Source organism: Sphingomonas sp. R647, assembly GCF_020177055.1.
Lineage (GTDB): Bacteria > Pseudomonadota > Alphaproteobacteria > Sphingomonadales > Sphingomonadaceae > Sphingomonas.
In genome coordinates this window covers 173,015-227,844 of sequence record NZ_JAIQXT010000003.1, presented here as the reverse complement: position 1 = coordinate 227,844, position 54,830 = coordinate 173,015, and the positions used below count along the sequence as shown (strand labels likewise).

Annotated in this window: 59 protein-coding genes and 2 pseudogenes (2 of these 61 running past the window's edge); 24 read left to right on the top strand and 37 right to left on the bottom strand. The window is 64.6% G+C overall.

Features of this window, described 5'->3' with window-relative positions:
• A protein-coding gene (locus K9B35_RS08045; protein WP_224921311.1) for a hypothetical protein crosses the window boundary here: on the top strand, positions 1–191 show its 3' portion. The gene continues 49 nt to the left of window position 1, outside the view; 191 of the gene's 240 nt are visible here — the last part of the coding sequence; the start codon falls outside the window, past its left edge; the stop codon is at positions 189–191.
• A gap of 631 nt (positions 192–822) precedes the next feature.
• On the opposite strand, the gene rlxS is transcribed toward K9B35_RS08045, so the two are convergent.
• The 6 genes from rlxS to K9B35_RS08015 form a co-directional block, all read right to left on the bottom strand.
• Positions 823–2,835 (bottom strand): relaxase/mobilization nuclease RlxS, encoded by a 2,013-nt coding sequence (gene rlxS, locus K9B35_RS08040; protein WP_224921310.1) that lies wholly within the window; start codon positions 2,833–2,835, stop codon positions 823–825.
• Between the two features lie 343 nt (positions 2,836–3,178).
• Positions 3,179–3,538: a hypothetical protein gene (locus K9B35_RS08035; RefSeq protein ID WP_224921309.1), complete on the bottom strand. Its 360-nt coding sequence runs from the start codon at positions 3,536–3,538 to the stop codon at positions 3,179–3,181.
• Between the two features lie 320 nt (positions 3,539–3,858).
• Positions 3,859–4,491: a lytic transglycosylase domain-containing protein gene (locus K9B35_RS08030; RefSeq protein WP_224921308.1), complete on the bottom strand. Its 633-nt coding sequence runs from the start codon at positions 4,489–4,491 to the stop codon at positions 3,859–3,861.
• Complete coding sequence (locus K9B35_RS08025) at positions 4,479–5,075, bottom strand: S26 family signal peptidase (RefSeq protein ID WP_224921307.1); 597 nt, start codon at positions 5,073–5,075, stop codon at positions 4,479–4,481. The genes K9B35_RS08030 and K9B35_RS08025 overlap by 13 nt, the downstream gene beginning before the upstream one ends.
• Entirely contained in the window at positions 5,068–5,289 is a 222-nt protein-coding gene (locus K9B35_RS08020; RefSeq protein ID WP_224921306.1) for a helix-turn-helix transcriptional regulator, read from the bottom strand. The genes K9B35_RS08025 and K9B35_RS08020 overlap by 8 nt, the downstream gene beginning before the upstream one ends.
• A gap of 179 nt (positions 5,290–5,468) precedes the next feature.
• On the bottom strand, positions 5,469–5,789 hold the full coding sequence (locus K9B35_RS08015) for a DUF736 domain-containing protein (RefSeq protein ID WP_179510978.1): 321 nt from the start codon (positions 5,787–5,789) through the stop codon (positions 5,469–5,471).
• Positions 5,790–6,272: 483 nt separating this feature from the next.
• On the opposite strand from K9B35_RS08015, the gene K9B35_RS08010 reads away from it, so the two are divergent.
• Positions 6,273–6,683, top strand: a complete 411-nt coding sequence (locus tag K9B35_RS08010; RefSeq protein ID WP_224921305.1) for a thermonuclease family protein — start codon at positions 6,273–6,275, stop codon at positions 6,681–6,683.
• A gap of 57 nt (positions 6,684–6,740) precedes the next feature.
• Here K9B35_RS08010 and K9B35_RS08005 read toward each other — a convergent pair whose 3' ends face one another.
• From K9B35_RS08005 to K9B35_RS07970, 8 genes and pseudogenes are all read right to left on the bottom strand, one after another.
• Entirely contained in the window at positions 6,741–7,184 is a 444-nt protein-coding gene (locus tag K9B35_RS08005; RefSeq protein WP_224921304.1) for a hypothetical protein, read from the bottom strand.
• 170 nt (positions 7,185–7,354) lie between these two features.
• Complete coding sequence (locus K9B35_RS08000) at positions 7,355–9,208, bottom strand: ParB/RepB/Spo0J family partition protein (RefSeq protein ID WP_224921303.1); 1,854 nt, start codon at positions 9,206–9,208, stop codon at positions 7,355–7,357.
• Positions 9,209–9,292: 84 nt separating this feature from the next.
• Positions 9,293–9,709, bottom strand: a complete 417-nt coding sequence (locus tag K9B35_RS07995; protein WP_224921302.1) for a DUF2958 domain-containing protein — start codon at positions 9,707–9,709, stop codon at positions 9,293–9,295.
• A 161-nt stretch (positions 9,710–9,870) separates the two neighbouring features.
• Positions 9,871–10,056 (bottom strand): annotated as a pseudogene (locus tag K9B35_RS07990) (zincin-like metallopeptidase domain-containing protein); the annotation flags it as partial.
• Positions 10,057–10,434: 378 nt separating this feature from the next.
• Complete coding sequence (locus tag K9B35_RS07985) at positions 10,435–11,784, bottom strand: dihydrolipoyl dehydrogenase family protein (protein ID WP_016744716.1); 1,350 nt, start codon at positions 11,782–11,784, stop codon at positions 10,435–10,437.
• Positions 11,766–12,545 (bottom strand): alkylmercury lyase family protein, encoded by a 780-nt coding sequence (gene merB, locus K9B35_RS07980; protein ID WP_224921301.1) that lies wholly within the window; start codon positions 12,543–12,545, stop codon positions 11,766–11,768. Before merB ends, K9B35_RS07985 begins: the two co-directional genes overlap by 19 nt.
• A gap of 12 nt (positions 12,546–12,557) precedes the next feature.
• Positions 12,558–12,782 carry a GDCCVxC domain-containing (seleno)protein gene (locus tag K9B35_RS07975; protein WP_021224337.1) on the bottom strand — a complete coding sequence of 75 codons (225 nt, stop codon included), beginning with the start codon at positions 12,780–12,782 and terminating at the stop codon, positions 12,558–12,560.
• On the bottom strand, positions 12,775–13,134 hold the full coding sequence (locus K9B35_RS07970) for a mercuric reductase (protein ID WP_224921300.1): 360 nt from the start codon (positions 13,132–13,134) through the stop codon (positions 12,775–12,777). Before K9B35_RS07970 ends, K9B35_RS07975 begins: the two co-directional genes overlap by 8 nt.
• 74 nt (positions 13,135–13,208) lie before the next feature.
• Between K9B35_RS07970 and K9B35_RS07965 the strand changes: the two genes are divergently transcribed.
• A complete protein-coding gene (locus K9B35_RS07965) occupies positions 13,209–13,625 on the top strand; it encodes a MerR family transcriptional regulator (RefSeq protein WP_224921299.1) in 417 nt (138 codons plus the stop codon).
• Between the two features lie 3 nt (positions 13,626–13,628).
• Here the strand turns inward: K9B35_RS07965 and K9B35_RS07960 are convergent, their stop codons facing one another.
• The 3 genes from K9B35_RS07960 to K9B35_RS07950 all read right to left on the bottom strand — a co-directional run bounded on the left by K9B35_RS07960 (position 13,629) and on the right by K9B35_RS07950 (position 17,893).
• Entirely contained in the window at positions 13,629–14,492 is an 864-nt protein-coding gene (locus K9B35_RS07960) for an ArdC family protein (RefSeq protein ID WP_016744721.1), read from the bottom strand.
• Positions 14,493–14,660: 168 nt separating this feature from the next.
• Positions 14,661–16,823 (bottom strand): integrase, encoded by a 2,163-nt coding sequence (locus K9B35_RS07955; RefSeq protein ID WP_224921298.1) that lies wholly within the window; start codon positions 16,821–16,823, stop codon positions 14,661–14,663.
• Positions 16,820–17,893, bottom strand: coding sequence for a hypothetical protein (locus tag K9B35_RS07950; protein ID WP_224921297.1), 1,074 nt, complete (start codon positions 17,891–17,893; stop codon positions 16,820–16,822). Before K9B35_RS07950 ends, K9B35_RS07955 begins: the two co-directional genes overlap by 4 nt.
• Here K9B35_RS07950 and K9B35_RS07945 point away from each other — a divergent pair.
• On the top strand, positions 17,843–18,241 hold the full coding sequence (locus K9B35_RS07945) for a hypothetical protein (protein WP_224921710.1): 399 nt from the start codon (positions 17,843–17,845) through the stop codon (positions 18,239–18,241). The genes K9B35_RS07950 and K9B35_RS07945 overlap by 51 nt on opposite strands.
• Here the strand turns inward: K9B35_RS07945 and K9B35_RS20365 are convergent.
• Together K9B35_RS20365 and K9B35_RS07935 are read right to left on the bottom strand one after the other, a co-directional pair.
• Positions 18,241–18,393 (bottom strand): annotated as a pseudogene (locus tag K9B35_RS20365) (hypothetical protein); the annotation flags it as partial. The gene K9B35_RS07945 and the pseudogene K9B35_RS20365 overlap by 1 nt on opposite strands.
• The gene (locus K9B35_RS07935) at positions 18,339–18,926 is read right to left on the bottom strand and encodes an RNA polymerase sigma factor (protein WP_224921296.1); all 588 of its coding nucleotides are present in this window, start codon (positions 18,924–18,926) and stop codon (positions 18,339–18,341) included. The gene K9B35_RS07935 and the pseudogene K9B35_RS20365, both read right to left, overlap by 55 nt.
• Before the next feature lie 464 nt (positions 18,927–19,390).
• Here K9B35_RS07935 and K9B35_RS07930 point away from each other — a divergent pair, with 464 nt between their 5' ends.
• From K9B35_RS07930 to K9B35_RS07885, 10 genes are all read left to right on the top strand, one after another.
• On the top strand, positions 19,391–19,774 hold the full coding sequence (locus K9B35_RS07930) for a hypothetical protein (protein ID WP_224921295.1): 384 nt from the start codon (positions 19,391–19,393) through the stop codon (positions 19,772–19,774).
• Between the two features lie 93 nt (positions 19,775–19,867).
• Positions 19,868–21,076: a TolC family protein gene (locus K9B35_RS07925; protein ID WP_224921294.1), complete on the top strand. Its 1,209-nt coding sequence runs from the start codon at positions 19,868–19,870 to the stop codon at positions 21,074–21,076.
• On the top strand, positions 21,076–22,326 hold the full coding sequence (locus tag K9B35_RS07920) for an efflux RND transporter periplasmic adaptor subunit (protein WP_224921293.1): 1,251 nt from the start codon (positions 21,076–21,078) through the stop codon (positions 22,324–22,326). Before K9B35_RS07925 ends, K9B35_RS07920 begins: the two co-directional genes overlap by 1 nt.
• Positions 22,327–22,337: 11 nt before the next feature.
• Positions 22,338–25,514 (top strand): efflux RND transporter permease subunit, encoded by a 3,177-nt coding sequence (locus K9B35_RS07915; RefSeq protein WP_224921292.1) that lies wholly within the window; start codon positions 22,338–22,340, stop codon positions 25,512–25,514.
• Between the two features lie 5 nt (positions 25,515–25,519).
• Complete coding sequence (locus K9B35_RS07910) at positions 25,520–25,945, top strand: hypothetical protein (protein WP_224921291.1); 426 nt, start codon at positions 25,520–25,522, stop codon at positions 25,943–25,945.
• Positions 25,946–25,974: 29 nt separating this feature from the next.
• A complete protein-coding gene (locus K9B35_RS07905) occupies positions 25,975–26,670 on the top strand; it encodes a HupE/UreJ family protein (protein WP_224921290.1) in 696 nt (231 codons plus the stop codon).
• A 13-nt stretch (positions 26,671–26,683) separates the two neighbouring features.
• Positions 26,684–27,313: a transmembrane anchor protein gene (locus tag K9B35_RS07900; RefSeq protein ID WP_224921289.1), complete on the top strand. Its 630-nt coding sequence runs from the start codon at positions 26,684–26,686 to the stop codon at positions 27,311–27,313.
• Positions 27,314–27,359: 46 nt separating this feature from the next.
• Positions 27,360–28,709: an MFS transporter gene (locus tag K9B35_RS07895; RefSeq protein ID WP_224921288.1), complete on the top strand. Its 1,350-nt coding sequence runs from the start codon at positions 27,360–27,362 to the stop codon at positions 28,707–28,709.
• 69 nt (positions 28,710–28,778) lie between these two features.
• On the top strand, positions 28,779–29,132 hold the full coding sequence (locus K9B35_RS07890) for a hypothetical protein (RefSeq protein ID WP_224921287.1): 354 nt from the start codon (positions 28,779–28,781) through the stop codon (positions 29,130–29,132).
• 26 nt (positions 29,133–29,158) lie between these two features.
• The gene (locus K9B35_RS07885; protein ID WP_224921286.1) at positions 29,159–29,338 is read left to right on the top strand and encodes a hypothetical protein; all 180 of its coding nucleotides are present in this window, start codon (positions 29,159–29,161) and stop codon (positions 29,336–29,338) included.
• Between the two features lie 38 nt (positions 29,339–29,376).
• Here K9B35_RS07885 and K9B35_RS07880 read toward each other — a convergent pair whose 3' ends face one another.
• The 8 genes from K9B35_RS07880 to K9B35_RS07845 all read right to left on the bottom strand — a co-directional run bounded on the left by K9B35_RS07880 (position 29,377) and on the right by K9B35_RS07845 (position 35,821).
• Positions 29,377–29,811: a DUF411 domain-containing protein gene (locus tag K9B35_RS07880; RefSeq protein ID WP_412103459.1), complete on the bottom strand. Its 435-nt coding sequence runs from the start codon at positions 29,809–29,811 to the stop codon at positions 29,377–29,379.
• Between the two features lie 12 nt (positions 29,812–29,823).
• Positions 29,824–30,261: a DUF305 domain-containing protein gene (locus tag K9B35_RS07875; protein WP_224921284.1), complete on the bottom strand. Its 438-nt coding sequence runs from the start codon at positions 30,259–30,261 to the stop codon at positions 29,824–29,826.
• Positions 30,262–30,297: 36 nt separating this feature from the next.
• Positions 30,298–31,413, bottom strand: a complete 1,116-nt coding sequence (locus K9B35_RS07870; RefSeq protein ID WP_224921283.1) for a copper resistance protein B — start codon at positions 31,411–31,413, stop codon at positions 30,298–30,300.
• Positions 31,410–33,227, bottom strand: coding sequence for a copper resistance system multicopper oxidase (locus K9B35_RS07865; protein ID WP_224921282.1), 1,818 nt, complete (start codon positions 33,225–33,227; stop codon positions 31,410–31,412). Before K9B35_RS07865 ends, K9B35_RS07870 begins: the two co-directional genes overlap by 4 nt.
• A gap of 96 nt (positions 33,228–33,323) precedes the next feature.
• Positions 33,324–34,478: an acyltransferase family protein gene (locus K9B35_RS07860; RefSeq protein WP_224921281.1), complete on the bottom strand. Its 1,155-nt coding sequence runs from the start codon at positions 34,476–34,478 to the stop codon at positions 33,324–33,326.
• A gap of 73 nt (positions 34,479–34,551) precedes the next feature.
• The gene (locus tag K9B35_RS07855) at positions 34,552–35,112 is read right to left on the bottom strand and encodes an RNA polymerase sigma factor (protein WP_224921280.1); all 561 of its coding nucleotides are present in this window, start codon (positions 35,110–35,112) and stop codon (positions 34,552–34,554) included.
• Positions 35,109–35,546 (bottom strand): periplasmic heavy metal sensor, encoded by a 438-nt coding sequence (locus tag K9B35_RS07850; RefSeq protein ID WP_224921279.1) that lies wholly within the window; start codon positions 35,544–35,546, stop codon positions 35,109–35,111. Before K9B35_RS07850 ends, K9B35_RS07855 begins: the two co-directional genes overlap by 4 nt.
• Positions 35,543–35,821 carry a hypothetical protein gene (locus K9B35_RS07845; RefSeq protein WP_224921278.1) on the bottom strand — a complete coding sequence of 93 codons (279 nt, stop codon included), beginning with the start codon at positions 35,819–35,821 and terminating at the stop codon, positions 35,543–35,545. The genes K9B35_RS07850 and K9B35_RS07845 overlap by 4 nt, the downstream gene beginning before the upstream one ends.
• 117 nt (positions 35,822–35,938) lie before the next feature.
• Here K9B35_RS07845 and copC point away from each other — a divergent pair, with 117 nt between their 5' ends.
• The 6 genes from copC to K9B35_RS07815 all read left to right on the top strand — a co-directional run bounded on the left by copC (position 35,939) and on the right by K9B35_RS07815 (position 42,172).
• Positions 35,939–36,325 carry a copper homeostasis periplasmic binding protein CopC gene (gene copC / locus K9B35_RS07840; protein WP_224921277.1) on the top strand — a complete coding sequence of 129 codons (387 nt, stop codon included), beginning with the start codon at positions 35,939–35,941 and terminating at the stop codon, positions 36,323–36,325.
• Positions 36,326–36,327: 2 nt separating this feature from the next.
• Positions 36,328–37,215 (top strand): copper homeostasis membrane protein CopD, encoded by an 888-nt coding sequence (gene copD, locus K9B35_RS07835; protein ID WP_224921276.1) that lies wholly within the window; start codon positions 36,328–36,330, stop codon positions 37,213–37,215.
• 50 nt (positions 37,216–37,265) lie between these two features.
• Positions 37,266–37,670 (top strand): DUF305 domain-containing protein, encoded by a 405-nt coding sequence (locus tag K9B35_RS07830; protein ID WP_224921275.1) that lies wholly within the window; start codon positions 37,266–37,268, stop codon positions 37,668–37,670.
• A gap of 57 nt (positions 37,671–37,727) precedes the next feature.
• On the top strand, positions 37,728–40,079 hold the full coding sequence (locus K9B35_RS07825; protein WP_224921690.1) for a heavy metal translocating P-type ATPase: 2,352 nt from the start codon (positions 37,728–37,730) through the stop codon (positions 40,077–40,079).
• The gene (cueR, locus tag K9B35_RS07820) at positions 40,076–40,468 is read left to right on the top strand and encodes a Cu(I)-responsive transcriptional regulator (RefSeq protein WP_224921274.1); all 393 of its coding nucleotides are present in this window, start codon (positions 40,076–40,078) and stop codon (positions 40,466–40,468) included. The genes K9B35_RS07825 and cueR overlap by 4 nt, the downstream gene beginning before the upstream one ends.
• Positions 40,469–40,942: 474 nt before the next feature.
• Positions 40,943–42,172 (top strand): tyrosine-type recombinase/integrase, encoded by a 1,230-nt coding sequence (locus K9B35_RS07815; protein ID WP_224921273.1) that lies wholly within the window; start codon positions 40,943–40,945, stop codon positions 42,170–42,172.
• A gap of 148 nt (positions 42,173–42,320) precedes the next feature.
• Here the strand turns inward: K9B35_RS07815 and K9B35_RS07810 are convergent, their stop codons facing one another.
• Positions 42,321–45,263, bottom strand: a complete 2,943-nt coding sequence (locus K9B35_RS07810; RefSeq protein ID WP_224921272.1) for a caspase family protein — start codon at positions 45,261–45,263, stop codon at positions 42,321–42,323.
• A gap of 33 nt (positions 45,264–45,296) precedes the next feature.
• Between K9B35_RS07810 and K9B35_RS07805 the strand changes: the two genes are divergently transcribed.
• Positions 45,297–45,650, top strand: coding sequence for a hypothetical protein (locus K9B35_RS07805; protein ID WP_224921271.1), 354 nt, complete (start codon positions 45,297–45,299; stop codon positions 45,648–45,650).
• A gap of 403 nt (positions 45,651–46,053) precedes the next feature.
• Here K9B35_RS07805 and K9B35_RS07800 read toward each other — a convergent pair whose 3' ends face one another.
• The 3 genes from K9B35_RS07800 to K9B35_RS07790 all read right to left on the bottom strand — a co-directional run bounded on the left by K9B35_RS07800 (position 46,054) and on the right by K9B35_RS07790 (position 48,761).
• The gene (locus tag K9B35_RS07800; protein WP_224921270.1) at positions 46,054–46,230 is read right to left on the bottom strand and encodes a helix-turn-helix domain-containing protein; all 177 of its coding nucleotides are present in this window, start codon (positions 46,228–46,230) and stop codon (positions 46,054–46,056) included.
• The gene (locus tag K9B35_RS07795) at positions 46,227–46,649 is read right to left on the bottom strand and encodes a hypothetical protein (RefSeq protein ID WP_224921269.1); all 423 of its coding nucleotides are present in this window, start codon (positions 46,647–46,649) and stop codon (positions 46,227–46,229) included. The genes K9B35_RS07800 and K9B35_RS07795 overlap by 4 nt, the downstream gene beginning before the upstream one ends.
• Positions 46,650–46,796: 147 nt before the next feature.
• A complete protein-coding gene (locus tag K9B35_RS07790; protein WP_224921268.1) occupies positions 46,797–48,761 on the bottom strand; it encodes a DUF3363 domain-containing protein in 1,965 nt (654 codons plus the stop codon).
• 364 nt (positions 48,762–49,125) lie between these two features.
• Here K9B35_RS07790 and K9B35_RS07785 point away from each other — a divergent pair, with 364 nt between their 5' ends.
• Positions 49,126–49,449 carry a hypothetical protein gene (locus K9B35_RS07785; protein ID WP_224921267.1) on the top strand — a complete coding sequence of 108 codons (324 nt, stop codon included), beginning with the start codon at positions 49,126–49,128 and terminating at the stop codon, positions 49,447–49,449.
• Between the two features lie 508 nt (positions 49,450–49,957).
• Positions 49,958–50,326 carry an HNH endonuclease gene (locus K9B35_RS20360; RefSeq protein WP_412103448.1) on the top strand — a complete coding sequence of 123 codons (369 nt, stop codon included), beginning with the start codon at positions 49,958–49,960 and terminating at the stop codon, positions 50,324–50,326.
• A 90-nt stretch (positions 50,327–50,416) separates the two neighbouring features.
• Here the strand turns inward: K9B35_RS20360 and K9B35_RS07775 are convergent, their stop codons facing one another.
• The 4 genes from K9B35_RS07775 to K9B35_RS07760 all read right to left on the bottom strand — a co-directional run bounded on the left by K9B35_RS07775 (position 50,417) and on the right by K9B35_RS07760 (position 52,595).
• Complete coding sequence (locus K9B35_RS07775; RefSeq protein ID WP_224921266.1) at positions 50,417–50,737, bottom strand: DUF736 domain-containing protein; 321 nt, start codon at positions 50,735–50,737, stop codon at positions 50,417–50,419.
• A 279-nt stretch (positions 50,738–51,016) separates the two neighbouring features.
• Positions 51,017–51,931, bottom strand: a complete 915-nt coding sequence (locus tag K9B35_RS07770) for a HEPN domain-containing protein (RefSeq protein ID WP_224921265.1) — start codon at positions 51,929–51,931, stop codon at positions 51,017–51,019.
• Entirely contained in the window at positions 51,928–52,206 is a 279-nt protein-coding gene (locus tag K9B35_RS07765; protein WP_224921264.1) for a sigma-70 region 4 domain-containing protein, read from the bottom strand. The genes K9B35_RS07770 and K9B35_RS07765 overlap by 4 nt, the downstream gene beginning before the upstream one ends.
• Positions 52,203–52,595, bottom strand: coding sequence for a DUF2958 domain-containing protein (locus K9B35_RS07760; RefSeq protein WP_224921263.1), 393 nt, complete (start codon positions 52,593–52,595; stop codon positions 52,203–52,205). The genes K9B35_RS07765 and K9B35_RS07760 overlap by 4 nt, the downstream gene beginning before the upstream one ends.
• Before the next feature lie 914 nt (positions 52,596–53,509).
• On the opposite strand from K9B35_RS07760, the gene K9B35_RS20170 reads away from it, so the two are divergent.
• Positions 53,510–53,734, top strand: coding sequence for a DUF3363 domain-containing protein (locus K9B35_RS20170; protein ID WP_263622419.1), 225 nt, complete (start codon positions 53,510–53,512; stop codon positions 53,732–53,734).
• 191 nt (positions 53,735–53,925) lie between these two features.
• On the opposite strand, the gene K9B35_RS07750 is transcribed toward K9B35_RS20170, so the two are convergent.
• Together K9B35_RS07750 and K9B35_RS07745 are read right to left on the bottom strand one after the other, a co-directional pair.
• Complete coding sequence (locus K9B35_RS07750; protein ID WP_224921261.1) at positions 53,926–54,564, bottom strand: HNH endonuclease; 639 nt, start codon at positions 54,562–54,564, stop codon at positions 53,926–53,928.
• Positions 54,561–54,830 carry the final stretch of an ATP-binding protein gene (locus tag K9B35_RS07745; RefSeq protein ID WP_224921260.1) on the bottom strand. 1,773 nt of this gene lie beyond the right edge of the window, so 270 of the gene's 2,043 nt are visible here — the last part of the coding sequence; its start codon lies off the right edge, out of view; it ends in the stop codon at positions 54,561–54,563. The genes K9B35_RS07750 and K9B35_RS07745 overlap by 4 nt, the downstream gene beginning before the upstream one ends.

Below are 54,830 nucleotides of genomic sequence, written 5' to 3'. Positions count from 1 at the left end.
GGACCGAGGCCGACGATGCCGCGCTAATACAGATGATCGAGGCGCGACACCCTCCGGGCGAGATCGCACGAAGGTTACACCGGACGGTTGATGCCATCCGCGGACGGGCGGCGCAGCTACGCCTTGTACTGCCCTCCCCGCTGCGCCCTTGGCGAATGGGCGTCCGCCGCAACAATAATCAGGAGAAGTAGGATGGGTGGTGGTCCGCGACCGCTTCTGTCGCTTGCAGCGCTGGCGATCTCAATTGTGCTTTCAGGGTGCGCCACCTTGCAGCCGATCCCGTTGCAGCCTTTGGCGGTCAACATGCCCGGCGACCCGATTAGGATTTACTGGCTACATGCCTATCAGGTCGGAAGCGGCATAAGGGTGGTCGGCACCGTTCGACCGAGCCGCGGAGTGTACAGGGCTGGCCGTGGCCATATCGACGTAACTGCCATGTTTTCCGATCGGCGCGACCCGCAGACGATTGCAACCCGGCCTGGACCATCTTCGCGCCGAGGCCGGGGTAGTCGATCATTCAGTGCCTACATGGCCGAGACCCACTATCAAGATGTGGAACGGATTTCGGTTAGATATCATGAGGACTGGCCGCACGTTCCGGACCGACCGTCGCGCTGACCGAAGGAGTGCTTTCGGAGGTCGCCGCAAGCTGTTTGAGCTACGACAAGGCGAGCGCGTTGCCGAATGTCTGTTTGGGTCGCCCTATCGGCCTGTTTCTCAAGGGCGGACGTCACCATGATCGCCGGGTACGGTTGATTTTGACCGACTGCGGTCGGTTGCAGACTTCGTCCGTCGAACTCGACGGTCACAAGAGCAGCCAGGTCATGAAATCCCCGGCCCACTTCGACTGCGCCCGATGGACCAGCTGATGCCGTCGCCGCGTATCAACCCTGAAACCGATTTGCCGACCTGCCGCTCCAGCACCGGGCGCCACGGCACCAACGTAAAATCCCGCGACCGTTCGATGAGCGCGAAGCGCCCGCTGACAAGGTCGACTGGGCGGCGATAACGGCCCTCGACACGGTCGCCTTCGGCAGCTTCGCGGAACGGCACCTTGAGTTCGTCGGAGAGCTGGCCCGCGATCCGCAGCAACTCGCGCCGCTGAAGCGTCGCAACGATGGTCCTCGGGAACGGCGTATCGCCGCCCGTTTCCTCCGCAAAACCCTGCGCAACCAGCCACTGCCGACGCCGCGTCTGAGCCTCGCGTACCTCACGTCCGAACCCGGCATCTCGAACCGCCTCGGGCGCTGCCGAGATCAGCTCGCGATCGATCCAGGTCGCGGCCTCGGCATCGACCAGCCGGTCAAGCGGCTGCGCCGACAGCAAGGTGATCGCGACCGGACGGTCCCGTAGCCTCGCCGTTTCATGGGCCGCGACACGCGCCAGATGGTCCGGCGCGATGATCCAGCGGCCCGACGGTTCGCGCTCGACGATGCCCGACGTCCGTCGCATCGCCTCCAGACGCCGGACATGGGTTTCGGCAAAGGCCTGGGTCGCGGCCGGATCGTAGCGAAGATGGGCATCCACATCATAGCGTCCGCCATTCGCTGCGGCGACCGCAGCGACGGTCCGGTCCACCTCGCGGACGATCGGGCTAACCGGATCGACCCGCACGATCGCACCGCACGGCAAGCTGGCATCGGTTTCTGTACCACTATCGACGAAGCTCAGGGCGGGCTTGCCGATCGCTACATAGTGGCTGCGCCCATCGACCCCATCGACGATCAGATAATGGCGATCGGCATGTTCGTCGGCGAGTCCGCGTGCCAGCACGCGGCCGACCAGCGGGCGGGCACCGGACGCGGCGGGATCGTAGATCGCCTGATCTGCCGACGCCCGCACGGTTGCGGCACGGGAAAAGTCGCGCTGCATCGTGCGGATGATGTCGCCGCGCTCACCCAACGCCCACAGCGTATCGGCAAGGTCGTGCACAAGCCGGAAGCGTCCCGCGCCGAGCGGCTCGGCCAGGCCCAGGCGCGACAGTTTTGCAAGTCGGGCGGCGCGCAGCGTCTGGTCGGCGGCATCGCGACCGTTGGTCGCTACTATCCGCGCGGCGTCCATCCCCTTGAGCAAGGCCCGGTCGATCGAGGTCAGGCGCTCCTGCTCGACTTCTACGCGCAGCGTCTGCGCGATTTCGCGGTAGGTGCGCGGGCCAAGGTCGAGGTCGACCAGCTCGGCGGCACGCTCGCGGATGCCGGTCGTCATGTAGTCGCGGGCGATGACGAGGTCGGCACCACGATCGTCCTTCCCACGCACGACGATATGGGTGTGCGGGTGACCGGTGTTGAAATGGTCCACCGCGACCCAGTCGAGCTTCGTTCCAAGATCCTCTTCCATGCGCGCCATCAGCCGCCGGGTGAGCGGTTTCAGATCGTCATATTGATCGCCGTCCTCAGGTGAGACGATGAAGCGGAACTGGTGGCGATCGCTAGCCCCCCGTCCGCCGAACGCCTTGCCGTCGACAGCGCCGGCATCGCGCCCGTAAAGCGCGCCCCGTTCGCCCTCGCGCGTTGTGCCGTCGCGCTGGAGGTAACGCAGATGCGCGGCAGCGGTCGATGCGCCCTTGCCGGCGAGCTTGACGATGCTTGCCTTGACGATCACCCGGCGGCCGTTCGCGGCGGCATGATTGCCGCGGCTGGCGAGCAGGCGTCCGACACCCGCACCGCGTCCGATCCGGACGCCTGAGAACGCCCCACGCGCGAGACCGGAAGCCACCGCGCCGCCGCGCGCAAGGTTGGCGGCGGCAAGGACGCGGCCGAGATAGCGTCGGGCGCGTTTGGCACCCTGCTGACGCTGGCGCCCGAGGCGCGGTTCAAAGCTGTCGTCGTCGGCCATTGTGATGATTCCAAGGGGTGCGGAGCGGCAAGCATGACCCCGTGCGGTTCCCCTGAAAACCGGTGCCGCCGAATGTGGCGCAATACCGCCATGTCCGGGCCGAACGGCACTGGTGCCGAGAGGGCAGTGCCGGTGGCGGCTCCAAAAAACGCTGTGCAGACAAAGGCTTATGGAACACCAGTGCCATAGCTTTATCTTGCCTTACGCCACCCTCCCATCGGAACCGCTCCTGTCGCCAATTTCCGCTGACCTGCTGCCTGCCCATCTGGCCTGAGCCGAGGCAAAAAAAGAGCCGGGACACGATGCCTGTCGGCACTGTGTCCCGGCGTTTCCGATGCTGCGATCAATGCGTCGCTGCGAACGCTTCGCGTGCCTGGCGTTCGCTCCTGAAATCGCGGCGACCCATCAATCCTTGCGCGCTCCCATCGCCATCGACGATGCTCACCGCGACGAACCAGCGGCCATCCAACCGTCCCGTGATCGCCACCCGATCGAGCTCGAAATTCTCGTCGTCGATGTTCTCATACGCACCGAGCCACCGCTCCGACATGCGCGCATCCCACAGGAAATCGCTCTCCTCAGCCTCTAGAAACCGTGTCGCAAGCGCCTCGCCTGCGCCCCGCCCAAACTCGATTTCGAGCCCTGCCACCAGCGTCGCCACTACGCGGTCCGACGCCGCACCAATCGGTTGAAACATGGTCATGATCGCCTCCTTCGCTTGAAGTCCCCATCATCGAGGACAGACATCCGAAGACGGGTGGCGAGGCGGCTGTCAGGGCCGCTGGAGGCGAAGCCGGAAGCGCCGCGCAGCGGCGGCGGAGGAACCGATTTTGTTGCGCTGAAAACAAACAACGCGGCTGCGCAGCAGCCTCTGGTTCGCGGCAAAATTGGAGGGGCCGCCGGCCTTGCACAGCCGCTTCGCCGCCCGTCATGCTGGGCCTTGCCGAGACGAGCCCCTCCAACATCCAAGGTCGCGCGATGCCCTTACAGTCGGCACCCTTCGACGCAGCAACACATGCAGACTCAACGGGGTGCGCGGATCGCAAACAGCGTATCTGGCGGCGCGTCCGGCGTGCGCGATCGCGATGGATCAGCCGACTGATTGCTGGGCCGAAGCACGACAAACAAGGTCGATGGCGGCTGCGGCGCGGGCGATGGGGATGGCACCAAAGGCCCGCCCGACACCTGTTTAAGATAGGCGCGCGTCTCGGTCGGCAGCGCACGGCCCGTGGCGAGATGGACGGCGTAGCGACCGGGACCGGCGTTATAGGCACCGAACAACCCGGGATAGCCGAACCGGTCATACATCGCGCGCAGATAAGCCGTCCCTGCGAGAATATTGTCGCGTGGATCATGGGGATCGCGCCCCAGGCCGTGCGCGGCTCGCATCGCCAGCCATGTCCTCGGCATCAACTGCATGAGCCCCATCGCGCCAGCGTGGGAGGTGATCGGTCGCCCGCCAAGCATGGTCCGGCCCCCGCTTTCGGCGCGCATCACCCGCTCGATCCAGGCGACCGGCACACCGAACCGGGCGGACGCCTCGGCGATCTCGGCGTGCCAGCGGGATACCGGATCGGTCCCCGACGGATTTGCGGCGGCGGCGGGGGGCGCGGCGAGCAACGCAAGGCCGAGCGCGAACGTCCTCAGCGCAGCCACAACGGGGTCGCCTTGCCAATGACATCCTGCGTCAGCGTCGGTCCGAAATAGCGCCCGTCGAACGAGTCCGGGGTCTCGGTCAGGAGCAGGAAGTGCGTGCCAGGTCCAAGCCGGATGCACCCCCGCCACGCAGGTAGCTGACGGCCCGCTGCATCGGCGGCACGGCGCTGCGCAACCGGCCTGCCATTCACCGTCACGACGCTATCCACCGCGCAGATTGTGTCTCCGGCAATGCCGGAAACGCGCTTCACCAGTGGTACATTGCTCGGCAGATAGTGGCGGCGCGCTGCGAGTTGCCGTGCTTGGATTGGCGGCCAGGCAATCGCCATGTCGCCGCGTTCGAGCGATGCACCGGGCGACACGGCATAGAGGCCGATAGGTGCGCTCGCGCTCGCGTTCCACACCAGCCGGGGCAGCGGCGGGACGGCGATCGTGACGCCGAGGCAGGCGATACCGATACCGAGCAGCGCCGCGTGCCGCCCAAGCCGCAGGCGGCGCGCGCGGATGCGCTGACGTTCCGCGCGGCGGACCTCAAGCCAGGCGAGAAGCGGGAGCGGGCGGTCGCGAATCCGGCGCTCAACCACGGTCGCCCCCGCGCGCGCGGGCTGCCGACCAGGTCTCGATATCGTCGATGTGATAGCGCCAGGTTCGGCCATGCAGGCGGCATTTCGGCCCTTTGCCGGTCTGGCGCAGGCGCTTGAGCGTCGAGTATGCGAGGCCGAGATGAAAAGCCGCCTGCTTGGCGGTGAGGAAGGGACAGGTTTCGCGCGCGGCCTGCGCCCGTTCGGCGGTATCCATGATGAAGCTCCATCTGCGCCCACGCACCCGGCGTCGGCTGATGAGCGCGGATTGGATCGATCCGGTCGTCTTCGGCAGGGTCGCAAATCGACCTCTGCGATTCCGACCCCCCAAATTGGCACCGGCGTTTAGAGCCGGTGGCGATGCCCCGCGTCCTTTCGGGACGCGGGGCGGTTCGCTCAGTCGGCGGGATTCCAGATGATTGCGAAAGCGTCATCGTCGTCCTGGCCGGCGGCGCGGCCGAGATTGGCGTAGAGCCGGCGCGGACCGAATTCGGGGGCGGCGAGCGACAGCGACACATAGTCCTTGCCGCTCATCTCGCCGCGCCGGACCCACCCGGCCCCGACCTCGACGCCGGCTGCCGACACCCGGTAGTCGGGCTGGGTGTCGCCGGACTTGCGGGTGTTGGGAATGATCTCGATATCGGTGCGGATCGAGAGCGTCTTGAGCTGGCCCTTGAAGCCGTTTCCGTCGCGGGTGACATAACCGATGGCTGGCATTGCTCGTCTCCTTAGAAAGTCGCCCCGAACCGTTTCCGGGCGATGGGCGGACCGAAGGGACGGTCAAAGCAGGTCCGCGAACCGGCAGGCCGGAGCGAAGCGGAGGACCGGAGCCGAAGGCTTATTTGAAGCGCAGCGAGCGCGAGGAGCCCGCAAGCTCGGGGCCCCCACGCGGCGTGCCGCGTGGGGTGGGCGCGGGCGGGGAAATAAGCCGCACGGCGATGGTTTCGCGGGACTGCGGCCGTACCAGGTCATGCGCCCGAGGAGCCGAAAACGGTGCGGGAGATGGCGGTGGCGACGACGATAATGCCGCCGGTTCACCTACGCGATGGATCAGTCGAGGACAGCGCGGACGTACCGCCGCATCACCGGATCGACCGTCCGGGGCACGCACGGCGAGGCTGCCGGCATTGCCGTCGGCGTGGCCGATGTCGACAGGCCGGGGCTTCGTGTGCGGCGTCAAAGGCGATAAAGGCCAGCACCATGTCGATGATCGTCCTCCGCCCTCTGGCCGCCTGCGCGGCGTTGTTGCTGATCGCCGCCGCGCCGCCTGATCAGGGGCGTGTCGGCCTTGTGATCGACGGCGATACCTTCCGGCTGGAGAACGGCGAACGCATCCGCATTGCCGGAATCGACGCCCCGGAGACGCAAGCGGGACAGGCCAGATGTAGAGCGGAGATCGTACTTGGCCGGGCCGCGACCGCGCGTGTCCGAACGCTGCTCGATGGCCGGACTGTCACCGTCATGCGGGGCGGGCGCAGCTACAACCGCACGGTCGCCCAAGTGACGCTGGCCGGTCGCGATGTCGGGTCCGAACTGGTGGCGAGCGGCATCGCACGCTGGTGGCCGCGCTGGCAGCGGATGCCCGACTGGTGCGCGCGCGCGCGGCGATGAAAACAAGGAACCAGCCGCGCCCCGGCCCGCGCCAGCAGGCCGGGGCGCGGCCGATATTCACGGCATCAGCCGCAACGGCGGCACGGCGAAATCGCCCGCCGCGAAGTGGTCGAGGATCGCTGCGTAGCTGCCGAGCCGTTCGACGGTGCAGCGACCGATCAGGAGATAGTCGTCCTCGTCGGCGGCATAGCATTGCACCTCGCCCGTGCCGGTGAACACGGCGCGCTCGGCACCCCATTGGCCGCAATAGCCGCCCGACCAACGCGCGAAGGGCAGGCCATGTTCGACGCACCAGCTTTCGAGGCGCTCGAACCGGCCCCAGGGCACTTCATGCGCCATGAGTTCAAGGGACATGCCCTCGCGGAACATCGTGGGGGCGAAGGGTTCGCCGTCCCATTCGGTGGACAGTTCCTGCTCCCGAATGAGCGCGAGAAAATCGGGCAACAAGGATCGCGGCAAGGTGCCGCCGATGGTGATGCTCGCGGATACACGGTCGGCCATGATGATCTCCTTTGCCGCGCGCCCGCGCCCGAGCAACGGGTGAACAGCGCCCCGCGCTGTTCAGGTCATACCGGGGGTATGACCGACCCGATTGCTGGCGCGGGCGCGCGGCCGAATTTTTTCAGAAATGGAAGGATGCGGGCGGCGGGTTTGCCGCCGCCCGCGAGCAATCATGCGGCGAGGCGGTCGGCCTCGTCGTCGGAGTCCGGCACGGCCATCACCGCGCCCGGTGCGCCCGGATCAGGCTCCTCGTCGCCCGGGCGGGGCCGCTCGACCGCGCGGGCGGCTTGCGCCTTGGCATGGGCCGCGACCGTGCCGACGCCGCCGCGCGCCGTATAGGCGGTGGGCGGGAACGCCATCCAGCGCGGCACCCAGTTTTCGCGCCGGTCGCGCCCATTGGTGCCGTCAAGATGGTCGCGCACAATCCGTTTCAGGGTCCTGGTCTTCTCCTGCCGGTTGGCGCTGGCGACGGTTTCGCCCGCCACCTCGGCGACGATCCGGGTGAGCACTTCCCGGTCGCGAACAACCGCGAAAAAGGCATCGTCGGGCTGCCAATAGCGGGCCATATCGACGCCGATCTCGATGCCCACCGCCTCGACAGCGGCGCTGCCCGCAGCCAGCGTTTCGCCGATGACGATGGCGAGCACCTCCATGACGACCGCATCGGGAAGGTCGAGCAGCCGGTGGAAGATGCCGACGACGCCATAGTCGTCGCCGTCCGCTTCGATGCTGCCCCCGGTCACGGTCGGTTCCTCGGGCGAGAAACCGAGAACCGCCAGTACTGCGCGGCGGCGTTCGTCGAAATCCGCCTCGGCCTTGCTGTTGTCGAGGCTGTCGCGCACCTCGTCGTTGCGGGTGGACTGCGGCTCGACCTTCACCGTCCAAAGGTGAGAGCCGCCGATGGCATGGGCGACCATCAAGCGCAGCGCGATTGCCGGTTGGCCGGTCAACGCAGCGCGGACGGCGGCGTGACGATGCAGGTCGATATAGGTCTGCATCGTCGATGTGACCTCGGGCCGCGCCGGTTTCTGACCGGTCCCGTTCTGCGATCCCTCGGCCTTGGCGATGCGGCGGGCTTCCTTGCCGGAGACATAGCCTTCGTGGACGATCACTTCGCCACTCGCGCGCACGTCGAAATAGACGCGCCCGCCCTTGCGCTTGCCCGCCTTCTCATATTCCCATGTCGAGAAATGATCGGACGGCGGGACGATGATCGCGTCGGCCCAGCCCGCCTCGATATAGGCGGCGCGGCGTGCCTCGATTGCGGCATTCTGCGCAGTCCAGAAAGCTTCCGGATCGGCGGCATAACGGTCCTCGCCGAACAGGTCGGCGATCGTTGCAAGGCCGCTCGCCTCGATGTCGAACAGCGCATGTTTGACCGGGATCGACTGCCCGCCGAACAGCCAAGCCTTTAACTGGTGGCCGGTCGGCAGATAGGCATTCTCATCGTCGGCAAGCGCCAGCCATGATTTTTGCTGGCTCTTGGACGCCATCGTCAGGTGGCGCACGGTCCCCGCGTCGATCCGTTGTTTGCGATAGAGATCGCGGATCGCCGGGAGCAGGTTGCCGAGCGCCAGCACGCGCTTGACGGTGAGGTCGGGCAATCCGAAGGTTGCGGCGATGTCCTCGACCGTGCGGCCCTCGCGGACGAGGCGGGTGAAATTCTCCCACTGCGTCACCTCATCGGGGTCGAGCCGCGCCATATTCTCGATCATCGACGCCTCGATGGCGGCGGCATCGTCGCCCTCGTCGAGGATCGCACAGGGAAGCAATGCCGCATCGGGATCGGCGTCGCCTGTCGCGCGCCGTTCCTCGGCGACGATCTTGGCGGCATGGAAGCGGCGGCTACCGGCGACGATTTCAAAGCCATCGGGCGCGCAGTTCGGGCGGACGATGACCGGCTGGATGACGCCACGGCTGCGCACGGTCGGCAAGATATCGGACACGTCCGGGGCCTTTTTGCCGTAGCGCATATTGGCCTTGCTCACGACCAGCTTGTCGAGCGGGATAAAATCGAGTTTCATTGTCGTCACTCCTTGTGAGTGCCGGTCCGTCGCTCTTTCCGGGGTTGGCGGATCGGCTTGCAAAGCGGCGTTACGCGCCGCGCGTCATCCACCTCTCCCGTGTTCGGGGTCGGTCGGAAGCTCGGGGACCGGCGCGGACTCGATGCGCCAGATGATGGATTGGGCTTGGCTGATCGAACCGGCTCGGCGCGCAACGTCGGCCCACACCGACAGGCTGACGGTGGTCGAAAAGTCGATATCGCGCTCGATGCCGAGGCCGAAGGGCAAACCAATGCCCGCCAGTTCGGACAGGCTGAAATGCCCGAGTTCGGGACAGCCGAACCCAAGGTCGGCCAGTCCGAACAGCGTGTCGCCATCGTCGTAAAGTTCGGTTGCCAGCCATGTCGCCGCACCGAGCGGATTGAAGAATTTGACGACCGGCGCGGGATCATGATCGCACGCGGCGGAGCGTTCGGCGTTCACGCGCAGCGTGGCGCGAAGTTCGGGGGTGAGCAGGATCATCCCTCCGCCCCCTGTCCCGCGACGCTTCGCGCCGCCGGAGCCTTGCGAGGCTTCGCCCCCTCCTCCGCCATTCCAACGATGCTGCGCATCGCCGGAACCTTGGGCCTCGTCGCCCTCCGTTCGCCAGAGTCATCATGGGAAGTGTCGCCTTGGACAGCCTCGGCCTGGGCGGCGGCGTGCCGTGCCAGCAGCCAGTCGGCAGCCTTGCTTGCGGCGCTGGCGGCGCGGAAGATCGCGCGGTTATCCTCGCGCAGCACCTCAAGCCACGATGCCAGATAGTCGGCGTGGCGGACGGTCGGCACGATGCCGAGCGCCGCGCAGAGGAAAGCCGAACCCATTTCCGCGACATATCCTGACAGTCCAGCCCAAAATGGCGGTTGGAAGGTGAAAACCATCGGTTGCCTCCAGCACTGCCCAAAAGCCCCATGGCCTCCCCCGAGGCGGGGGTGGGCGGCGAGAGCGACCGGAGAGGCCTGCTGAAGCGGCGGGCTGCACCCGCAGGGGCGAAATGAAATGGAGCAGCCCGGCGAAGCCGAGGCTTGCAGCGCGCCGCGGCGGGCCTAGCAGGGAGCGCCGACCACTCCCGCATCGAGGGAGAGGCCAAAAAATCGGAGCCGCCGCGCAAGCGGCGTCCGCTTAATGGCGGGCGACAGCCCGCATCGACATGCATCGCGAAGCGGCCGATCGCGCGAGGGATCGGCCGCCATGGCAGTGGCGCTCGTGCGTTAAGTCAGCATGTAGCCGACGTCGGAGGCGCCGGTCGGATAGGCGAACATGGTGGAGCGAAGATCGGCCGCGGTGAGGCCGTGGCGGATTGCCAGACCGAAAACGTTGATTACCTCGTCGGCGTTCGGCCCCACGAGATGCGCGCCGAGGATGAGGTCCGTGTCCTCGTCGATCAGCAGCTTATGGCCGTAGACCGGCTCGGCGAGGCGGCGGGCGGTGAACCAGTCTGGCGTCGAGGCTGCGTTGACCCGGAGCGCGACGCCGCCGCGGCGCGCCGCCTCCTCTGACAGTCCGACGGCGGCGATCGGCGGCAGAGTGAAGGCCACGCTCGGCACGCCGCGATAGTCCGGCTGGTGCGTCGGGCCATCCAGGAGGTTGGCGGCAACTACCTTGGCATCGTGGCTGGACACCGGCGTCAGCCGCGGCCCGACTCCGGCAGCGTCGCCGGCGGCATAGACCCGCGGGTTGGAAATGCTCCGCAGATGCGCGTCGAGCTGCAGGCGCCCGTCCTGCACGGCCACCTCGCCGGCGGACAGGTCGAGCGCCTTGAGGTCAGGACCGCGCCCGGCGGCATGAACGACGAGATCGGCGGCGACGCTGAGATCAGGCTCGCCCTGGCGCTCGGCGTGGACCAGCAGACCGCTCCCGCTGCGCTCGACCCGGGTAACGGTGGCACCGGTCTCGACGCGGATGCCGAGCGCCTCGAACCGGGGCGTCAGCCAGCCCACCAGGTCGGGATCGAAGTGCGGCAGGAGCCGCTCGGCCCGCTGTAGGATGGTGACCTCTGCGCCCGCTCGGGCCGCCAGATGCGAGAACTCCGCAGCGACATAGCCGCCGCCGATCAGCACGATCCGGCGCGGCAGGGCCTGAAGCTCCAGGAACGCATCGCTTGTGCTCACCAGATCTTCGCCCGGAATGCCGAGCGGGACTGGACGCGCGCCGCTGGCGATCAGGATATGGCGGGCCCGCAATGTCCGGCCTTCCACCACGATCGTGTCTGGGCCGGCAAAGCGAGCAACACCGTGTAATGCGTCGACACCGAGCTCGGCGTAGCGGTGCGCCTGCTTGGCGGGGATCGGATCGGTGAAGGTCCGCTTGAACGCCATCAGGTCGGGCCAGTCGATCGCCAGCGTGCCGTCGACGCCATGTCTGGCCATGCGCCTTGCCGCGTCGATCGCTTCCTCGCCGCTGACCAGCATCCTCTTGGGATCGCAGCCACGCAGCGCACAGGTGCCGCCGAACGGACGGTGATCGATGACGGCGACGGACCATCCAGCGGCACGGACCCGGCCGACCGCGACCTGCGCTGCCGTGCCACTGCCGATGACGATCAGGTCGTAGGAAGCCATGGTCGCATCTCCATCCGCATCGGCGCAAAAATCGCGCGCCCAACCTCGAGCGCTTCGGCCAGGCACAGACGAATGCCGTCATCGGCTCCGACCGGACCGCTCGCGCACCAGGCCGCCAGATGATCGTCATCGCAGAAGAAGGCCTGCAAGGTGCAGAGCGACGATGCCGCGCAGCCACTGGCATAGCGACGGCCGGACCAGACGACGATCGCGCCCGGCTCAACCTCTTCCAGCTCGCGGCCGCGGCTGGGGGTATGGATGGCGAGCGTGCGCCGGCACTGGCGGCAGGCCGAGCGGATCATGCAGTCCCGCTCCAGCATGGCGCCGATCCCCAACGCGTCGATGGCGCACATGGCGCTCATGGTCACTCCGCTGACTTCGACTTGATGTTCGCTGGGGCCGTCGGTGAACGGATAGGCGCCGGTCACCCGGCCCGCGCCGTCGAGGACCACGAGATCGCGCCCGGCGAGCCGCTGCAGGGCCGAGCCGACCTCGCCGGAGGGGAGTCCCGATGCGGCGGCGATCTGTGCCGGCACCGGCGAGCGACCATCGGCAGCATAGGCTTGAAGCACGGCGCGCCGGACCCGCTCCTCGACGCCGTCCATCCCGCGCCACTTCGAACCGATGAACGCCGCGAACAGTGCCGTCAGGGCTGCGCGGGCGCTGGGTGTTGTGACTGCGCTCCAGTCCGGGACAACGGCACCGCCGGGAAATGTAACCGTCGATCCAAAGGCGGCTTCAGCGGATGATACGCGCGCCATCGCCCGCCCTCCTCAGCCGCAGCACGCCTTGCCGCCGCTCTCCTGGATCGGCGGACAGGGCACGTCGCCGTAGGAGCAATAGACGCAGCAATCGCCCGGCTTGGGCTTGAGGACCGCGCCGCAACCCCGGCAGTCGTAGAAATACTGGCAGGCATTGGTCGGCATGGTCTCCGTCGCCCGATGACCGCAGTGGGGACAGGTCAGCGTCGAGCGCAGCTCGGGGGTGGCATCAGACATAGCGATAGCCTGCCCAGAGCAGGGCCGCACCGAACAGCAATCCGATGAGCGTGAGAACACGCATCCAGCGCGGCGTGCATATGCCGCCCGGCCCACAGCGCGCCGCCGTAACTTGCTGGCGCAACAGCAGCGCCGCGCCGGCAAGCAGGCACAATGCGCCAATGAGGAGAAGCGGCGTGCGATACGGCGCGGCGACAATGGCCACGCCGCCGAGCCAAGCTGCGCCGATCCCGGCGGATGCGAAGAGGATCGGCAGCGCACAGCAGGCGGCGACGCCGAACGCCGCAGCGATCCCCGCCAGCGTGAGCGTGGCGGTGCCGATCCCCTTAGGCGGGCTTGGCGTCTGGGTCACGGGCGACTCCTTGTGGCGGGCATTGAGCTGTCCTAACATCTGTAGCGACTACAGACTCAAGAGGTATTTTGGGGATGGCCGCAACGGGCGCGATCCAGATCGGCGAACTCTCACGCCGCACCGGATGCAACATCGAGACGATCCGCTATTACGAGCGGATCGGGCTGCTGCCCGCTCCGCCGCGGCGGGGCCGCTACCGCAGCTATGGCCGGGAGGACGTGGCTCGCCTGGGCTTCGTGCGCCGCGCGAGGGAGCTGGGCTTTACCCTGGACGAGGTACGCGCCTTGCTCGGACTCGCGGTTGGCGGTCAGGCCTCCTGCGCCGAGGTGCGCGAGCTCGCGGCGTCGCACCTGGCGGACGTACGCGCGCGGATCGCGGACCTCAAGCGGATGGAACGGGTTCTGGCCGACTCGGTGCGCGCCTGCGATGCCGGTCGGGATCCGGGCTGTCCGCTGCTCGACACACTTGGCGCCGAAGTGCGGGTCGCGTGAGCATTACGGCTGTCGGGCGTGCATCCAGTCGGCTGCCGCCTGCGCCTTGCTCGCCGCGGTGAAGATCGCCCGAGGCTCGTCCTTGAGCAGTTGCAGCCAGGAGGCGATGTAGGCCGCATGATCGGGTCGCGGTTCGTGCGCGATCCCGAGATCGGCAAGCAGGAACGATGCGGTCAGCTCGGCGGTTGCTTCCTCCATCGCGAGCGCGTGCCTGGTCCACTTGGCGCTGAAATCCCGGTCGAGCCGATGGACTGCGCCACTGGCATGAGCCGCTTCGTGAATGTGGGTGGCATAGAAGCCGTGGGCGTCGTGGAAGGCGCTGAAATCCGGCAAGTGGATGCGGTCTTCGGCGATGTGATAATAGGCACTGGCCGAGCCGTAGACGGTATCGATGCCGAGCGCGGCGATGAAGGCTTCGGCGGCGGCGAGGCGTTCGCTCTCGGGCAGGACCGGCCCCGGTTCGGGCGCATAGCCATCGACCTGATCGGCGTTGAACAGGCTGAATGCCTTGGCGAAAAGCCGTCGGTGGTCGTCATCGTCGCCGGCGTCATCGCCCTTCGCGCGAAACTCCTTCCAGAGGACGCCGAGGCTGGCGTGCTCGCCCTTGCGGACCTGCGCGCCGAGCGCCTGCCACTGGCGATAGGTGCCCCAGACCCCGCTCGCATAGCCGCTGCCATAGGCGGCCGCCCAGAGCGAGACCGTATTTATGCCGCGATAGGGCTTGCCGCTGGCGACGTTGGTCGGGCGGGTGACGTCGGCGCCAGAATGATGCCACGGCATGCGCCAGGTGCCGGTGCCGGCTTCGATCGCGGCGACGATCGCGTCGGTGACGCGCGCATAGACGTCTGAGCGTGGTGAGGCTGACATGATCTGTTCTCCGTTCTCGCGCCGGGGACCATCCCCGGCGGCGGAGGCCCGTTCGCGCCGGGCACAGGGGGCTCGCGCACCCGTCAGGGCCGCAGCGAAGCGGAGGACGGCGAAGCCGTTGCGCGGGTGCGCCGACCGGCGCAGGACTCCGCCAACAGCCGGGGTGGTCTACGGCGCGGGAGGGTCGATCCCGGCAATCACCGCGGTCAGGCGGTCAAGCTCGCCCTCAAGCGCGCGGCGCTGGAGATCGGACATGCGCCGTTCGCGTAAATGCGCCCTGGCATCATCGGCCGCGCGCTCCCACGCCGGCCTGTGGCGGGCGGTGATACAGGCGTTGGGGCAGCGGGTCGGCTCGCACAGAGCGGTGAGCGGCTGCCTGGGATCGGGGGTCGTCACGCGCTTGAGGCAGAGCGCGGTCGCGGGATCGAAGAAGCAATCCGCGAGCAGACCGACGTGGAAGGTGCGCGCGACGCTGGCGAGCATGACGCGCAGGCGGGCCCGATCGGCGATCATGGCGGGCAGTGGCCCGAGCTTAACGGCGGCATCGTCGAGGGTCCGCGCGATGCGTGGTCCCGCCGGTCCGCCGAGTGATGCGCCGCCCTGCCGCCGGTCGAAATAGTCCAGCAGATCGTCAATCTGACCGAGCCGGCGCTGCGCCTCGACCTCTGCGCGAAACCCCGATCCACTGGTCCCGGCATAGCCCTCGAAAGCGGCGACCGAGGCATGCTTGTACTGGATCATGCCGGTGATGGTGCCGAACGGACGGTTGGCGATGTGCCACGCGATGGTGCGCCGGAACTGCCGCGTCGTGATGCGCCACGGCTTGCCATCGGGGCCGGGTGGGATGACCGGCGCATCGGGGCTGCCGAAGACGGTGTTGAGGTGGTCGCGGAAGGCGTTGAGCTGGCGGACCACCTCGCTCGACAGATGCGTCTTGGTGACAGCGCGGGGACGAAGCACCGGCCAGAGCGTGTCGCTTCCAGTCTTCCGTGCCGCGTGTTCCGACAGCCGTTCGAGCACCGTGATCGCCTCGGCCACCGGTTCGATCGTCACCCAGCTCGCCGACTCACCGGCGCTCGATCGGCGCTTGTAGAGGGTCGATCGGACGCGTTGCCGCTCGATCAGGCCGTCTTCGCTGCGCGCGATCGAGAGGCAGCCGCGCCGCATCGCCTGGACCTCGCAGTCGCGCATGCCGGTCAGATAGGCGCATACGATATAGGCGGCGGCCTGCAGCATCCGCTCCTCGATCGCTAGGGTCTTCACGTCGAAGCGGGCACGCCATGGCCGACCGCTCTCGGGAGCGATCGAGATCGGCGTGTCCATGCCGCCGACCTCGGTACCAAGCGATGCAACCGCTTCGCGAATGACATCCGGTGCGCCGGTAGTGAGCATGAGATGCATGGCCGGCTCGGCGACGGCATCGATGCCGGCATGCAAATGGAGGAGATGGGCGTTGATCGGCGGGGTTGCATCCCCGGTGAGGGGATCGATGCGCGTGGCGCCGTTGTGTGCCGTCGTCCAGATGGGCACGCCGCGTCCTTGCCGGGCTCGGCGCGCGAGATAGCGCTCGAGGCGCGCGCGCTGCCGCAGGCGGCGCTCTGCATCAGGCAGTCCGCGTTCGGCGGCGAGCAGCCGAGCGCGGACTGCCTCGAGCCGATCGAGCGCGACCCGAGCCGCCAGAATATCGGTCGCGAAGGTCGTGACATAGCGCAGCGACCAGGCGAGCAGCGGCGTGACAATCTCCTCCGGCATGCGTGGGGTGCGGTTCTCGCGCACATGCCGATATCCGGCGACGCGCGCAGCCGCTTGCCCGGCCCACGGCTCGAACCCGAGACCGCCTCCAGGCAGGTGATCCCGGAGATGGTAGAGATCGGTGACCACCTGCAAGAGCTGGCCGACGATGACGGGGCGCCGCGCTGAATCATCCCGCAGGTGGCGCGCATAAGCGTCGATCAGCGCCTGATCGATGCGGCCCAGGTCGAGCCGCCCAAGCCGCTCGCGCGCGAAGGCGAAGAACCGGCGAGCCCGGTTGAATGCCTGTCGGATGCTGGCGGGCGGCAGCTTCGGGTGGTAGCCGGGAAGACCGACGTTGAGGCGGGCGTAGAGATAGGCGCGCATTGCCGCCTGCACATCGGCATGTTCGAGCACGTCGAAATGCACGGTGACGTGGCAGCGCCGAGCGTTCTCGCGGAAGACGGCGGGACCGAGATCCCAGGTCGGGTCGCCGACGTGCGACAGCTCCTCGCGGGCATGGCCCGCCTTGAGCGGCGCGCTCGCCAGCACAGGGCGATCGTCGAACGCGGGCACGAGGGCATGGACGGGCGTGGTCATGCGCGTGCCTCCGGCGGCAGATAGAGCCGTTCGCTCCCCATCTGCCGGCGCGCTTCGGCGATAACGGCATCGGAGAAGACCGGCAGGACCTGGACCGTGATCCGGGTGTGGACGCGGCCGAACTTGGCGGCCCAGTCGCTCGCCGGCAGGCTGCATCGCTGCTCTTCGACGAACGCGAGAAAGGCGAGGATCGCGGGGAGCTTGCGCGCGGTGATGACGGCGTTGGGACAATCGAGGCAGCCCCAGAAGGGCTGCGCGCAGGGCGAACCGGGCTCGGCGAAAGGACTGCTATGGAAGCCCGCGCAGGCGGCGAGCCAGACATCCTGTTCGCCGTCGAGCACCGGACCCACCGTATCAGCCGACATCAGCGACGCGACCTGTTCGGGCGCTTCGCGCAGCGCCTGCTCGGCGGTGGGTGGAAGCACGGTCGGCATCGCCGCAGCGACCGCTGCGCGGAAGGCATCGGCGACGGCCGCCTCGTGCAACGGCCGGAGCGACGGCAGATCGGCATAGTGGCGCGCCGCGACCTCGCGGGTGTGACCGACCGCGAAGCGGGCCATATGCCCCTCGGTCTTGGTGTACCATAGCGCCTTGTGGGTCTTGCGCAGCCGGGAAAGCAGCAGATGGAGCGGCTTCCCATCATCGCCGGCGATACCATGGCGACGAGCCCAGGCGGCGAGTTGGAACTTGGGATCGACGATGCCGGCGCGAAGGCCGCCAACGTTGTGATAGAGCCAGAGGCAATCGTCGGTCAGATGCTCGCGTGCGACGGCGGTGACGTCGATCAGGCGACGCATGAGGCCGCCGGGTGTGCCGCTACCACCATCGCGGACCCGCATGCTCTTGTGCTCGGCACCGCGGGCGCGGCGCTTCAGATAGCGTAGCTCCACCGTGCCGGCATGCGGGTTGGTGAGACAATCCACGGTCAGCGTCTTCAGGCACTCCGGCTCGAGGCCGGTATCGAGCGTGAGCAGCACGAGCAGCGCCGGCAGATCGCGCGCGAGCAGATGATGGCGGCCATGCAGGTCGTCGATGAGCGTGCTGATCGGCAATCCGCGCCGCATGCGCATGAAATAGAGGCGCTTCAGCGCGGGCTGGTCTGCGACGATAAAGCCCTGCCGCGCGATGATCGCTTCGACATCGGCGCGCGCCCTGGCGACGACAGGGTCGCCCTCATCAGTGCGGTCGTCGGCGCCGAGGCGGCGAAGCATCGCTTCGATATCGGCCCTCGCGGCGTCGCGCAGCGCGCGGGCGACGAAGGGGCTATAGGCATCGCGCGGGGTCGAGCGGCCCGCCGAAGTGGCCAGCGTGTAGCGCAGCCGCTCATGCAGGTCGGGCGCGATCCGATCGGGCCGGTCTGCCTCGATCGCGCGCAGCGTGTTGGATCGGCGGCGTACCAGGCCTCGAAATCCTCATGATGGTCCGCGCTGTCAGGCGCGCGCAGACGCGCCAGCCAGGTGACAGCGGTCGCCCGGATGGTATCGTCCGGGCTGGGTGCCTCCCCGGCCTCGGATGTCAACGCGACCTCAGCACGTGGTCGAGACGCGCGATTGCCTTCGTCATGTGCCATTCGACGCCTTTTACGCTCAATCCCATCCGCTTGGCGATATCGCTATAGCTGACGCCATCGACGCGGTGGGCCAGGAATATCTCGCGGGTCTTCGGATTAAGCCGCATCAGGGCGCCTTGGAGCCGGTTGAGTAGATCACGCGCCTCCAGCGCCGCGATCATGTCTGGCCCGGCGAGCGATTCCTCATCCGCAGGGACGTGCTGGGCGAGCGATCGCTGCAAGGCGGTCCTCGCGCGACTGCGAAGCAGGTTCGTCGCGATACGGTTGAGATAGGCTTCGGGTTGCTCGATCGTCCGGTCCTTCGTCGCCGACGCATCGACGAGCCGGGCGAAGCTCTCCTGCACCAGATCTCCCACATCCTGCCGATCCGTCCGGCGCGCGAAGTAGCGATGCAGCCGCGGCGCCTGAGTCTGGTACAAGTCGTTCAGCGCCAGGACCGATCCGGCCGCGACCCGATTATCGGGCGGCAATGGATCGCCCTCGGCCAGGCGAGGCGAGGTCAATGCGTTCAAAACATCGGGGATCAGGCGCATCGCGATACCCGATCCCGAGGGTATGGCGGACCACTCGCCCGAAAAAATCTGATCAGTCCAATATCCATCGCCGACTCGCCCGTTTCGAGGCGACGCCGGCGGAAGCCGGGTGTTGAGAAGCACGCTTGAGTCGTGCGCCGACGCCTTTGGCCGCAAGCGGCTTGGACATGCGCGTCGGCCACCCGGCCGCGTCGATGGCGGGTCATTCTTCCCAAGCGAGGTTCTCAAGCCTCGGCGCCGCCCTCGCGGCACCCGAGCAGACTAACAGCCTGACTCGAAGAAGCAACTCCGGCAGGGTCGGTTGAATGCGCGCCAAATGCCCGCCTTGGTAGATCTTATCACCTTTGCTTGGATGGCTTGGGTTGCTGCTCGCGAACCCGCGAACCACATTCGAAGACTCCGTCGAGATTTTTGGCACTAGTCGCCGATTGCCCCGCTTCGCCCAGGATGCTACGGGCCGGTATATGGGGCGCATCCTGTCAGCCTTGCTCATTCTCGTCCTGGCGCTTTCGCACGGGCCGATGGGCGCGGCCGTGCCTCATCTTGACGGTTCGACGCATGAGCATGTTCGTGCGGTCGATGCCGACCACCACGATCATCACAATGACGATCCTGCGGCCGTTGACGCGCAATCTGCTCAGACTGATGCAGCCCCCGACCGGTCGAACGATCTGGACAAGGCAACGCAGGGATCGGGCTATCATACTCACGTCGCCGCTGATGGTGTCCCGGGCAGCTCAATAAGCCTGCTTGCGAGCGCCAGCGACAAAGTCCGGCGGCAGCCCCTCGATGACGCCCGTCTGCGCTCGACAACGCTGGAACCACTCCCCGAACCACCGTCAGCCTGACCCTAGCCGTCCCGCGGCCTGCGTTCGCGCGCGCCGCTGACCGATAGGATCAGGAGATTTCAGATGCATTCCCCGTTCAGGGCCGCGCTTGTCGTGGCTGTCTGTCTGCCATCGGCAGCGCTGGCTCAGGCACAGCCGCTGACGCTCGACGACGCAATCCGGCGCACGCTTGCCGCCGCACCGCAAACCGCCTCCACCGCCGCCCGGATCGAGGCGCAGACCGCCGCGCGCACCGCCGCCGGACTGGGTCCGCAACCGACGATCGAAGTCACGACTGAAAACTTCGGCATTCCGAGCGGCGACCTCTATGATCAGTTTCAGGTCACTGCCACCTACAGCCAGCGCATCGAACGCGGCGGCAAGCGCGAAGCGCGCGTTGCCGTCGTCGATCGCGATATGGACGTGACGCGCGCTGAGGCGATCGTCGTTCGGCTAGACGTCATTGCACAGGTCCAGCGTCTTTATGTCGAGGTACAGGCGACCGAGGCGCAGATCGGTATCGCCAGGCAGCGGCTGACGATGGCCCGGATGGTCGAGGCCGAAGTGAAGCGCCGCGTCGCTTCAGCCAAAGACCCGCTGTTCGCCGGAATGCGCGCGACCACCAGTGTGTCCGAAGCCAGCGTCGATGTGGAACTTGCGATTCACGCCCGCGACGCCGCGCTGAAGCGACTGGCGGCAATGTGGGGCGGTGCATCGGCTGGTCTATCGGTCCCGACCAGCGACTTTCTGTCGTTCAAGCACGAGCCCGTCGGCGCGGCGGGGGCAGCCCCGGCGGACCTTGCCGTTTTTGTGGCGCGCGGCGCGCGTGCTGATGCAGCGATCAACCTTCAGGTCGCGAATGCCAAGCGCGATCCCACAATCTCTGCGGGACCGCGCTTCATTGGCACCGGTGATGTCGCACTGGTCGCTGGCGTCTCATTGCCGCTGGGAGGACGTCGCATATCAGACGCACGATTAGCCGAAGCCCAGGCCGACCGACGGCGGGTCGAGGCCGATCTGGCGGTTGAGCGCTTCACCCGCGAACGGACGATCGCGCTGGCCGTCGAGAAGGTCGAGGAAACCGCGCATGAGGCGGAGGCGATCCGCGATCAGGTCATTCCGAACGCCGACCTCACTCTGATGGAGGTCCGCGTCGGCTATAATCGCGGATTCTTCAGCTATGTCGATGTGTCGGCGGCGCAAACGACGCTCGCCAATGCCCGCGCCCGGATGGTCGATGCCGTGCGCCGTCACCATGAGGCCAGGGTCGAACTCGACCGACTGACCGGCCGCTTCACCGAACTCGCCAAGGGGGATTTCTGATGGCCCGCATCCACGCCGCGCTCGCCGCAGCGCTTATCCTGCCGTTGCCGCTGATCGCGTGTGGCGGCGAATCTGCAACCGAGAACACGGCGTCCGAAGCGGAGGGCGCACCCGCCGCCGATTATGAACGCGGGCCGCATAATGGCCGCATGCTGCGCGACGGGAATTTCGCGGTCGAGATGACGATTTTCGAGGATGGCGTGCCGCCCGAATTTCGCATCTATGCCTATCGCGACGACAAGCCGGTCGCACCGGGCGAAGTACAGCTATCGGTCGCGCTGGGAAGGCTGGACGGCGAGGTCAACCGCTTCGCCTTCAAACCGGAGGCGGATTATCTGCGCGGTGATGGCCGGGTGGTCGAGCCGCACAGCTTCGACGTGACTGTCGTCGCGCGCGAAGGCGGGCGCACCCACCGGTGGAAATATGATTCGTTCGAAGGCCGCGTGTCGATGCCCGCCGCCGCCGCCCGTGCGGCGGGCCTTGCATTTGAAAATGCCGGACCCGCAGAGATTGGCGAGGCGCTCGAATTGATCGGACGGGTCGAGCTCGACCCTTCGGCCACGGCGGAGGTTGGAGCCAAATTCCCTGGCCGCGTCGTCTCGGCATCGTTGAACGTGGGCGATCGCGTGCGGCGCGGGCAAGTGCTGGCGCGGGTCGAGAGCAATGAAAGCATGCAGATCTATTCGGTGACCGCGCCGATCAGCGGCGTCATCACCGAACGGCGCACCAACCCCGGCGATGTCGCGGGAAGCGATCCGATCTATGTGATCGCCGACCCATCCCGGACGACCGCCGCCTTCCCGGTGTTTCCGCGCGACATGGAGCGGGTCCGCGCTGGCGCGCCCGTTCAACTCAGCCTGCTTGAGGGCAATCGCACGATCGGCTCGACCATCCGCGATTTTCGCCCGGTGGCCGATCCCATGACGGGTGCGCTCGTTGCCCGCGCGCCGCTCGCCAACCGGGACGGGTTCTGGCGACCGGGAATGAGCGTCAAGGGCGTGCTGACCGTCGACCAGCGTCAGGTGCCGCTGGCGGTCAAGACCGAGGGGTTGCAGGCATTCCGCGATTTCACCGTCGTGTTCGCCAAAGTCGGTGACACCTATGAGGTGCGGATGCTGGAATTGGGGACGCGCGGCCCGGTGTGGACCGAGGTCAAGTCCGGCATCAAGCCCGGCCAGAGCTACGTCACCAAGGGCAGCTACGTCATCAAGGCGGATATCGAAAAATCCGGCGCCAGCCACGATCACTGAGGAACACGGCCATGCTTGAACGCATCATAAGGCTGTCGATCCGACAGCGCTGGGCCGTTCTGATCGCAGCGTTGCTGCTAATCGGTATCGGCATCTACTCGTTTGGACGGCTCAAGATCGACGCCGTTCCCGACATTACCAACGTCCAGGTGCAGGTGAACACGCCCGCACCGGGATTTTCGCCGATGGAAGCGGAACAGCGCATCACCTATCCGGTGGAAACGGCGCTGGCCGGCCTGCCCGATCTGGAGTTCACCCGATCGGTTTCGCGCGCGGGCCTCAGCCAGGTGACGGTCGTCTTCAAGGACGGCACCGACATCTATTTCGCGCGGCAGCTGGTCAATGAACGGCTGCAAGGCGCACGCGAGGCGCTGCCGCCGACCGTCGAACCGGCAATGGGTCCGATCGCGACGGGTCTGGGCGAAATCTTCATGTACACGCTGGAGGCAAAGCCAGGCGCGGTGAAGCCGGACGGTTCGCGCTATACGGCGCAGGATTTGCGTACGCTGCACGACTGGGTCGTGCGACCGCAATTGCGCAACGTGCCGGGCGTGACCGAGGTCAACTCGATCGGCGGCTATCGCAAGCAGTTCGTGATCGCTCCGATTCCAGCGCGACTGTCGGCCTATGGGCTGAGCGTCACCGAACTGACCGAGGCGCTGGAGAAGAACAACGCCAATGTCGGCGCGGGCTATCTCGAACGATCCGGCGCACAATATGTCATCCGCGTGCCGGGGCAGGCGACCGATCGAGCCGACCTGTCCGGGGTCATCGTGGCGTCGCGCAATGGTACGCCGGTGCGGGTCGCCGACGTCGCGGATGTCTCGATCGGATCGGAAATCCGGCAGGGCGCGGCGACCAAGGACGGGCGCGAAGTGGTGCTCGGCACTATCTTCATGCTGGTCGGCGAGAATGCGCGCGAGGTCAGCGTCTCGGTCGCGGAGCGGCTGGAAACGGTCAACAAATCGCTTCCCGCCGGGGTCGTCGCGGTCACCATGTATGACCGCTCAAAGCTGGTTGAAGCGACGATCGGCACGGTCGAAAAGAATCTGGCCGAAGGCGCGCTGCTCGTCATCGTCGTGCTGTTCCTGCTGCTCGGCAATATTCGCGCCGCGCTGATTACGGCGGCGGTGATCCCGATCACCTTCATGATGACGATCACCGGCATGGTCGCGGGGGACATTTCGGGCAATCTGATGAGCCTGGGCGCGCTTGACTTCGGCCTCATCGTCGATGGTGCCGTCATCATCGTCGAGAACTGCTTGCGCCGGTTCGGCGAGGCACAGCATCGGCTTGGACGGCTGCTGACCAGGGAAGAGCGGTTCGACATCGCGGCATCGGCTTCCTCCGAAGTGGTGCGGCCCAGCCTGTTCGGCATCGCGATCATCACGATCGTGTATCTGCCGATCTTCGCGCTGACCGGGGTGGAGGGGAAGACGTTCCACCCGATGGCGATCACGGTGGTGCTGGCGCTGACGGCGGCGGCGATCCTGTCGCTCACCTTCGTGCCCGCAGCCGTGGCAACTTTCGTGAGCGGCAAGGTCAGCGAAAAGGAGAGCGCAGCGATCCGGGCGGCCAAACGCTGGTATGCGCCCTTGATCGACTGGGCGCTGAAGGCGCGCATCGCTGTGCTGGTAGGCGCGGTCGCGCTGGTTGCCCTGAGCGGCGTCGCGGCGACACGGCTGGGATCCGAGTTCATCCCCAATCTGGACGAAGGCGATATCGCACTGCACGCGCTACGCATCCCGGGCACCAGCCTCAGCCAGGCTGTGCAGATGCAATCTGCACTGGAGAACAGGATCAAGCGCTTCCCGGAAGTGCAGGACGTGTTTGCTAAGATCGGCACCGCCGATGTCGCGACCGATCCGGTGCCACCTTCGGTCGCCGACACATTCATCATCATGAAGCCCCGCGACCAATGGCCCGATCCACGCAAGACGAAGGCGCAACTGGTCGATGAAATGAACGCGGGCATTCAACGCGACGTGCCGGGTTCGCGCTATGAGTTCATCCAGCCGATCCAGATGCGGTTCAACGAATTGATTGCGGGCGTGCGGTCGGACGTGGCGATCAAGATCGTCGGCGACGATCTCGACGAACTGGCCGCAGCGGCGGAGCGGGTCGTGGGCATCGTCACAGCGATTGACGGCGCACAAGATGTTCAGGCCGAGCAGGTCACCGGCCTGCCGTTTCTGGAGATCATTCCCGATCGCCAGCGGTTGAGCCAGCTGGGACTCAACATCGCCGATGTCCAGTCGGTCGTGTCCGCCGCCACCGCAGGCACCGAGGCGGGGCAAATCTTCGAGGGCGACCGGCGCTTCGACATCGTCGTTCGCTTGCCCGAGGCGATGCGGCAGGATCGCTCCATCATCGACCGGCTGCCGATCCCGCTGCCGGGCGGCGGCGAAGGGCTGCGCGACAGCGTGCCGCTATCCGAAGTGGCGACGATCCGCGAGACAACGGGTCCAAACCAGATCAGTCGCGAGGATGGCAAGCGGCGTGCGGTGGTCACCGTCAACGTGCGCGGTCGCGACCTCGGCTCGTTCATTGCCGAGGTCCAGGAAAAGGTCGCAGCCCAGGCCGAACTGCCGGAAGGCTATTGGGTCGATTATGGTGGCACATTCGAGCAGCTTCAATCCGCGTCGGCACGGCTCCAGATCGTCGTACCGCTGACGTTGCTGCTGATCCTCGGCCTGCTGTTCCTGCTGTTCGGCTCGCTCAAGGATGCGGGCATCGTGTTCTCCGGCGTGCCGCTGGCGCTGACCGGAGGCGTGCTCGCGTTGTTGTTGCGGGATATCCCGTTTTCGATCTCGGCGGGCGTGGGCTTCATCGCGCTGTCCGGCGTCGCGGTGCTCAATGGCGTGGTGATGCTGAGTTTCATCCGCCAACTTCGCGAGGAAGGAATGGGCCTCGACGACGCGATCCGCGAAGGGGCGCTGACCCGCCTGCGACCGGTGTTGATGACGGCGCTGGTCGCGTCGCTCGGCTTTGTCCCGATGGCACTCAATGTCGGGATCGGCTCGGAAGTGCAGCGCCCGTTGGCAACAGTGGTTATCGGCGGGATCATCTCGTCGACGCTGCTGACGCTGGTCGTCCTGCCCGCGCTCTATCGCCTCGTCCAACGTCGCCGGGCGGACGACGAAAATCCTGAAGCATCACCACACACCCAGCGCCTCGCGAAAGGATGACGATGATGACGCTTGCAAACACGACCCGGCAACGGGTCTTCGGTGCGGCATTCGCCGTGCTCCTCTTGTCTGGCTGCATGGGCTTGGAACCGTTGCCGTTGCGACCCACCGCTGTGGCGGCCTCTGACGACCCTATCTCGATATTCTGGCTGCATGCCTATCAAGCGGGGGATGGCGTGCGCGTCGTTGGCAATATCCGACCGCGCAACGGCGTGTATCGAACGGGGCGGGGCCATCTGGACGTGACCGCGACCCTCGCCAATGTCAGCGATACGCGAACGATTGGCACCCGGCCCGGCCCGCTTCCCAGACGAGGGAAGGGCACGCGATCGTTCAGCGTCTTCTTCAACAAGCTGGATCGCCGGGACATCGTGCAACTTGCGGTGGAATATCATGAGGGCGCGCTGCACGCAGCCGTCGTGAAAGGATGATGATGCCTGCGAACACAATCCAGCGATGGATGTCTGATAAACGAACCGCGCTCCTGTTGCTGAGCGCCCTGCTGGTCCTGCTGCTCGCCGCCGTCGATGCGTTCGCGCATGGCGTCGAGGAAGGCGACAAGGGCTATATTCAGGAAAGCAGCGGGGTGCTGTTCATGCCTTTCCTGTATCTGGGGGCCAAGCATATGGTCACCGGATACGACCATCTGCTGTTCCTGTTCGGGGTCATCTTCTTCCTGTATCGGATGAAGGACATCGGCATCTACGTCACGCTGTTCGCGGTCGGCCATTCCACCACGATGCTGTTCGGCGTGCTGACCGGGATCAGCGCCAACGCCTATCTCATCGACGCGATCATTGGTCTGTCCGTCGTCTACAAGGCGCTCGATAATATGGGGGCGTTCCGGCGATGGTTCGGCGTTCAGCCAAATACCAAAGCGGCAACTCTGATCTTCGGCTTCTTCCATGGCTTTGGACTGGCGACCAAAATCCTTGAGTTCGAGATGTCGCCGAACGGCCTGCTGCCCAATCTGATTGCGTTCAACATCGGTGTCGAAATCGGCCAGTTGCTCGCGCTCGGCGCGATCCTGATCGCGATGGGTTTCTGGCGTCGCACCCGCAGCTTCCAGCGCCATGCTTATGTCGCCAACGTAATCCTGATGACCGCTGGCTTCGTGCTGGTGGGCTACCAACTGACCGGCCTCGTCGCCGCCTGACCGGAGAAATCCCATGTATAATTCCCAGATGCCAAACGCCGACGAACTGCCCACGTCGCGTCAGCTCGTTCGCTCGACCGCGATTGCGGCGGGGGTTGCGGGCGCGTTGCTCGTGACTATCGTGCTGCCATCCGAATATGCCATCGATCCCACGGGCATCGGGCGGGTGCTCGGCCTGACCGAAATGGGCGAGATCAAACAGCAGCTCGCGGCGGAAGCTGCCGAGGAAGAAGCGCAGGCGGCGGCACCGACTCCGTCGGCAATGCCGGTGGCGACGTCACCAGCGGCAAAGGCCGATGCGACAAAGGCGGCAGCCGCGCGCACCGACGAAATGAAGCTGACGCTTGCACCCGGCGAAGCGGCTGAGATCAAGGTCACTGCGGACGCCGGGGCCGCTATCGCATTCGACTGGTCGGTGACGGGCGGACACGTCAACTATGACACGCATGGCGACAAGATCGGCGCGCCTCGCGGCTTCTACCACGGTTATGGCAAAGGCAAGGAGTCGACCGGCGAGCGCGGCACGCTGGTTGCTGCATTCGACGGGGGACATGGCTGGTTCTGGCGGAACCGCTCAGGCGCGCCGGTGACGGTCACGCTGAAGACCAGCGGGAATTACGCTGCGATCAAACGGGTGGTTTGACGCGAGCGTCTCTGACGTGTGAAGCGGACGACAATGGGGACATGAAATGCTCGCCGTTCTAAGCAATACCACCTACCGCAACCTGTTCCTGGCGCAGGTCATCGCGCTGGTCGGCACGGGTCTGACGACCGTCGCGCTGGGCCTGCTCGCCTATGAGATCGCCGGTAGCAACGGCGGAGCGGTGCTGGGCACGGCGATGGCAATCAAGATGATCGCCTATATCGGCGTCGCGCCTGTCGTTGGTGCCTATGCCGCCCGTCTGCCACGCCGCGCGTTCTTGATCGCGATGGATGTCATTCGCATCGGCGTCGCGCTGGTTCTGCCATTCGTGGACCAGGTTTGGCAGGTCTATGTGCTGATCTTCATCCTGCAATCGGCCTCCGCCGGGTTCACGCCGACGTTTCAGGCGACTATTCCCGACATATTGCCGGACGAGAAGGATTATACCCGGGCGTTGTCGCTCTCGCGGCTGGCCTATGACATGGAGAGCCTGACCAGCCCGATCCTGGCGGCGGCGCTGCTCACGGTCTTCAACTTCCACTGGTTGTTCGCCGGGACGGCGGTCGGCTTTGCGGCATCGGCATTGCTGGTGCTGGCGACCGCGCTGCCCGCGTCATCGGCGAAGCAGCGACAAGGTGGCATCTGGACCAACACGACGCTGGGCACCCGCATCTATCTCGCGACACCGCGGTTGCGCGGCTTGCTCGCCGTAACCCTTGCCGCTGCCGCCGCCAGCGCCATGGTGATCGTCAACACGCCGGTTCTGATCCGCGCGGGGCTGGGCCTTGGGCAGAGCGAGGTCGCGATGACCCTGGCCGCATTCGGCGGCGGCTCGATGATCGCCGCATTGCTGTTACCCAGACTGCTCGATCGGGTTGTGGATCGTACGGTGATGCTGGCTTCCGCCGCAGCGATGACCCTGCTGCTCGGCGCGCTGGCGCTGGGATGGCAGCTGCACGGGCGATCAGGCTTCTGGTATGCGTTGCTGGGCGGGTGGCTGCTGCTCGGTATGGTTTATGCCGCCAGCATCACACCCGGCGGACGGCTGTTACGACGTTCAGCGGGTTCCGATGATCGCACCGCATTGTTCGCGGCACAGTTCGCGCTCAGCCATATCTGCTGGTTGATCGCCTACCCGCTCGCCGGACAAGTCGGCGCGCTCGCAGGATTTGGCACGGCGTTCACGGCGACCGCGATTCTGGCCGCGATCGGAACCATCATTGCATTCCTGATCTGGCCATCCCGCGATCCGGAAGTGGTCGAGCATCGTCATGACGACCTGCCGCCCGGTCACCCGCATCTGATCGAGGCACATCCAGATGGACGGGCTGGGCACGCCTTTCAGATCGACGATCTCCACCGTCACTGGCCGCGCCGGGAAAAGAAGGGATTGTGACTTATCAAGGATCGGCGTGATCTGCTCATATCGCTGGCAGGCGCACCGCTTCAGGGGTAATGAAAAACGATGGACACGGGCCGCGTGAACCGCCGATCGATCGCCAGCATGATAGGCCTGCTTGTGCTGGCCTGTCTGCTTGTCCTCAAGTCGCCGCCCGTCTGTGAGATCGTTGCATCGCCGCACGTGACGGACATGGCTGCCTGCCCGGAGATGCCGCGCAAGCCACCGGTGCAAAAATCGGCTTCGCTTGCGTGCGCGGCTCCCTGTTTGCTGGCGAATACCGCGCCCGTCGCTCCGCTGGCGATCAGGCTGGCGCTAAGCACCGTTTACGATCCGTCGAGCGCCGAAACGCTCCGCAGCGTCAACGAAGGCCCCGCACCGCCGCCGCCTCGCACCCGTGATCGACCTGCACTCTACTGAATCTGATCAAATCACGGAGACTATCGATGAAGAATCTCAAACTACTCGGTGCCACCTTGGCGCTCTTGGCCTCGCCTGTTGCCCATGCTGCCGAGGGCATGGATTGCTGCAAGGACATGAAGACCTGTTGCTGCAAGAAAGAGGGCGACAAGCCGGGCTGCTGCGACGACATGAAAAAGGAAACGCCCAGCACGCAGGGCAAGTAACGAATGGGGAGGGAGGCGTCCGCGCCTCTCTCCCTTCCTCAATGACGTGCGAAGACTTTCTGCCCGCCCAATCCAAAGGCAATGACGCTGTAGGGCTGGGCCTTCGCGCCCGGTACTTCCATGCCGGGCGAGCCGATCGGCATTCCGGCCACCGCAAGGCCTTTCACACCCTTCGGTCGCGTCGCGAGCGCGCGCTTCATGTCGGCGATGGGGACATGCCCCTCGAACGCCATGCCGTCGATGATCGCGGTATGACAGGAGGACAACGCCGCAGGCACCCCCGCCTTTTGTGCGAGAGCGGCACGCTGGGGATTGTCGATCATCCGCACTGGTCGCTTGATTTCGCGTTGCGCGATCGCCGCCCATTTTGTGCAACAACCGCAACCCGGATCACGATGCACTACGACGTCGGCGGCGAACGCCGAAGTGGCCACCAACAGCAGAACCGTCGTGGACAGCGGCTTCAAAATCATCATCGTTGCTTCCTAATTTTCCAGCATGCTTTTCATCTGCGCGATCTCCTCGCGCTGTGATTTGATGATCTGTCGGCACAACGATACCAGTTCGCGATCGCTGAGCGATGCCTGCTCACACATCAGGATCGCACCTGAATGGTGCGGGATCATGGATCGGATGAATGCGGTGTCGTCGATCGTAGTCTGAGTTCGGAGCAACGCGAAGCTGCCGAAGAACGCGACGGCTGATCCGGCAAGCAGCAACACATTGAGGCGCTTGGACGGAAACATGTCCCGCATCGCCACGATCATCAGCACAACCATCGGTGCGACCATCATCAGCGTCATGTAGAGCATGTTGAGGTTGTTGTAGAAGCTCGACAGCTGGTCGATCATCACGAACATCACCAGATACATGATGACCCCGCTGATGGCGGTTTGCAGTGCGAGGCTGCGATAGGGGGTCATTGCATTCTCCTTTGCCATTTTCGTCGGTCTCCGACCTCAGAACCAGGCCCTGATCCCGACGACGAAGGTGGTTGCCGAAGGGTCTTCGCCGTCAGCGCGGGCGAAGCGCGCGGTGCGGCCGAATTTCGATGAATGCGAGATGCCGATATAAGGCGCGAATTCGCGTACGATCTCATAGCGCAGACGAAGGTCGAACTCGGCATCGGAAAGCCCCGCGCCGATTCCGCTCTCGATTACATCCTGCGCCGCCAGATTGAACTCGACGCGCGGTTGCAGGATAATCCGCTGGGTGATCCGCTGATCATAACTGGCCGCGAGCCGTCCCAGCACATCGCCCTTGGTCGATACGAACGCATGAGCCTCGACTTCAAACCAATAGGGGGCGAGCCCCTCAATGCCGAACGCTGCATAACTACGCGCCTTGGGCTCGAAATCGTGACGGACGCCGGCCTGCAGGTTAAAATATGGGCCGATGGCGCGGCTGTAGAGCGCCTGCGCCTCGGCGCTTTCGACCGCCTCACCAAAGCTGCCTTCGCCCTCGGTCTTGACGATCAGCCGATCGATGTCGCCGCCGAACCAGCCTTCCCCTTCCCACCGATAGCCCTCGCGCCCCTTGCGGATTTGCAGCTCGGCGATGTCCAGCATGATTTGGCTGAACGTGCCGCCGCCATGCTCGCTGCGCAGTGCCTTGCGCGCGCCGGTCATCGCCTCGCGCCCCCAGACACGGTCGGCATAGTTCGGCTCGGGCGCGGCGGGTGCCGGAGCGTTTCCGGCGGGCAGCGCGGTCCCGCCGCTGCCGGTGCTCGGTGCATCGGCGGCCATATCAGGCATTGCCGAGCTATCGCCCCCGGCTTTCTCGGGCGCAGCGGGGGCTGCACCCGCGGGTGTGCAATGCCCCATTGCCGCATGTTCAGGTGGGCAGGCCGGGTCGGTGGCCGGTGCCGCCTGCGCCGGTTTCGCGGGTGCCGCTATTGCAGCTGGCTTTGCTGCCGGTGTCGACGTCGGACGCGGCTTCGCTACCGGCTTTGGCTTGGGCGCGGTTTTCGCCGGCATCTTCATGCCGGGCATTTTCGAGTGATCCATCGTCTGCGCGGCGACGGGGGCGGCCAGTGCGATTGCGGCGGCGGCGGTGGCGAGCGACAACATCTTCATGCCCCCTCTCCCCCGCGCGGTCGGACGGTCACGACCTGCATCATTCCCGCATGCATGTGATAGAGCATGTGGCAGTGGAACGCCCAGTCGCCGACCGCGTCGGTGGTGACGTCGAAGGTCACGGTGCCGCCCGGCTGCACCTGCACCGTATGTTTGCGCGGCGCATATTCGCCATGCCCCGTCACCAGCTCGAAGAAATGGCCGTGGAGATGGATCGGGTGGCCCATCATCGTGTCGTTGACCAGGGTGACGCGCACCCGCTCGTCCTGCAGGAACGGGATCGGATCCTTGACCTCGTTCAATTTCTCCCCGTCGAACGCCCACATGTAACGTTCCATATTTCCGGTGAGGTGGATGCGCATCGCCCGGTCCGGGGCACGCACATCGGGGTTGCGCTCCACCGCGATCAGATCACGATAGACCAGCACCTTGTGCCCGACATCCGCCAGCCCCTGGCCGGGCTCGCCGGTGCGGTCCATCGGCATCGGTGAGATCGTCTGGACTGTCGGCGTTTTCTTGACCCCGGGCGCGACGGCGAAATCACGCATCGAATGTTCCATCCCGGCCATGCCGCCGCCAGCCCCGGCGTCTGCCGCGCCGCTTGCCGCAGGCGTGCAATGGCCCATCGCGGCATGTTCGGGCGGGCAATCCCCGGCACCCGGCGTGGCGGCTGCGCCCGCCATCGCACCGTGATCCATGCCGCCCATGCCCATATCCTTCATGGTGGCGATCGGCCGTTTGCGTAAAGGCGGCACCTCCGCCGCCATTCCCGCGCGCGGGGCGAGTGTGGCGCGTGCCATGCCCGAGCGATCGACGCTTTCGCCAACCAGCGTATAGGCGCGATCGTCGGACGGCTCGACGATCACGTCATAGGTTTCAGCGACGGCGATCTGGAACTCGTCCACCTGCACCGGGCGTACATTCAACCCGTCGGCCTGGACGATCGTCAGCTTCAACCCCGGAATACGGACGTTAAAGGTGGTCATTGCCGATGCGTTGACGATGCGCAGCCGCACCCGCTCTCCGGGCGTGAACAATGCGGTCCAGTTGTCACGCGGGCCGTGGCCGTTGACCAGATAGCTATAGGTCGAACCGGTCACGTCGGAGACGTCGGTGGGGTCCATGCGCATCTTGCCCCAATCGAGGCGATCCTTGGCCGATTGGCCTTCGCCGCGCAGCAGATCGGCCAGCGTCTGTTTCTGCTGATTGAAATAGCCGCCCTGCTGTTTGAGCTTCTTGAAGATGATGTGCGGGTGCATCTCGCTATGGTCGGACAGCACGACGACATGTTCGCGGTCGGAGGCAATGGGGTCCGTGCCTGCCGGATCGATCACGATCGGCCCGTAATGGCCAAGCTGCTCCTGCAATCCCGAATGGCTGTGATACCAATAGGTGCCGGCCTGTTTGACCGGAAACTCATAGGTGAAGGTCGAGCGCGGCTTGATGCCCGGAAAGCTGACGCCCGGTACGCCGTCCATGTGAAATGGTAGGATCAGCCCGTGCCAGTGGATCGAGCTGTCCTCGTCGAGCGCGTTCTCCACGTGCAGCCGGACATTCTGACCCTCGCGCAGCCGGATCAGCGGGCCTGGGATCGTGCCGTTGATGCCGATCGCGTGGCTTTCGCGTCCGTCGATCGTCATCATCTGGTGCGCAATGCGCAGTCGGATATCCTCGCCGGAGACACTCGGCAGCGCCTGGACGATACCAGCCGACACCGGCTGTGCCCACGCCGGAAACCACGGGGCGAAAGCGAGCGAGCCGCCCCCAAGGGTGGCTCCGCGCAGCAGATTACGACGGCTTAGCAGCAGCGACATGTGATGTATGGCTCCGATGACGTTACCCGCTTTACGCAGAATATCGGCCCGGCCCTCATCGCGATCGGCGAAAGACCGCCCGGATTGCCACGCGCATCAAATCCGGGCGGGCCGTGCGTCGGAGAAGAACGCGCGAACCCGGGCCGTGTGCCGTTCGGTGTGCCGTGCGAACAGGGCGGAGATCAAAATCGTCGCCGCAAGCACCGCGACGACAAGCGCGATGTTCGCTCCGGTCGCGGGCAAACGCTTGTCGTCGAGCAACAACGCAGCGGCGAAGGCGATGATCGGGAAATGCAGGACATACAGCGAGAAGCTCGCCTGCGCGCCATAGCGGGCGAACGGCCTCAGCCAGCGGGGCGCGGACAGATCGATGCGCAACAATGTGTAAAGCAGCACTGCGAACGTAAACGCCAGCGGCAGCTCGGTCCCGTCAAGCCCGAGGAGTCGCGAATAGATTAGGGTTCCGAGGAACGGGATACCTGCACCGATTAGCCACAAGCGGCGTAGTGGCTGCAAGCTCTGCCTCCCGGAACGGTGGGTCACCCAGAACAATGCCGCCCCGCAAAGCCAGCAGGCAAAGCCAACCAGCATATTCGGCACGATCCAGGCGAGGAACAGGGTGGCGAGCAGCAGTGACGGGCGTCGCCTGCGCCAGCTGACCCACAGTGCCGGAAACCAGATATAGAACCAGAATTCATACGCCAGGCTCCACAAAGGACCGTTGGTGCCGAACGGAGCTACGGCAATGCTTTGAAGAAACAGGATGTTGCCGAGGAGGGTCTGCCATCCCAGCCGCTCCGCAAGGTTGTTGTTCAGCACATAGGTGTCGGTCGCGCCGGTGTGGGTCGAGGACTCAAGGCCATAGAGGCCAATTGCGTCCAGGATGCCGCCGATCGCAAACGCAGGCAGCACAACGACCAGCAACCGCGCGAGCCGGTCGATCCCATAGCCCGTCCAAGCCCAGCCTGCGGTCATCCGCCGGTCGACGCTCTTTGCGATCCAGTAACCGCTGAGGACGAAGAACAGGATGACGCTGGCATGGGCGAAACCGGCCAGAAAATAACCTGCCGACGCAATCGTCGTGGCCTGTCCCGAATAATCGGCGATCAGGAGATACCAAGCATGGGCGAACGCCACCGTCACCGCCAGCACGCACCGCAGGGCGTCCATGACGACGAAAGCCCCGCTTGCCCGCGTCTCTACACCGCCGTCGCGCGCCGACGGATCGCCGCCCCCGCCTGTTTGGTCCACCGCCCCCATGCGGATAATACGACGCCCGGGCGCGCATCCCTTGCGCGATCTGCAAGATTTCTCCGGCGACGCTCTATGACAGCGACGCAGTGAGTCGCTGACGTGCGCGATACAGGCGCGTCTCGACCGCCTTTTCGCTGATCCTCAGCGTTTCGGCGGTCTCGGCCTGGCTCAACCCCTCAATCGTGCGGAGCACCAGTGTCTCGCGCAGATTGGCCGGCAGTTCGGCGATGGCAGCTGTGACCTGCCGCAACTCCTGGCGATCGGCGGTCGCGGTTTCGATCGACGGCGTTGCGTCGGCGGTGTCGGCGGCATGGTCGAGCGGAAGCACGACCGAGATCAGGCGGCGTATCGCCCGGCGGCGGCGCAAGTCGCGCGCCTTGTTGATCGCGATGCGCGACAACCAGGGGCGCATCGACCGCGCCATGTCGTAACGCCGCAGCGCGCGATGCGCGGCGACGAAGGCTTCCTGCACGATGTCGAGCGCTTCGTCGTCGTCACCGACGATGCGCGCGACGAGCCGATGCAGTGGATCCTTGTGACGGCGCACGATTTCAGCGAACGCCAGCTGACTTCCACCAAGGCACAGGGCGACCAGCTCGCCGTCCGTGCGGTCGGCAAGTGCGTCGGTCACCGTGCGTCTTCGGTCAGTGCCTTGGTCACTGCGGCGTCAAACTTCGCCGCCTGATCGGGTTTGAGCAGAGCCCGCATCGCGAAGATATGCGCCAGCGTTTCCTTCTGAAGCTCCCCCATCGTGCGGTGCGAAGCATCGACCGCGGCGGCGACGCGCGGGCCGTTGCCGTGCTCGGCGGCGATCGCTTCGGCAAGCCGGGCGTTCTCGGCCTTCATTTCCAGTTCGAGCGCGCGACGGCGCACGGCAAACGCTTCCTCAAGTACATGCAGCTGTCGTTCCTGCGCCGCGTCCAGACTCAGTTGGTCGTGAAGAACCGCATGGAGCTCCGCCCCGGGCTGTGCCGCCGGTTCGACAAGATATCGTCCGGCGACCACCCCGAGCAATGCGGCGAGGAAAACCAGTATCACGATGATCCCGGTGCGCCGTGTGTTCATCGGGTCGCGCCCAGCAGTGTCGATGGGGCGAGCGGACTGGACGCGCCCAAAGGCGACAGCACCGGCGCGGCCTGCGCATCGGTCGATGGAACGACGTTGCTGAAAACGCCGAGCGCCAGTGCGAGGCCCATCGCCCCCAACGTGGTGCCGGCACCGAAGCCCGCAACCGGCTGTTGCGCGATCGCATTCAGGACTCGGTCTTCCAGACCCGCCAGTCCCCGATGCGGCGTTCCTGTCGCCAGCCGCTGAAGGGCATCGTCGATATTGGTTTGCATGACTGCCTCGTAATCCGCTGCTTCCCATACGTATGAGAATGCACGATCCCTCAACTACGCCGGTTTGAGGGGTAAAAACCGGTACTGCGTATTGGGGGCATATCACAGGAGTTCGAGATGAAGTTCAATCCATTCGCCGCCGTCATCGCCGCCCTCGCCATGGTGCTGATCCCGGCAACCGCGTTCGCACATCCCAAGCTGGTCACGGCGACGCCCGCCGCGAACGCAACGGTCGCGCGCACGACGACGATCACGCTGACCTTCAGCGAGCGCCTGACGCCCAAGCTTTCCACTGCCACGCTGATCATGACCGGGATGCCAGGAATGGCGAACCATCCCGACATGAAGATGGCGGGCGTCACCAGCGCCGTTTCCGCCGATGGCAAGTCGATCATCCTCACCTCGGCCAAACCGCTGCCCGCGGGCAGCTACCGCGCTGACTGGGTCGTGATTGGCGCGGACACGCATCGCATCACCGGCCAGCACAGCTTTAGCGTCCGCTGATCATGAGCGACTGGGTGGCGATCGGCCTGCGTTTCGCCGCCTATGCCGATCTCATGCTTTTGGCGGGCCTTGCCATGGGTGGCGGTCTCGGTCGACATGCGCCGGGGATTGGCGGACGTGTAATAGGCTGGCTGGCCATACTAGGCGTGGTCATCACGATCGCCCAGCTTGCTGCGACGTCCCTGGCCATGACTGGCTACGACCTGGCCATACTGGATCGGGAAATGCTCACGTTCATGGCGTTTGAAACGCCGATGGGCATCTCTCATATCGTGCGCGCCGCCGCGCTCGGGTTGCTGGCGGCGTTCCAGCTCGCCGGGCGGGCGAGCAGGCCGGTTGCGGCCGCGCTGGCGCTCGTTGCGCTGGGTTCGCTAGCCTGGACCGGTCATGCCGGCGCATCCGAAGCGGCGCTGGGCTGGGCGCACCGCAGCAGCGACATCGTTCATCTGGTTGCGGGCGCGCTGTGGATTGCAGCGCTGGCGATGTTCGCGCGGCTCCTGCTGCTCGACTTTGCGACGCCCGGCGGGGCAACAACTGCGATCGCCGCACTGGCACGCTTCTCCGGCATCGGTGGGATCATCGTCGCCGCGATCGTCGTCAGCGGAGCGATCAACCTTCTCGCGATTGTCGGGATCGAAGGTCTCTCCACGACATTTGGAACATCATACGGACAGCTACTTGTGCTGAAGCTCATCCTGTTTGGCGTCATGCTCGGTCTGGCCGGGTTCAACCGCTGGCGGCTCGTGCCAACCCTGGAGACGGCATTGGGCGGCGATAGGCAGGCCATCGCGCAGCACCGATTGCGGCTGGCGATCCTGGTCGAGACGGCGGCGGCGGTGCTCATCCTCGCTGTCGTGGCGGTCCTGGGAACTCTGTCACCGGTCGGGTGATTGGCACGGATTGTCCGTCCGGGCGTTGTGGTGAATCCTAGGAGAAAGCCATGAAGAACCTTGCAATCCCGCTACTGCTCGCCGGGTCGCTGACCGTGGCAGGCTGTTCCGACAATGCGCAGCAGAATAGCGCGCACGATATGGCCGCCACGTCGGCCGCCAACGGAGCGAGGCCGATGGACATGTCGGCCGCCAGCCCCGGCGACCCGCCGGCGACCCAAGGGTACAAGAAGTCGATGAACGACATGATGGCCAACATGCCAAAGTACACTGGCGAGGCCGACACGGATTTCATGCAGCAGATGAAGGGGCATCATCAGGCGGCGATCGCCATGGCCGAAACCGAACTGCGCCACGGTGACGATCCAGAGGCGCGGGCGTTGGCGGAGAAGATCATCCGAGATCAACGCGCGGAGATCACTGAAATCGACACCTGGCTGGCGGCTCGAAAATAAGCGGCTTGACCCTGACATGATGTCAGACATTATTGCCGGGTCATGGAGGACGACTCGATGACCAATGCCGACCACAAGGCTCATGACGAACACAGCTGTTGCGCGACCCAGCCCTCGACGTCCGCGGTCAGGGATCCCGTATGCGGCATGACCGTCGATCCTGCGACAACTGCGCATCATGCCGCGCATGACGGCGAAGATTACCATTTTTGCAGTGCTGGCTGTCGAACCAAATTTGTTGCCGATCCTGACAAATATCTGAGCGATGCCCCGCGTCCGGAACCCAAGGCAATGCCGGGCGCGATCTGGACTTGTCCGATGCACCCGGAAATCCGTCAGGAGGGGCCGGGCACGTGCCCGATCTGCGGCATGGCGCTCGAACCGGAGGAGCCTTCGCTCGACGATGCGCCTAACCCGGAGCTGGTCGATTTCACCCGCCGTTTTTGGGTATCCGCCGCGCTCGCAGTGCCACTGCTGATCGTGTCGATGGTCGCCGAGATGCTGGGCATCGAGATCGTCAGCCCCGCCGCGTCGCCCTGGGTTCAACTCGCGCTTTCTGCGCCGATCGTGTTGTGGGCGGGCAAGCCTTTCTTCGAGCGTGGCTGGATGTCGATCCGGACGTGGCACCTCAACATGTTCACGCTGATCGCAATCGGCGTCGGTGCCGCTTTCCTCTACAGTCTGGTCGCGACTTTCGCGCCTGGCTTGTTCCCGCCCACGTTCCGTATGCACGGCGGCATGGTGCCGGTCTATTACGAGGCGGCGGGCGTCGTGGTGACGCTGGTGTTGCTCGGGCAAGTGCTGGAACTGCGCGCCCGCGCGGCGACCGGGCGCGCGATCCGCGCGCTGATGGATCTCGCGCCCAAGACCGCGCGCCGTGTCCGTGAGGACGGGTCGGAGGAAGAAGTGTCACTCGGTGACGTGGCGGCGGGCGACAAGCTGCGCATCCGGCCGGGCGATGCAATCCCGGTTGACGGCATAGTTATCGAAGGGCGTTCGTCGGTCGATGAATCGATGCTCACCGGTGAGTCTCTAGCAGTCGGGAAGTCGGCGGGCGATGCGCTGACCGGCGGAACCGTTAATGGCACTGGCAGCCTTGTCATGGAAGCCCGAGCGGTGGGGGCGGACACGATGCTTGCACGGATCGTGCGGATGGTTGCCGAGGCACAGCGCAGCCGCGCCCCGATCCAGGCGGTTGCCGACCGCATTTCGGGCTGGTTCGTGCCGCTGGTGGTCGCAATCGCGATCGCGGCTTTCATCGTATGGAATTTCGTTGGACCGGAGCCACGCTTCGGCCATGCACTGCTCAATGCCATCGCGGTCCTGATCATCGCCTGTCCGTGTGCGCTTGGCCTCGCCACTCCAATGTCGATCATGGTCGGCACGGGTCGCGGCGCACATGCTGGCGTCCTCGTCAAGAACGCAGAAGCACTTCAGGCGCTGGAAAAGGTCGATACGCTCGTGATCGACAAGACGGGCACGATCACCGAAGGCAAGCCGAGGCTCGTTGCCACCCAAGCCCTGCCGGGGTTCGACCAGGACGATTTGCTTGGCCTGGCCGCTGCGGTCGAGGCACAATCCGAGCATCCGCTCGCACACGCCATCGTCACGGCCGCGACGGAACGCGGCGTCATTGTTGGAAAGGTAGAGAACTTCGAATCCCAGACCGGTCTGGGTGTCAGCGGAGTGATCGATGGCCGCATCATCGCGATTGGCAACGCTACGCAGATGACCCGTGTCGGCGCCGATCCGTTCGCGCTGGAGGCCGCTGCCGACCCGCACCGGAAGACTGGAGCCGGGGTCATGTTCATCGCCATCGACGGGTCGCCGGCAGGACTACTCGCGGTCGCCGATCCGGTCCGCGCAAATGCCCGCGAGGCGATCGCCGCGTTGCGCGCCGAGGGTCTGAAAGTCATCATGCTTACGGGCGACAACCAGGCCACTGCCGACGCGGTCGCGCACGCAGTCGGCGGCCTTGACGATGTTCGCGCCGATCTCAGGCCAGAGGACAAGGCGCGTATCGTTGGCGAACTGAAGGCGGCTGGGGCGAAGGTCGCGATGGCCGGCGACGGCATCAACGACGCGCCCGCACTGGCGGCGGCGGACGTGGGGCTGGCGATGGGAACGGGCACCGATGTGGCGATCGAGAGTGCGGGGATGACGCTGACCCGTGGAGATTTGACCGCAATCGTCCGAGCACGCAGACTGGCCGATGCGACGATGCGCAACATCCGCCAGAATTTATTCTTCTCGTTCCTCTTCAACGGACTCGGCGTACCGATTGCGGCGGGCGTGCTCTATCCCCCGTTCGGCATCCTGATGTCGCCGATGTTCGCGGGCGCGGCGATGGCGCTGTCTTCGTTCACCGTCGTCCTCAATGCCCTGCGATTGAACCGGGTGAAACTATGAAAATCGGACCCGCGTCGGAGGCGAGCGGTGTCTCGCAGCGGATGATCCGGCACTACGAGAAGATCGGCCTCGTCCCGGCACCGCCGCGCCGGGACAGCGGCTACCGCGATTATTCCGACGCCGACATGCATCGGTTGCGCTTCATCGCCAACGCCCGTGACCTTGGCTTCCCCATCGAAGAGATCCGAACGCTGCTTGATTTGTGGCACGACGGCGCGCGGTCGTCGGCCGACGTTAAGTCGCTGGCGACCGCACGCGCCGAGGAACTACACCGCAAGGCGGAGGCGCTCGAAAAAATGCGGCGCGCGCTGCTTGATCTGGCGGCCCGATGCTGCGGTGACGACCGCCCCGACTGCCCGATCATAGACTCGCTTGAACGACCGACCTGATGTTCTTCTTTGGTCGTATCGCGTTCGTGAACGATCAGGCGGTGCATGATCAACTACGCGTGATTTGCTGCAGGGAGACATTCTGGTTTCGGTCGATGGGGGTCGCTGGGGCGCGGGCAGGCTATTCTTGATGACCAAGGGCCGCACTAACCGGCACTTCTTTGCGACGTCACATATGCTTGATCCGTGGAAATCCAGCCTTTTCCAGAAGATATGATGGTGCTATTGATGGTGCTGGTGATTTCCCACTGCCAATTCGCGTAGGAAATCAGCTACTTGAGTGCCGATGGGAGTGTTCTTCTGGCACCATTTTCCGGTCCAAGGACGTCCCCAGACGTCCAGCAACGGACTGAAAAATAAGCGCTTTTCCTGCTACTTTGTCCGACGCTGTTCGGGTGGATTTGCCCACAGATGCCCCCATTTGGTGGTACATCTGGGCTCGTTTTCCACCCGGTTTTCGGATGGAGATACCCCATGGCGCTTACCGTTCTCAGCATCAAGAATGCCCAGCCTCAAGCTAAGGCCTACAAGCTCTCGGATGAGCGTTCTCTCTTCCTCCTGGTGATGCCCAACGGCGCCAAATACTGGCGCCTTCGTTACCGGTTCCTCGGCAAGCAGAAGACGCTGGCGCTTGGCGTCTGGCCAGAAGTCGGCCTGGCTGAAGTACGCGAGAAACGCGACGCAGCCCGAAAGCTGGTGGCCGAGGGCCGGGACCCGGGCGCGGAAAAGAAGCTCAGGAAGATTCGTGCCCAGTTCGACGCCAGCACGTCGTTCAAAGCCGTCGCCGAGGAATGGATCACGAAGATCACTCGCGAAGGACGTGCGGGAGTCACCCTAGACAAGGTGCAATGGCTGCTCGGCAAAGCTTACCCGCTGATCGGCGATCGCCCGGTCAATCAGATCGAAGCGCTTGAGGTGCTCGCGGTTCTGCGCAAGCTTGAAGCCACCGGCAGGTACGAAAGCGCGCGCCGAATGCGCAGCGTTATCAGCCGGGTTCTGCGCTACGGAATTGCCACCGGACGCGCGCAACGCGACGTGGCGGCAGATCTCCGTGGAGCGATCGTCGTTCCCAAGACCAAGCACTACGCTGCAATCACCTCCCCGAAGCAGGTGGGAGAACTCCTTCGCGACATTGAGGATTTCTCAGGCTACGGCATCACGAAGTTCGCGCTTCGGATGACCCCGCACGTTTTCGTCCGTCCGGGCGAACTGCGGAAGGCCGAGTGGGCTGAGTTCGATTTCGAACGCGCCGTCTGGTCCATCCCCGCCGACAAGATGAAGATGCGCTGGCCCCATCAAGTCCCTCTCTCAAGTCAGGTCCTTGAGTTGCTCGACAAGGTCAGGCCGCTGACCGGGCACAGTCCCTACGTCTTCCCCGCTTGCCATAGCTGGAAGCGACCGATGTCGGAGAACACGATTACGCTCGCGTTGCGTCGCATGGGCTACGGACAGGAGCAGATGACGGCGCACGGGTTCAGGGCAATGGCTGCAACCCTGCTAAACGAGATGGGTATCTGGAACCCGGATGCGATCGAGCGCCAACTTGCCCACATGGAGAACAACGGCGTCCGACGCGCGTATGCCCGCGGACAATATTGGGATGAGCGCGTCCGTATGATGCAGCACTGGTCAGACTACCTCGACCTGCTTCGCAGCGGCGGGCAAGTTCTGTCGGTCGAATTTGGTCAGCGAAGGCGGATTTAGCTGCTGCCCGATGGCCGAAAATGGGCCGGAAGCGGACTGACAGCTTTTCGCCTGACGACCTCATAGGTTGCCTCGGGGGTTTCAAGGATTTGGCACCAAAACTCTTGCAACGAGTTTAGTATCGACGTGTACCCTACGGAGCGCGTTGTTAGTCGCCGCCGAGCAAATCCCCCAGGTTTTCCGGAAATGCGCGAAAGCTAGGTAGCAGCGCTTCGACCTTGTCGATGACTTCCTCCAATAAGGCCGCGACGTCATTCGCAAACTCGCGTTCGGCCTTCAAACGCTCGATCAAATCACTGGCCTGTCCCCGCGACTCTACCCACCCTTCGACAAAGTCCATCGCGAGGGGCAGCGATCGCTGCTGGCGCAGCACCGCCATCACCAGCTTCGTAAAATGCGGCGCATCGGGCATCGTGTCGCGGCCGCCTTCGACCGCCAACTGCTCGACGATCGCGCGGTGGAAAGCGACAATACTGTCTCCATCCCGCACGAGGAAGAAGCCGAGTTCGAGGATCTCGTCGAGAATTTGATCGGCCTCGTATCCCCGCGCGGAGCGGAGGCGCGTCGAATGAATGGCACGGTCAATAAATTCAATTGCATCATCGCGGTGCAAATTCGACTTTGCATGTAGTACCATCATTAGCGCGATCGACTGCATGAGGCGGATCATTTCATGGGGATCGACACGCGAGCTGCGTTTGAACGCCCCCTTTCCGGCATCGTGGCGGAACATAATCGTCTCTACCAACGCTCCGACCAGTCGAGACCGGGTTAAGGGTACGTTGCCATATTCCCGAGCGACGATACCAGCGATCTGAGCGAATAGCGGGTTGGCGAGGAGGCCGGTGTCATTCTCTAATTCGAGCACGAACCGCGCAGATGCGTGCGGTAGTGACCGCTCGACAAGCCTGCGTGTCTGCGCGGGGGAAAAGGGCTGGATCGTCAGTGTCTCAGCACCCGGGAACAGATCCGGTAGATGCTCCGTCTGCCGCGAAGTGACGACGATCGACAGGTTATTTCGCGTTTCCGCGAGCCGGGTAATCTCTTCGGCGATTTCACTTCGTTGTTCCGGCGCGACTTCGTCGAACCCGTCGAACAGCAGCACTGTGGAATGTTCGCGCAGCAGCCGATCGATCGTGCCGCGACTAATGCCGAGCAAAATAGACAACGCACTGATCAGGGACAAATCAGCGTTAACCGCGCGCAGCGGGAGATATAGCACAACCGGATCAGCGACTTGGACCCAAGGTCTGAAACTGTCGGCCGGATCTGTGCCTCGGTCATTCATTTCGGCGCGCATCGCCTCGGGAAGGAGGTCCTGCGCCAGTTTCTTGAGGAAGGTCGTTTTCCCCATACCTGGGGCGCCTACCACCACTGCCCGGTAACCGCCGCCGGACGTGATTCGCTGGGCGACATCGGCAAAGTGGGAGATGTTGCCGCGTTCGTCGCGCAGTTCTGGCGTAACGAAGATCTGGTCGAGCTCGTAACGTTCGCCGAGCACAGAGACGCGCTCGATCGATCGCGCCTGCGTCTCGAGAGCTAGCCCGAGCTGCTCCTGCGCCTCACGCTCGAACAACGTCGCCAGCGCCGCCTTCTCGCTGTCGTTGGTCTTCAGCTCGGGGGGTGGCCGTTTCACGAAACAGCGCACGACGCCGCCCCCTTCTTCGAAGCGGATCGCGTTCTCGCCTCGCTCCTCGCGAAATGCGTGAAGGACGTGGAACCCCTGACCGACGCCTTCGACCGCGCCGAGCTTGCACAGCAAATTGGCGAGCCGACGGTTCCCAGTCAGCGATGCCCCAGGCTGATCGAGCAACGCTTGCCAATCGTGCCCCTCAGGAAAAGCGCCGGGATTGAGGATTTCGACATACGCTTCGTGAACATGGACCTGGACTCGTCCCGGACCCAAGAAATCGCGGTGCGTGAGCGCATTGGCGATCGCTTCGCGCAGCACTTCCGGCCGGATCTCATATTCATCTGTCCGAACTCCGGTTTGGGAATAGACTGAGTGTCGATCAAGACTCTTCAACGTCAGCTCGACCAGTCGCTCGAATTGCCGGAATAACGTGCCATCGATCCGGGTAGTGTTTGTCTTCCCGGATTTCTGCCCGTTAGAGAAAACCGATTCGATCTCTGGGAAGAAATGGTGGGGAGACTTGCCAAGGCAGAGTAGCGCAGCGGTCGTCGGACGCCGATCGGTCGCCGAATAAAATAGTCCGAGCTGCTTGGCCGCCTCGACACCCGGCAGTGTCATGCCGAGCTCTGTCTCCGCCAGCGCGATCACCGCCGGCTCGTCAAGATCGTCGTAAGTCGCGCCGTCGGGCGGCACCCGGTGCGGATCCGCGTCCCGCGCCGGCCCCGCGGAGATGGCGCCAGAGGTTTCCACCAACGCGCCGGTTATGTTGGTCGCGATCCAGAAAGCACCTTCACCTTGGCTGATCGTGTAGTTTGGTGTCTGCTTGGTCAGCGCGCTTTCCCCATGCGCTTCTAGCTTCGGCTTCACATAGTCGAGCAGATCGGTGACCGAGATCATGCCGTGCTGGCTTTTCTTACCGCCCAGACCGGTCGTGATCGCTTCGCAGAAATAATGGGTGAATAGGCTGCCTTGCTGAGCAACCTCGCGGCTTAGTTCGATATCCTTGCATGATGCGAGCACGCACGACCCGGCACTGACCGGAAAAACCCCGCTCGACTTTAGACCAGTCGAGGTCGCTCCACCCGAGTGGCATGCGTCGATGATGAACAGCGTCTTTGCAGCGCCTTGGCCCTGCAGCAGTGTCGAGGCGACGGAGAACAGCGCAAACTGGTCTTCACCGAACTCGAAGGCGAATTGGTTGGCCTCCCATCTTCCGTGGCCGGTGAAATAGAGGATACGCTGTGCGGTGTCGCGAGTCGCGGCAATGAAGTCCGAAAGCGAATTCAGAAAAGTACCCGCGGTTGGGCAGTCCAGTAACGGCGCGCCGGGCATGAACACCTCGGCGCCGCCGTACAGCGCGTCGGTCAGCGTTTCGACGATTTTCCGGCAGTCGGCCTCGCCATGTTCGAGAACCGGCGCCGACTTGGCACTACAGACAAACAGCGCTCTTTGTGTCATTCGGCTCTGGACATCATTAGGGAGGAAACGGACTTGGCTTTGCAGATATCGCTCGGCGACGGCGCCGACATTAGCGCGTCGCTCGATCTAAAGGAACTGATGGACAAACTTCGCCACGAAGGCGTCCACGTCGAGCCAGTGACTGCGTCCGAGTCTGGTGCCAAATCCGCGATTCTGATCGGACTTTCGATCGCGAGCGTGACGCTCAGCACGATCAGTACCACGATCGCCGTGCTTAATTTCTGGGGTAACAAGAACAAGAAGAACTACCGGATCGTGCTCCATAGCCGTGGCCAAGTAGTTCCATTGGCCGATCTCTCAAGCGGTCAGCTCAACCACGTCGCCGACGCCGACGAGAGCGCCGAGATCGTGATCGAGAAAATCTGATTGGGCCTTATCTTTACACATGGCGCCCAGCGCTCGCTGTCACACAACCCAGTAGTTTGCGGCGCTCGGACGGATCTGAAGCCGAGACGGTCTTCCGCTTCGGTTTGAATGGGGCGATCGCGATGAAAACTTGGACCGGCCATCGTCACATTTGACCAAATCGCGACTGCGACGGCGAGCGAATCTGTCGGTCGATGAGCCGCGTCGTTATAGTGACGCCGCGGGCTGTCAGCGATAAAGTGACTGGTCGAACGTCGTCTCGACTTCCCCGTCGCGTACGCGGGTGCCGATCGATTTCGGCGCTGGTTTGTCGAAATCCTCTTTGATGAATTGAAGCGGCAGCTTTTGGGGCGGCACCCACCACGTTCCATGGCAGCTAATGGGGCGCAAAGCCGCAATCAGATCACTCGGCTCGGCTTTCGACGAAAGTCCTCAAGCTACTGACAAGGACGAGCCGGCTCGCGCCAACCTTAGCCGTCTGAATATCTCCGGCCTCGATCAGTTCGTAGAGTTTCGAACGGCTAATACCGATCATGCGGCACGCCTCCGGAATTCGAACGGAGATTCGTTCGTCGTTCAATGCAGTTTCCTCAGCTTTTCGATTACGGGGTCATCCGTTGCGGCTGGTTCTTGACCGGCTAGCATCTCGGCCATCTGATCGATGAAATTCTCGAACTGACGGGCTGCGGACGCCCGGCCCGCGTCGTCGGGCTTCGGCAACACAGTTGCCAGAGCGAGCTGGTGGCGGAGCATACGGGCAAACGCTTCCCAGAAGATGCCCTGCCTTCGTCCGAGCGCTTCGATCCTCCGCTCAATTCCGGTGGCGCGAACTTCGAGCGCTTCAAAGTTCCCGCCGCCCTCGCGGCGATTGAACCACGCATCTAGCGCTTCGACCAGGATATCCGACTTTGCCTTGCCGGTGACCTTCGCACGCTGTGCCAAGCGCTTGCTCAGTTCCTCGGACAGGAACAGCTGATGGCGGGTCTTGAACGTTTTCATATGCTCGATCTGCTTCCGGTTCCCGCAGGCCTCAAGAGGCCCGCGGACCGCCTGGCGGGCGGTGTCCGTCATTGTCGCGATCTGGCGCGACAAGGGTAGGGAGCCGGGAGCACGCTGGGCTTTCTATTTCTACGATCGCGCCCCGCGTCACATGCCGATCGATGGCCCGCCACGGCCACGCCCGACATTCCAGCTCATCGAGTCGCCGTGCGGGATGCCGGTGATCTGCTGGCCGATGTGCCGCTCCATCTCCAGGCGCCACGGCACCAACACAAACTCGCGTGATTGCTCGATCAGGGCAAAGCGGCCCGATGCGGATTGGACCGAGCGCCGATAGATGCCATCGATGCGCTCGCCGGATACCGCTTCTCGAACGCTCATACCCATCTCGTTGCTGAGCTGCCCGGCCAGGGTCCGTATCTCGCGCTGCCGAAGCGCGTCCGTCGTGGCGTGGCGGAGCCGTAAATGATCCCCGTCGATATCGGCGAGCTGCTGATCGACCAGCCATTGCTGGCGCAGACACAGCGCCCGATTGAGGTCCTTGCCGAAGCCGTGCGCGGCAAGCTTGAGTGGCTCCTGCGACGCGAGTTCCTTGTCGAGCCAGGTCGGTGCATCGAGCGTCGCCTGCTTCTCGGCCGAGACGGGCGATAGGGTGATGATCGCCATCGGCGACTTGTCAGCCCTGCCGCGCTCATAGTCGCGTACGCGGTCGAGGTGATCCGGTGCGATCGTCCAGCTGCCGTCGGGCATGCGCTCGACGTTCCCCGTCGCGCGCCGGATCGCCTCCAGCCGGCGGACATGAGTCTTCGCAAACTCCTCACTGGCGTTGCGGTCATGCCTGAGATGGATATCGACGCTGTAGCGCCCGCCATTGGCCCCCGCGATCTCGGCGATGGTGCGGTCCGACTTCCGGGGTTCGATCTGGCGCGGTTCCAGTTTCACCAGGCTGCCGCGCGGCGTCGGCTGATCGTCAGTGCCGATATCAACATAATGGGTGCGCCCGTCGATCCCGTCGATGATCAGATAACGGCGGTCATGGTGATCGCCCGCCGCGCCGCGCTGGACGACTTGCCCGATGATCGGCTCGGCGACACGGGCCGGACCGTGGATAGCCATCGGCTGCAGGCCGCGACCTTCTGGCAACAGCTCCATCGCCTTGTGCATCGTGCGGATGATGTCACCGCGCCGCCCCAGATCGGTCAGTATCTTCTCAAGGTCAGGTGCGAGCGACCAAGTCAGATTCCCAGTTGGCTCGGCGAGTTCCATCCGCTCAAGCTGGCGGGCACGGCTAATGAGCATCTGCTGGTAGCTGTTGTCGCCGCCCGTCGCTCCACCGTCCTGGCGGAGATCGACGATGTTGTCCTCGGCCCGCTGGAGGATCGCGCGATCAAGCCGCGTCAGTCTTTCGGCATCGACCTCATGGGCAAGCTGCTGGCGTAGCTCGAGTTCGCTCTGGGGCCCTAGTGCGCGTGTCATGATCTCGGACGCGCGGTGGCGAATGCCATGGGCGATATAGTCGCCGGCAATGTTGAGGGTTTTCCCGTCCTCGGTGACCCCGCGAACGATGACGTGCGTATGGGGGTGGCCGCTGTCGAAGTGATCGACCGCGATCCAGTCGAGGTTGGTGCCTAGGTCCTGCTCCATCTTCGCCATCAGGTCGCGGGTCACGGTCTTCAGCGTATCGAATTTCGCGCCATCCTCGGGTGAGACGATGAACCGGAACTGGTGGCGGTCATCGGCCCCGCGCCCGGCGAACTCTTTGCCGTCCACTTCATCCGCGAACGTGGAATAGAAGCGGCCCGGCTCGCCCTCCCGACTGACGCCATCGCGCTCCAGATAACGGAGGTGTGCGCCCACCGCTCCGGCCTTGCCGGCAAGCTTCACGACGCGGGCCTTCACCGCCACGCGGCGCGGACGAACGCGAGCACCGCTGCGACCGTCGATCGACCAGCCCGATCCGCGCGGGAATGCCGCCGCGAACTTTGCGCCGCGTCCGCGTGCATTGAAGCGCCCGGTTCGCGGCGCAGGCGTTCCCGTGTTGGGCGATGGCCCGCCTACCCGTCGCGGGTTGCCGCCGAGCCGCGCGGTGCGCGCGAGGATCTTTGCCTGCATGCCAGACTTACGCCCCCTCCGAGCGCCAATGCGTCCGGGCCTGATCTCGAAATGGTCGTCGTCCTGCGCCATCTTCGAGGATATGCGGATGACCCAACGCTGACGGCAAGTATCTCGCGGAAAACTCACGGCATTCCGCGGGTTTGAAGGGTGCGATCATCGCAACAGCCTCGCGAAGCGGTGCTCGCGAGGCAAGCCGTCTCTCTAAAAAAGGATGTGCAGACAAAGCGTTAGCGCGAAAAATGCGGTGAGCCGTTTTTCGCTTTATCTTGCATATACCCCTTCTTTCCTCCTCCACTGCCTCCGCTATTCTCGCCTTTCCCTCCCTGCCTGCCGCCCACCATCAACCGCTAAGTCTGAGCGCATGACAAAAGCACCGGAAGCGACGCCGATGACGCCGCTCCGGTGCAGAAAATCGACCTCAATGTCGAAGCCGCTCGAACGCGTCATCGGCATCCCAGAAGCTGGCAAAGCTGCGATGCTGCCGCAGATCGTGTACGCATCCGTCGCCATCAACGAGCGCAATTCCGACGTGAAACCGCCCATCGAACTCGCTGAAGATCACGATGCGATCGAGCGTTCCGACGTCATCATCGAGGCTTTCATATTCGCCGATCCATGCCTCTCGCTGACGCGCGTTCCAGCAGAAATCGGCAAGTTCGCTATCGATGAAATAGCGTGCGATTGACGCAGCACCTTCAGCGTCGAGGCCTGAAGTAAGGCTCTGAATCAGCGCAGCCACAGGATCGATTTGTGCAATCTGGATAGCGGACATCATGTTCATGACAGGCTCCTTTCGTGTCGTCTCAAGGTCGAGACGCAGTCCGGAGCTGGCGCGTGAAAGTGGCAGTCAGGGACGCCCGAAGGGCGCCGCGAAGCGGGGCGTGGGGGAGCCGATTTGCGCAGCAAATTGGGGGGACCGCGCATCCTTGACGGCCGCTTTTAGGCGCCGGTAGCCTCAGAATTCTCTGACGTGCCCTCACCCTTCCCACAAAGTCTGAAGCAAGTGTGTCAGGATCTGTGCCGCTCGCGGACATCCCGCTCGTTGGAACGCGTTGCCAAGCGTCACCCGCGGGTGCAGTCTGCCCGCGGAGGATAAGCATAGCTATCCACCTGAGGACTGTGGGGCGGCTGAGCCGCTTTGTACGCGAGCATAGCTCACCCGCCTCGGGCGGCCTTAGCCGAAGCGTACCGCAATGACCCCAACGTCAATGCGAGTATCAAGAATGCCCAAACTCCGTCATCTGCGAAACCGAAGCTTCGACCTTCAGCATGGCCTATGTTACTACTGCAAACAGCCGATGTGGGTCTGCGACAGAGGTGCATTCACGCGAATCTACGGCGTCACCGATGCGCAGGCTGCCTTGCTGCAGGCCACGGCCGAGCATTTGATCGCCCGCCGCGATGGCGGCGGCGATACACATGAAAACGTCGTCGCCTCTTGCCTGTTCTGCAACCGGCGAAGACATCATGCCCGACGGCGAGCACCTGCGCCAATCGAATATCTGCGCAGGGTTCGCGCCCGTATCGCAGCCGGAAAGTGGCACGGAATGCGTCTCGTCTAGAAGTCTGGCTTCCAGTCGGCCCCTTGGATCGATCAGTTAAAAGCCCCGGCCCCGGCACCCTTTCGGATGCCGGGGCCGGGTCGCGCCGCCTCAGTCGGCGGGGTTCCAAATGACCGCGAACCGGTCTTCGGCCTCGCCCGCGGCGCGGCCGAGATTGGCATAGAGTCGGCGCGGTCCGAACTCCGGCGCCGCCAGGCTGAGCGACACATAGTCCTGGCCCGAGCTCTGCGAGCGGCGGTTCCAGCCCGCGCCGATCTCGACGCCGTCCGACGTCACACGATAGTCGGGCTGGCTGTCGCTGGTCTTGTTGTCGTTTGCGACGATCTCGATGTCGGCGCGGATGCTGAGGGTCTTGAGCGAGCCCTTGAACGAGCCGTCCTGAGCCTTGGTCACATATCCGATTGCAGCCACGATCTTCACTCCTTGCTTGCGGCCCGGGACCGTCCCGTGCCGACACGCCGACCCAGTGGACGGGACAAGGGACGTCCGAACCGATGGCCGAAGCGTCAGCGGAGGACCGGAGCAGAGCGCTATTTTGCTGCGCGAGGAGCAGCGCAGCTGCGGGGAAAATAGTGTGTCGCGATGGTTTCGAGGCGGCCCGACCGGCCATAGGTCATTGGCGTTCGAGGCCCGAGTCGGTCCCTGTCGCGCGGAGTGATGGCGACCAGGTGCGCAGGGTGACTGGCTGACTCAGGCGGCTTCCGCCAAGGTGGTCAGACGCTCAACACACGCGACTTCCACGACCGATTTGAGCAATGCAACACGCTCGCCCAGCCAGCCCAGCTGCTCGGCGGTGATACGGTATTCGCGCGAGTAGCGGGCCTTGATGTACGCCTCGCGGAGCCGGGCATAGGCCTGTCGCACCTCCTTGGTCGCCGACGGCCAGACCTGCTTGAGGCGCGGCTCCATGTCCTCGGCCAGCGAGCGAAGCCGGTTCAGGTTGTGCGTCTTGGGCATGTAAAGCGTGCGGACTAGGAACAGGCACTGATAGAGGCGCTCGGCGGCCTGATGCAGCAGGAACGCCGCCTCTTTCGGCATCGAGCCTTCTCGCGCAGTAGCGGCGAGGGTTTCGAAGTTCACCGCACTCGCGAACCACTCCTCGAAATATCCCTGCGTCTCGGCGAGCGCTTCCGCTGTGGACAGCGGCACTGGTTCGACGAACGGATGCCCCTTCTCCTCGAACAGCACCACGCCATCGCGCAGAATGTCCATAAAGAAGTAACGGCCCAGCCGAAGCTTCTCGTTCACGTCGTCGAGGCTGTGATAGACGAGGCTGACCGGGGTCCGAAGCCGGGTGCCCTCGGCAAGCACCTCGAGCAGCCGATCCTCGGCCTTGAGCCAGAATTCGGGCACGTCGGTCAGGTCTTCGTGATCGACGACGACCAGCAGGTCATAGTCGGAGAAGTAGCGGCCTACGGGATCCTCGACCCAGTCGCCCCGCGCATAGCTACCGAACAGGATGATCTTGAGCAGGTGCCCCGGCCCGCGAAAGCGCGGCTGGGTGCGCTGCTTCGTGGCGCGGGCAAAGCCCTCGCGGATCATCTCAACGACGAGCGCCAGCTCGCGGCGTTTGCCTTCGGGGAGATGATCGAGATCATGCTTCATCGTCGCCAGACTCGTCCGAAAGCGGCGCGAAGCCAAGCCCCAAATCGCGCGGCCGCGCCCGGCTCGGGTTCGTCACAAGCTTGCATAAGATGGCACATCGCATCAGCCACGCGTCGCTCAACCTCGGGAACCCCGATGCCGAGTTCTGCGGCAATCACTTCATAGGGCTTGTCCTCGAACCGGTGCCGGTCGAACGCTGCCCGCGCCTGTGCGGGCATTGAGGCATGGGCTCGCCGCAGGCGGCGCAATTCCTCTGACTCATGGCGACGGATCATCGGACTTCCTCCTGTCCGCGACTGAGCAGTGTTTCCGCCCACAGGATCGACCCGGCGCGCCGCGCCGTACCGGCCCAGACCGAAAGCGCGTGCGGCGTCTCGAAGGTCAGATCGCGCTCGATCGCCAGTCCGAACGGCAGGCGCACCCGTGCGATTTCAGAAAGGCTGAAATTGCCGAGCTCCGGACAGCCGAACCCAAGGTCGGCCAGTCCGAAGAGCGTGTCGCCATCGGCGAGCAGTTCCGTTGCAAGCCACGTCCCTGCGCCCAGCGGATTGAACAGCTTAAGGACCGGAACGGGATCGAAATCCGCGTCCCGCGCCTGGGCGGCAAGGGACGCGGCGGCGTTCGCGCGCAGTGTCGCGCGAAGGTCGTCGGGGAGCAGTATCATCGTACCCACTCCCGAACTTTTCCCAAAACCAAACAGTAGCAACCACCACACATCGCGAGCCTCCTGCACCGTCCCGAAAACCACACGGCCCCCGGAAGCGGGGGTGGGCGGCAGAAAGCGATCGGAGAGGTCCGCAAGAGCGGGGCCGGCACCCGCAGGGCCGCAACGGAGTGAAGGAGCCGGGCGCAGCCCGGCTTGCCGGGAACGCGGGCGGACCTAGCAGGGAGCGCCGCCCATTCCCGCACTCCGGGAAAGCCCGCAAACAGCGCCGCCGCGCAAGCGGCGACCGCAGCAGACCTGCGGCGCAGCCGCACTACAAAGGCTGGCACCCCGAGCGGAGCAGACGGATCAGCGGCGTCGAACCGGGCTTCGAGCGCCGGGCGGCAGATGTCGTCCGCGCCGAAACCGGGCGCGCCGCCCGGCTGCGCAGCCGGAGTACCGCGGGGCCGCGATCAGGAGCCGCACCCTGTCCGGCGTCAGCCGGCAGAGTGCGTCATCAGCCCCGCTCCATTTCAGGCCGACCCGCCGGCAGCGCCAGCGATCATTACCGAAGGCCGAGACTTTCAGGCTCGGTCGCTCCGCGCAGCGGGCGATAGAGCGCGCTCGCGCCATGCGCGAGGCGCCGCGGGCTTAACAGCCTCAGGCGCCCGCAGACGCGATCCCAGGCGTACCAATCGTTAAGCTCGAACTCCCCCATGTCTCTCACATAACTTCGTGCTTGGGCTCGAAGCCGCCCTTCGCCGCCTTGATCCCGCCGAAGGGTGATGCCGCGCTCGGCCACATCGCCGAGCGCGGCGATATCATCCGCACCATCTCTGCGAGTTGACCGCCCGCCGGTTAGACCGCGCCGCTGCCGACCATGTCTTCGACGACCAGCCGAGTGGACCTATCGTCGGGCGACTGATCCATCGGGCATGTCCAATGAACTCCTCGACCGGCACTCCGTCATGATGGACGGCATCGACGGCCGGGTTCACTATATCGAGATCGGGGCGCGGCGACGCGACGCCATCGTGCCGGAAGGATCGACGGTCCGGATTGATCCGCGTAGCGCGGAGGCGACGCAAGTCGACCGAACGATCGACGGTCGCCAACGCATTTGGTGGGCGCTATTCGATCGACCTGCATCTGCGGAATGATCCCGAGGGGATTGATTGGCAGTTTGGTCGGGGGCGAACTGGGCAGACGGTGAGTTAAGAGAGTTTCGTGTCAAAGGTGACGCTGAGCAGACGCCAGCATCTTGCCAAGCCTCCGCGCGCGTTCTCCGCGAGTCGGTATAACCGGCGGTTGCGCGCTGCTGAGCGGGAGCAAAATGCCTTCAGTCCCGAGGTCAGTTCGCTAGGTTATCGATATACACTTTCAAACCCGCCAAGATAGATGCACCCTCGAGCTTGGAATTGGTCGTCATCAGCTGACCGACGAGCTCGTCGAAGCGCCGGTCATTCATGTCGGTGTCCAGGCCGGCGTAATCTGCCGCAAACCTCATGAGGCCGCACATTTCTATAGTCTTCGCTCCCTTATTTGATTTACGTGGGGCACACACCTGACCAAACCAGCGGATATGATCATCATAGTCATCCATGTGAGGGTGCACGATCAGGTAGTCATCAGAGTTCACGGGGAATGTCTTGCGCTTCGCATTCCTGAGTACATTCTTGTTTGATTTTTCGCCGTTGCAGCCTCTGCAGCAGATAGCCAAGTTCTTTGGCTCAAACATGAATTGAGCGTGGGTATCGCGAGCGATGACGTGATCCCCCTGCCAGTCACCCTTATTTTTGGATAACACCTTCCGGCGACAGTAGCAGCAGCGATAATCCTGCTCCAAGATATAGAAGTCTTTTATGGCGTCTCGAGTCGCTTTCGTTACGTCATCTGACCAATATGACGCCTTCTTGTCATTAAATGGCAGCGCGTTAAACGCATCAACTATGGCCTTCTCTGCCGCGGAGTAGGTAATCGCCTGCATCATTCTGCGTCGGATAGCGCGTCAGTTGCAGCTTCGGACAGTCCCTCCACCACGGTACGAATTCCGCTTTCAGGTGGCAGATCTTTGGTGAGCTTCGACAAATGATCCACGCTATCGCGGAACTCTTGCGTTGCCGCCTTTCCGTCCGCCGCGTCGCGAAGCGCTTGCACAAGCAAATCACGGATATGCAGATTGCCATTCGAAATCATCTGAAACGCTTCAGCCAGTAGGACGTCGGCGGACTGGCCCGCGAGAGCCGGAGCTGGTGG

Bases quoted from the DNA above. Each gene is read 5' to 3' on its own strand.
- rlxS (WP_224921310.1), bottom strand. From the start codon at position 2,835: ATGGCCGACGACGACAGCTTTGAACCGCGCCTCGGGCGCCAGCGTCAG.
- K9B35_RS08035 (WP_224921309.1), bottom strand. From the start codon at position 3,538: ATGACCATGTTTCAACCGATTGGTGCGGCGTCGGACCGCGTAGTGGCG.
- K9B35_RS08020 (WP_224921306.1), bottom strand. From the start codon at position 5,289: ATGGATACCGCCGAACGGGCGCAGGCCGCGCGCGAAACCTGTCCCTTC.
- K9B35_RS08015 (WP_179510978.1), bottom strand. From the start codon at position 5,789: ATGCCAGCCATCGGTTATGTCACCCGCGACGGAAACGGCTTCAAGGGC.
- K9B35_RS08010 (WP_224921305.1), top strand. From the start codon at position 6,273: ATGTCGATGATCGTCCTCCGCCCTCTGGCCGCCTGCGCGGCGTTGTTG.
- K9B35_RS08005 (WP_224921304.1), bottom strand. From the start codon at position 7,184: ATGGCCGACCGTGTATCCGCGAGCATCACCATCGGCGGCACCTTGCCG.
- K9B35_RS08000 (WP_224921303.1), bottom strand. From the start codon at position 9,208: ATGAAACTCGATTTTATCCCGCTCGACAAGCTGGTCGTGAGCAAGGCC.
- K9B35_RS07995 (WP_224921302.1), bottom strand. From the start codon at position 9,709: ATGATCCTGCTCACCCCCGAACTTCGCGCCACGCTGCGCGTGAACGCC.
- K9B35_RS07985 (WP_016744716.1), bottom strand. From the start codon at position 11,784: ATGGCTTCCTACGACCTGATCGTCATCGGCAGTGGCACGGCAGCGCAG.
- merB (WP_224921301.1), bottom strand. From the start codon at position 12,545: ATGGCGCGCGTATCATCCGCTGAAGCCGCCTTTGGATCGACGGTTACA.
- K9B35_RS07975 (WP_021224337.1), bottom strand. From the start codon at position 12,782: ATGTCTGATGCCACCCCCGAGCTGCGCTCGACGCTGACCTGTCCCCAC.
- K9B35_RS07965 (WP_224921299.1), top strand. From the start codon at position 13,209: ATGGCCGCAACGGGCGCGATCCAGATCGGCGAACTCTCACGCCGCACC.
- K9B35_RS07960 (WP_016744721.1), bottom strand. From the start codon at position 14,492: ATGTCAGCCTCACCACGCTCAGACGTCTATGCGCGCGTCACCGACGCG.
- K9B35_RS07955 (WP_224921298.1), bottom strand. From the start codon at position 16,823: ATGACCACGCCCGTCCATGCCCTCGTGCCCGCGTTCGACGATCGCCCT.
- K9B35_RS07945 (WP_224921710.1), top strand. From the start codon at position 17,843: ATGCAGGTCGTCGATGAGCGTGCTGATCGGCAATCCGCGCCGCATGCG.
- K9B35_RS07950 (WP_224921297.1), bottom strand. From the start codon at position 17,893: ATGCGCATGCGGCGCGGATTGCCGATCAGCACGCTCATCGACGACCTG.
- K9B35_RS07935 (WP_224921296.1), bottom strand. From the start codon at position 18,926: ATGCGCCTGATCCCCGATGTTTTGAACGCATTGACCTCGCCTCGCCTG.
- K9B35_RS07930 (WP_224921295.1), top strand. From the start codon at position 19,391: ATGGGGCGCATCCTGTCAGCCTTGCTCATTCTCGTCCTGGCGCTTTCG.
- K9B35_RS07920 (WP_224921293.1), top strand. From the start codon at position 21,076: ATGGCCCGCATCCACGCCGCGCTCGCCGCAGCGCTTATCCTGCCGTTG.
- K9B35_RS07915 (WP_224921292.1), top strand. From the start codon at position 22,338: ATGCTTGAACGCATCATAAGGCTGTCGATCCGACAGCGCTGGGCCGTT.
- K9B35_RS07910 (WP_224921291.1), top strand. From the start codon at position 25,520: ATGACGCTTGCAAACACGACCCGGCAACGGGTCTTCGGTGCGGCATTC.
- K9B35_RS07905 (WP_224921290.1), top strand. From the start codon at position 25,975: ATGTCTGATAAACGAACCGCGCTCCTGTTGCTGAGCGCCCTGCTGGTC.
- K9B35_RS07900 (WP_224921289.1), top strand. From the start codon at position 26,684: ATGTATAATTCCCAGATGCCAAACGCCGACGAACTGCCCACGTCGCGT.
- K9B35_RS07895 (WP_224921288.1), top strand. From the start codon at position 27,360: ATGCTCGCCGTTCTAAGCAATACCACCTACCGCAACCTGTTCCTGGCG.
- K9B35_RS07890 (WP_224921287.1), top strand. From the start codon at position 28,779: ATGGACACGGGCCGCGTGAACCGCCGATCGATCGCCAGCATGATAGGC.
- K9B35_RS07885 (WP_224921286.1), top strand. From the start codon at position 29,159: ATGAAGAATCTCAAACTACTCGGTGCCACCTTGGCGCTCTTGGCCTCG.
- K9B35_RS07880 (WP_412103459.1), bottom strand. From the start codon at position 29,811: ATGATTTTGAAGCCGCTGTCCACGACGGTTCTGCTGTTGGTGGCCACT.
- K9B35_RS07875 (WP_224921284.1), bottom strand. From the start codon at position 30,261: ATGACCCCCTATCGCAGCCTCGCACTGCAAACCGCCATCAGCGGGGTC.
- K9B35_RS07870 (WP_224921283.1), bottom strand. From the start codon at position 31,413: ATGAAGATGTTGTCGCTCGCCACCGCCGCCGCCGCAATCGCACTGGCC.
- K9B35_RS07865 (WP_224921282.1), bottom strand. From the start codon at position 33,227: ATGTCGCTGCTGCTAAGCCGTCGTAATCTGCTGCGCGGAGCCACCCTT.
- K9B35_RS07850 (WP_224921279.1), bottom strand. From the start codon at position 35,546: ATGAACACACGGCGCACCGGGATCATCGTGATACTGGTTTTCCTCGCC.
- K9B35_RS07845 (WP_224921278.1), bottom strand. From the start codon at position 35,821: ATGCAAACCAATATCGACGATGCCCTTCAGCGGCTGGCGACAGGAACG.
- copC (WP_224921277.1), top strand. From the start codon at position 35,939: ATGAAGTTCAATCCATTCGCCGCCGTCATCGCCGCCCTCGCCATGGTG.
- copD (WP_224921276.1), top strand. From the start codon at position 36,328: ATGAGCGACTGGGTGGCGATCGGCCTGCGTTTCGCCGCCTATGCCGAT.
- K9B35_RS07830 (WP_224921275.1), top strand. From the start codon at position 37,266: ATGAAGAACCTTGCAATCCCGCTACTGCTCGCCGGGTCGCTGACCGTG.
- K9B35_RS07825 (WP_224921690.1), top strand. From the start codon at position 37,728: ATGACCAATGCCGACCACAAGGCTCATGACGAACACAGCTGTTGCGCG.
- cueR (WP_224921274.1), top strand. From the start codon at position 40,076: ATGAAAATCGGACCCGCGTCGGAGGCGAGCGGTGTCTCGCAGCGGATG.
- K9B35_RS07815 (WP_224921273.1), top strand. From the start codon at position 40,943: ATGGCGCTTACCGTTCTCAGCATCAAGAATGCCCAGCCTCAAGCTAAG.
- K9B35_RS07810 (WP_224921272.1), bottom strand. From the start codon at position 45,263: ATGACACAAAGAGCGCTGTTTGTCTGTAGTGCCAAGTCGGCGCCGGTT.
- K9B35_RS07795 (WP_224921269.1), bottom strand. From the start codon at position 46,649: ATGAAAACGTTCAAGACCCGCCATCAGCTGTTCCTGTCCGAGGAACTG.
- K9B35_RS07790 (WP_224921268.1), bottom strand. From the start codon at position 48,761: ATGCAGGCAAAGATCCTCGCGCGCACCGCGCGGCTCGGCGGCAACCCG.
- K9B35_RS07785 (WP_224921267.1), top strand. From the start codon at position 49,126: ATGACAAAAGCACCGGAAGCGACGCCGATGACGCCGCTCCGGTGCAGA.
- K9B35_RS20360 (WP_412103448.1), top strand. From the start codon at position 49,958: ATGACCCCAACGTCAATGCGAGTATCAAGAATGCCCAAACTCCGTCAT.
- K9B35_RS07770 (WP_224921265.1), bottom strand. From the start codon at position 51,931: ATGAAGCATGATCTCGATCATCTCCCCGAAGGCAAACGCCGCGAGCTG.
- K9B35_RS07765 (WP_224921264.1), bottom strand. From the start codon at position 52,206: ATGATCCGTCGCCATGAGTCAGAGGAATTGCGCCGCCTGCGGCGAGCC.
- K9B35_RS07760 (WP_224921263.1), bottom strand. From the start codon at position 52,595: ATGATACTGCTCCCCGACGACCTTCGCGCGACACTGCGCGCGAACGCC.
- K9B35_RS20170 (WP_263622419.1), top strand. From the start codon at position 53,510: ATGTCCAATGAACTCCTCGACCGGCACTCCGTCATGATGGACGGCATC.
- K9B35_RS07750 (WP_224921261.1), bottom strand. From the start codon at position 54,564: ATGATGCAGGCGATTACCTACTCCGCGGCAGAGAAGGCCATAGTTGAT.